Genomic DNA, 57,671 nt, shown 5'->3' with positions numbered 1-57,671 from the left:
AACTAGGATTAGAAACCATAGCTAAAATTTCACCATTTTGAGGATCAGTAGCTATAACAGAGATTCTGCCTTTATTTTCAATAATTTTTTCAATATATTGCTGTAATTTTAAATCTATAGTAAGGTAAATATCATTACCAGATATAGGTGGTTTTTTATTTATTACTCTTATTTGATTACCGCTGCCATTAATTTCAATTTCTTCATAACCAATTCTACCATGTAACATATCTTCATAATAAGCTTCTATGCCTGATTTTCCAATACTTTTAGTTACTATATAATTGGATGTTTTTGCTTTTTTATTTAAATAAGATACATCTTGATCATTGATTTTAGCAGTATAACCAATAACATGAGATAATGTTTTCCCAAAAGGATAATAACGTTTTTCACATTTTTTTACGTTGATACCTGGAAAAAGAGACCTGTTAGTGACAAAATAAGCAAGTTCTTTTGCATTTAATTCATACTTAATAAGTATGTCATTAAAATATTGATTGGTATAACTATTTTTTTTTAGATTTTCTAGATCATAATCTGTTATATTGATATATTTACGTATATTTGAAATAGTTTCATTTAAAATTTTAGGATTTTTAGATGAGATTTCTAATTGATATGAACTACGATTAATTGCTAAAGGTATGCCATTTCGGTCATATATAATGCCTCTTTGTGGTGCAAAGGGAATTAATTTAATGTGATTCTTAATTGATAGTAATTGATATTTTGAAAAAAACACTACTTGTAAATAATATATGTTCATCAATATCGCAAAAAGAACTATTAGAATAAAAGAAAAAACAATTAATATTCTATGCGATGATTTTTTTTTTCCGCTTAGATGATTATGAAAACTACAGTTCTTAAATATCATGGTTATATTATAGTTGATTTATATAGATATGTTAATTATTTATAATACAAACAAATATGACTTCATTATTTTATTAGTTTATCAATGATAATTGTATAAATGTTTAATTTATTATTTATTTGCTATACAAACCACATTTAAAAATATATTCAATAACAGCTTTTGGTAGTAAATGGTCACATTTTTTCTTTTGGCTAACAAGTAATTTTATTTCAGTAGAAGAAATATTAAAATAAGGAGTATCAGCCAGCCAGATATACCCTGATTGTTGTAAGTATAATTTCTTTATATCACTTATAATATATTTTTTTAATGCGTCAGGTATTGATTGTATCTCTTGATTTTCTGATAAATATTCTGAACGATTACATACTACTATATGACATAATGAAAGTAAATCTTGCCAACGATACCATTTAGTTAAATTTAATAATGAATCAAAACCAATGATAAAAACTAATGATTTTTCATGACCAAGTTCTGCACGTAAATTTTCTATTGTATATACTGTCCATGACGGAATTTTATATCTTAACTCACGAGTATCGATTTTAAATAATGGTTCTTTTTTAGTAGCAAATTTTAACATTTTTACACGTTGTAACGCACTAGCCTCCGGTTGTAAACGATGAGGTGGTATATTATTGGGGATTATAATTACAGATTTCAAACCAATTTGAGAAGCTAATATTTTTACTGGTAGTAAATGACCGAAATGGATCGGATCAAAGGTCCCACCAAATACTGCATGCAATTTAGAACACATATTAATAATCAATTGAAAAATGATTATCGCACATTAGCAAAGACAACAATTCCAACTGAAACCAAATCTCTTTATTGAATTCAGTTCTAATTTCTAATTCAACTTTAATTAGCAAACTAACTATTGTTTGCAATTTGGTAAAATTTAACCTTTGCAATGCACAATAAAATAGATAACGTCTTGTTTTCCATATATTATAAACATCCATAACAATGTTGATAGATTTTTGTTTTTTATAATAATACAGTTTCATTAATAATGAAACATCATATTGAAGATTTCTTAATAAAGTTATTGCTTCACTATTATTTTTTTCCAAATGATTTAAAATATATATTGCTTTAGTAAAATTTCCCTCTAATAACGCATTAATCCAATTAATAGATGCAAAAATTTGTAATTTGCTTATTGATTTCTTAATTCTAGATTCAGTAATCTCACCATCTGGCCATTGCAAACTTAAAACATTTAAAGATTGAATTAATGCTGATAAATTTCCTTCATAATACTTGCAAAGTAACTTTACTGCATTTTGATCTAGTGATAAATTAATGTTTCTAGCTTTAGTTAATACCAACTGTGGTAATTTATTTGCTTCTAACCTCCGACATGATACTATAATATTAAATTTAAAAAATTTTTTAAACCATTCACTACATTCATCACTTTTAGTTAATTGTGTCAAACAACAAATAAATAGAATATCGGAATGTAATAATTTTGTTAATATAGTAAGTTGTTTTATAATTGTAGAGTTTAGACTACTGTCTATAAACTGTAAATTAATAACTTTTTTATCACAAAATAAACCAATTGAACTAAAAATTGAAAATATATTACCCCAATTAGTATTACTGTCTATTACAAAATTAAAATATTCTTCAAAACCATTTTGTTTGGCTACAGTATTTATTAGATCAACACTTTCGTGTATTAGTGACAATTCATTGCCTATTAAAACATAAGAATTACTTAATTTATCATAAATTTGCATTCTAAGTTCTTCTAAGCTAATTTCAATCATATTAATATTATATTAATGTTGTTTTTTGGGTGTTGTTTTTCTAATCATAAACTTTTTAAAAAGTATTTGGTCAAGAATACTTTTTTTATGAGTAGGTTCAGTTGTTTTCTGTGATTTATTTTTAACAGGAGGAACTATATTAGTATTGCACGGTTTTGTTTTTGGATTTAACTCTGTTATTTTAACCTTAGAATTTAAATTATAAAGAACAAATAATTGGTTTAACAAAAGATCTGCAGAATGTTTGTTTATTTCATAAACCATTTTATATTTTTTTTTGAAATTTCCTAAATAATTACACAACCAATTTGTACTATCTATATCTATTTCATGAACAACATCCCCTGGTAATTTAAAATTTGCTTTTATCTTAAATATAAATTCACAATTTGGTGGTATTTTACCATTTGATAATTCAGTTTCCTGAAGGTCATTATATTTAGATTGTTTATCATTAAAAACTAACACAGGATACTTTTTATGATTTTCTGGAGTATCTTCAACTACCTTAATATTATTAGAGGATAATCCTTTATAAAATTCAGGTAAAATCGGATTATAGTTTTGCATATCACTAATTACTATTTCCTGAAATCCTAATGGTGCATGACAAACATTAACTGCTTGCTTATTACAATTAGTTAGCATGAATATCATGATTAATATAAATATTTTATTAGCTAATTTTTTCACTTTATTTACCTGTTTTCAATGAGTAATAAAAATTTAATTTGTAACAAAGTTAATAAGTTTACTTGGTATGTATATAACTTGACTAATCATCAATCCTGCTATATGTTTCGTAACTGAATGTCTTTTCAGAACCAGCTTTGTTATTTCTTCTTCTGTGATATTTTTATCTGTAATCGTAATTTTATCCCTTAATTTTCCATTTACTTGTATTAGTATTAAAAACGAATCATTAGTGATAACTAATTTATTAGGAACAGGCCAAGATGAATCATCTATAGTTCCATGTCCTCCTAAATATTGCCATAATACGTAACAAATATGGGGCGTAAATGGATAAAGTAGACGAGTTACAACTAACAATATTTCTTGTCTTAATGCTATATCTTCTTTACTAATAGCATATCTAAGGTTATGAATCAAGGCATTAACTAATTGCATAATCGCTGCAATAGCTGTATTAAAAGATCTGCGGCGTTCAATATCATCTGTTACTTTTACAATAGTATTATTTAATAAATTTGATAATACTTTTTGGTTATTATTAAGATTAGATAAGATTATTGAATCAGTATTTGATATTTGTTTATGTTCAAATACTAATTTCCAAAGACGTTTTAAAAATCTATTTGCTCCAATTATGCCCGATTCTTTCCATTGTAATGTCATTTCTACTGGTGCTGCAAACATAATAAACAGACGTAAAGTATCAGCTCCATAATGATCAATTATGCTTTGTGGGTCAATTCCATTGTTTTTAGATTTAGACATTTTATTCATACCAGCATAAACTAATAGATGTCCTTTATTATCAATAGCTTTTATTATTTGACCTTTTTGATCTCTTTCAATATTAACATTTAGTGGAGACACCCACTCTCGATCACCATTTTTTTTAATATAATAAAAAGAATCGGATAGAACCATACCTTGACAAAGAAGACGTTTAACAGGTTCATTACATTTCAAAAAACCAGCATCACGCAACAATTTATGATAGAAACGAAAATACATTAAATGCATTATAGCATGTTCTATACCTCCTATATATTGATCTACTGGTAGCCAATAATTTGCTGCTAAAGAATCGACCATGTCTGTTTTGTAATTAGGACATGTATAACGTACGTAATACCATGATGATTCCATAAAAGTATCAAAAGTATCAGTTTCTCTAAAAGCAATTTGATTATTTAAATTTATTCTATTCCATTTAAAATCTATTTTAAGCGGGTTTTTTATTCCATCCATTTCGATATTTTCAGGTAATATAACAGGTAAACAATCTTTTGGCATAGGTTTTACTGTTCCATCTTCTAATGTTACCATAGGAATTGGTGTTCCCCAATAACGTTGACGTGATATATTCCAATCACGAAGACGGTAATGTACTTTTCTTTCAGCTATTTTTTTACTTATTAATTCTTCGGAAATAATTTTAACTGCATTTTTATAATTTAATCCATTGAACTTACCTGAATTAAATAATATTCCTTTTTTTAACATTGCCGATTTATTTGTATCTGGTTTACTACCATCAATATTTAGAATAACTGATTTTATAGGTAAATGGTATTTTATAGCAAATTCCCAATCCTGTTGATTATGAGCTGGAACTGACATTACAGCACCTGTAGCATAATCTGTCTGAATAAAATTTGATATACATACTGGAATCAATTCACCAGTTAATGGGTGGATCGCTAGTAAATCAGTGATGATTCCTATTTTTTCTCTTTTGGATATATCCGCTTCGGATATTTTAGTTTTATGATATTCTTCTATAAAATTAGCAACAATAATATTGTTTTTTGCGTTTTTTAAAGATAACGGATGATTGATCGATAAATTTATATAAGTTACTCCCATAATAGTATCTGGTCGAGTAGTATATACTATTATTGATTCTTTGCTAGGATGTGCTAACTTAAAAAATATTTCCAATCCTTCAGATCTCCCAATCCAATTACGTTGCATAACTTTGACTTTTTCAGGCCAACCTGGTAAATGATCTAAATCATTTAGTAAATCTTCTGCATAATCAGTAATTTTCATAAACCATTGTGATATTTCTTTAATTTTAACTTTAGTATCACAACGCCAGCAACAACCATCAATCACTTGTTCGTTAGCTAATACAGTTTGATCTTTTTCACACCAATTAACCTCTGCAGTTTTCTTATATACGAGGTTTTTTTCATAAAGTCTGATAAAAAACAATTGTTCCCAATAATAATATTCTGGTTGACAAGTAGTTAATTCACGACTCCAATCGTAACTATATCCCAAAGATTTCAACTGTTTTTTCATGTAATTGATATTTTTATAAGTCCAAACTGCAGGAATTGTACTATTTTTAACAGCAGCATTTTCTGCTGGTAATCCAAATGCATCCCAACCTATTGGTTGTAATACATTTTTACCAAGCAAACGTTGATATCTTGCAATTACATCTCCGATAGTATAATTACGCACATGACCCATATGTATATTCCCAGAAGGGTAAGGTAACATAGATAGACAATAGTATTTTTCTTTATTGTTCTGTTCGGTCACATTAAATTGTTTATTTTTATCCCAAATATTTTGAACTTTAAGTTCAATATCTTTAGGAATATATTCTTTTTGCATTTATAACACATAATCCTTAGTTAGTTAATTTGCCTAATAATATAATTATTATTTTTCAAAAAACTATTAATAGTTTTTATAATACGTTATTAAATGATATTATATTTATAATATTTAATTAAAATTTATAATTGATTAAAATAACACTTTATAAAAAGATACTATAAATAAATTTAGTTACAATTTAATAAACAATAAAATTTTATAAAGTAGATTATTAAACTCATAATATTTACCGTAAATTAGTTATAGTAATATATTATTTCATAAATATATGAGAATTGTAATTTACAATGTTATATGAATTTATGCAACATTTTGATATTGTTTATGATATCTATAAAAATAATATCATTGAGCAATCTATTAACATCATAGGTATATGATATATTAACTATTAAAATATAGATGTTTAAATTGAGGTGATTATATTAATAACAATTACTTTATAGCTAGTTACTGCACAATAACTATTGTATTAGTATAGCATTAGAAGTTAATCCGCAATTATACGTTATATGAAATAATGTAAATTCATATTAAAGATCAATTTTACATAAATATTATTACGATTAATATTATATTTATTAATTTCGAATCAATTATATAGATTTTTATTGTCTAAAACAATCATCAAAATCAAATAAATTCTTATTGAAATCATATAAGATATATTTCTTATTGTGATTTTTTCAATCTAGATAATATTTGATGTTTTATTTATTAATAATAATCAAAAAACATATAATGATATTAATTTATTTAATAATGTTATAAAAAATTACTAGGAGAAAAACATATTTCTATAAAACTATATTACCTGAAATAGAATATATTTTCTTCTAATTTGTTTAAATTCTACATATTTTTAAAAATTAATAAATATCGTGCACAGATTAACTTTATTAAAGTAGTACACTAAATAAAATTGTTGAGCAGTAATGTTAATAATTTTCACATGTGCAGGATGATAATGATAAAACCAAACGATTTATATTTAATATATTATTGATTGGTAATCAATTTACTGTTTATTAAAATAAATCGATTTTTATAAAAATAATTTTTTATTTTAGAATCTTTATTAACATAATTGGGTATTCAATCATACAAGTTATATTATTAAATATAGGGGTTAGGATAACCAAGAATAGACATTATTTTAATTTCAGTAGCTTCCATTTTCTTAGCTTGAGATAGCTTATTATGATTATAACCAATCAAATGTAATGTCCCATGTATTATTATGTGTGCTAAATGAAATTCAATATTTTTTCCTTGCTCTATAGCTTCTATTTCTAGAATAGGCATACAAACAACTAAATCACCTAACAAAGGCAATTCAATCCAAAAAGGTTTTTCAAAAGGAAATGCAAGAACATTAGTTGGCTTACTTTTTCCACAATATCTTAAATTAAGATCATAACTTTCTTTTTCATTTACTAAGCGTATAGTTATCTGACCTTTTATTTGAAAATATGACAATATCGTTTTAATCCAGTTTTGAAATGTTAATTTATTAGGAATATTATTGCTTTTACAAATTATTTGTAAATTAAGAATATTTTTTGTCATAAACTTACTTTCTATGTATTATTATAGATTTTTGTCAGATGAAAATATACAACATCATTATGAAATATATTATAATTGTAAAACATAAACATTTAGCAAATTAATATAAATCATTAAACTCATGCATACTAATATGTACATTATATTCTTTCATAAAGAATTAATTTTGTTGTCTATGCTTAGCAATTTACCTTTTAAATAATGAATGCCACTATCTATAATTTCTACATCAACAAATTTTCCCATATTAGTGTAAGATCCATTAAAGATCACTACACGATTATTTTCAGTTTTTCCTGATATTGTTTCAAACTCATCACGTAAAATTTTATCTACTAAAACACGTTGCGTAGTTCCAACCATCCGATCACTCCATAGTTTGGCTTGTTTATTTATAAGATTTTGTAGTATATATAGTCTACGTTTTTTTTCTTCTTCTTCGACTTCATCTGGTAAATCTGCTGCTGGAGTTCCTGGCCTTGGAGAATATAAAAAACTAAAACTCATATCAAAATTCATCTCTGATATAAAATTAATAGTATTGTCAAAATCAGATTCAGTCTCACCAGGAAATCCTACAATAAAATCAGAACTTATTTGAATATTAGGTCTTACCTTACTTAATTTTTCAACTATCGATTTATACTGTGATACAGTATGTGATCGTTTCATTAAATTTAATATACGATCAGAACCACTCTGTACGGGTAAATGCAAAAAGCTTACTAATTTTGGTGTATCTCTATAAACTTCAATTAAATCATCATCAAATTCTATCGGATGACTAGTAATAAAACGAATTCGATCTATACCTTTAATTGCTGCTACTAGCCGTAATAAATTAGCAAAAGTACATACTCTACCATCAGTATCGAACCATCGATAAGCATTTACGTTTTGACCTAATAAAATAATTTCTCTCACTCTTTGTTCTGCTAGATTAGAAATCTCTAATAATATTTCGTTACTTGAACGACTGGTTTCTTCACCTCTAGTGTAAGGTACTATACAAAATGTACAATACTTATTACAACCTTCCATAATAGAAACAAAAGCACTTGGAGAGCTCGATATTGTTGGAGGAAATGATCTAAACTTTTCTAATTTTGGAAAACTAATATCTATAATGGGATTTTTATCTATATACAGTCTATTAATCATTTTTGGTAAACGGTGTAAAGTTTGTGGTCCGAAAATAATATCTACATAAGGTGCACGTTCTAGAATATATTCACCTTCTTGCGAAGCTACACATCCGCCAACACCAATAATTAAATTAACATTGTTTTTTTTTAAATTTTTCCATCTACCTAATTGGTGAAATACTTTTTCTTGGGCTTTTTCTCTAATAGAACATGTGTTTAGTAATAGGATATCAGCATTTTCAGATTTTTTAGTCACAATATAACCGTGACTTTTGCTTAACAAATCAACTATTTTAGATGAATCATATTCATTCATCTGACAGCCCCATGTTTTAATATATATTTTTTTCATTATGTATAAATTTCTTTCATAAGAATATAATTTGTATAATTAAATTCTATATAATCATGCTTTTATTGCATAAATAAAATGTATAATTATTATAAGATAACCATGTATTAAACATCACACGATAATATAAAGACTTAACTATAGTAAAATTATCATGTTCTAGTTCTAGAGATTAATCTCTAGATTAATAAGACAAGAAATAAAGACATCATATCAAAAAAGAAAATACAAATTTTTCCTTAATTTTTTATAATCTATTACTGATACACAAACTTGCAATTTGTTTAAAAACTTGCAATTTGTTTAATATTTAGATTTAAAGCTGGGGTACCTGGATTTGAACCAGGGAATGCCGGTATCAAAAACCGGTGCCTTACCACTTGGCTATACCCCAACAAAGTTATATTCGTAAATTTCTTGCTTGCATTCTAATGCGGAAGGCGAGATTTGAACTCGCATACCCGAAAGCGCCAGAACCTAAATCTGGTGCGTCTACCTATTTCGCCACTTCCGCACTGGTAGCTACGACGGGAATCGAACCCGTGACCCCAGCGTTATGAGTGCTGTGCTCTAACCGACTAAGCTACGTAGCTATATATTATGAACTAGTTCAGTATGATAACTTAATTATACTTCCCGTCAACTAATTTTTTGAAATATTTTTGTTTGATATAAATTTATATTTTATATTATTCTTATAATTCAAATAAAATAACATGTTTATTTAATAATATATTTAAAATAAATATTGCTATCATTCATATGTCAGGACAATTTATAATTAACATAATGATCTAGTGAATCGTTAATATATTTGAAATATTGATCCCAATGCATTACATGATTTGATGAACATACAATATAATATTTTATTTCTCGGAACACATTCAGCAGCAACAGATAAAGGAAACAATTATGTAAATATTGAACAATATAGATAAGCTTTTTTGATTTTGGCTTATTGTGTAAAAAATATATTTAAGCAAATTCTAATTATATCTTAACACTATCAGTAAAATTGTTCTTTTTGAAACTATAATATAACATCTGGAATATGATAAGAAAAATATTTACGTTATGCTTTTTTATATTTTGCTATTGAAACTATTATGTTTTATCTGCAGGATTTATAGTTGTTTCTATATCAAGAAATATTTTATCTATAAACAAGAACACTCGCTTCAATTCCTCATTTGTTAATATATTAAACAATCTAACATGCAAACATAGTAATCCAAGAACATTGTTTTTACATATAAATGATTTCGGCATTAAAAGCTAGTACATCGATTTTATTAGAGTTATACACTGTTGTGGTTGGTATCATTTTTATATCAACGATTGATAAACTGTTATGAACTCAAATAACATAATTATTTATACATAAATGCTAAATTAATCCTGTCCTCGAAGTATGAAAGTGCTTTTTTACATATTATTAATATCTGTATTTGGCTTTAGTATTCTAAAATTGAACACATATATTATTCCTGAGTTTATTACATCATAATTGATTGTTAATAATAAATTATATATCTATAAGCTTTAAGCTTTGATTTTTAGTTATTATGCAATATTATGTGTATTTGTATTTTTAATTATTTTATAGTTATATTTTTACACATCATAAACCACTAATAATTGTTGATGTTTTCAGTTTGATTATTAAGTATAAGAAAACTGCTGTATAAAATAATTATTTTTATCTACGATTACATTATATATTTTTATATTAATTTTAATCCATTTCTCTTTGTAATTAAAATATTTATTTTATGACTAATTAAAGGATTTTATACAAATGAAAAAAAATAAACATCAATCAACGAATTTTATTCGTCAAACTATAGATAAAGATATATCTTTGGGTAAATACAAAAAAATACATACTCGCTTTCCGCCGGAACCAAATGGTTATCTTCATATTGGCCATGCAAAAGCTATATGTCTTAATTTTGGTATAGCAAAAGATTATAACGGTAATTGTAACTTACGATTTGACGATACTAATCCTGTAAATGAAAATAATTGTTTTGTTGAATCTATAAAGCAAGATATATCATGGTTAGGTTTCTGTTGGAATGGGAATGTTTGCTATACATCAGATTACTTTGATCAAATATACCAATATGCAATTGAACTTATTAAAAAAGGTTTGGCATATGTAGATGAACTAACAATGCAAGAAATAAAAGATTACCGAGGAGTTTGGACTAAGCCAGGGAAAAATAGTCCTTATCGTGATAGATCCGTGGAAGAAAATCTATTGCTATTCGATAATATGCGCAAAGGTTTTTTTAAAGAAGGAGAAGCATGTTTGCGTGCAAAAATTGATATGTCTTCTAGTTTTATAGTCATGAGAGATCCAGTATTATACCGAATTAAATTTTTTAAACATCATCAAACTAAATACGATTGGTGTATTTATCCGATGTATGATTTTGCTCATTGTATATCTGATTCTTTAGAAGGAATTACACATTCATTATGTACATTAGAATTTTTAGATAATAGACGTCTTTATAATTGGATATTGAAAAACATTTCCGTTTCAAAACGTCCTAATCAATATGAATATTCTAGGTTAAATTTAGAATATTCAGTATTATCAAAAAGAAAACTAAATCAATTGGTAAATAAAAATTATGTTGAAGGATGGGATGATCCTCGTATGCCTACTATTTCCGGATTGCGTCGTCGTGGTTATACACCATCTTCAATTCGTGAATTTTGTCAACGCATCGGAATTACTAAACAACAAAATCTTATTGAAATGAGTTCATTAGAATCATGTATCCGTGATGATCTTAATAAAAATGCACCGCGAGCCATGGCAATATTAGATCCAATAAAGTTAATTATTCAAAATTTACCAATATATTTCGAAAAAAATATTTTAATGAATAATCATCCTAGTAAAACAGAACTAGGCAATCGTACGGTAAAATTTAGCAATCAAATTTGGATTGAAAGATCTGATTTTCTTGAACAACGAACCGAAAATTTTAAGCGTTTAATTCTTGGAAATGAAGTGCGCCTACGTAATGCATGTATTATCCGCTCTGATTATATCACTAAAGATATAAAAGGTAATATTAATTGCATATATTGTACATGTGATCTAAATACACTAGATAACAAACATATTTATGGTTATAAAATTAAAAACGTTGGTATTATTCATTGGATATCAATATTACACGCAATACCTGCAGAATTCCGCTTATACCATAATTTATTTAATATTCGAAATCCAGAAATAGAAGAAGATTTTCTTTCTAATATAAATCTAGAATCAATAGAGATTAAAAACGGTTATGTAGAACAAAATCTTCAAAATGCGGAAGCTACTAATCCTTATCAATTTGAGAGAAATGGATATTTTTGTGCAGATAGCATTCATTCTAGTAAAGATCATTTAGTGTTTAACCGTATTGTTAGTTTACGAGACCCTTATAAGAAATCCAGGTGTTAAAAATATATCTTTTATGCACATTTTTATATTAATTATACTATTATAAATTTATTAATGATTGTATAAAAAATCAATATTTACATCATAGTATTGAAAATTTTGATTGATCAATATTATAAATAAAATTATTTTAAACATTGATATTATTTAAAGTATTTTTACATTCATTTAAGACTTGATTAACCCATTTATTTACTCTGTTTTTAGTAAGTTCTGGCTGTCGATCTTCATCAATTGCAAGTCCTAAAAATTTTTTTTCATTTAAAAGAGCTTTTGATGCTTCAAAGCTATAACCTTCATTAGACCAATGTCCTATAATTGTTGCGTTATTAGATAATACAATGTTATGTATAATTCCTATAGCATCACAGAAGTATTCTGTATAATCTTCTTGGTCACCACATCCAAATAAACCTACTATTTTATTCTTAAAATTTATTTTTTTTAATGTTGGAAGAAAATCATCCCAGTCACATTGGACTTCACCATAGTACCATGTAGGACTTCCTATTAAAATAATATCAAATATTTCCATATCTTCTTTACTAATATCTGCTATATCATAAATTGTTGCTTTATTGCCTATTTGTTGTTGGATCATTTGTGCAATATTTTCTGTATTACCAGTATCACTACCAAAAAAAATACCTATGTCTGTCATGAAAAAAATCCCCTAATTAAAATTAGTAATATTAGTCAACAACTTTAATAATTGGTTTAGTAAGATAGTACTAATCTTTGAAATCATCAAACTTAATTCTAAATATATTAATATTATTAGTTCTAAATATAATTATTATTTCTTGTTTATTATGTAAGGTTTAAGATTCACAAAATAAATTAACATGGATAATATAATGCTTTTTCGTATTAGTTAAAAAATAATATAAATAATTCTATTTGATTTTTAAAAGTTATATTACTAATCTAATAATTAGTACTGATTAATGATTAAATTCTAATTTAGAAAGTTACCTACTTTTAACTAATTGTTTTTAGATATAAATTATATTTTATAAATCAACTATATTGTATAACAACAAATTTTAATATTATTTCATATATTGAATTAACATTTTGCACATACTAGTACTATAACATTTTGCACATACTAGAACTAAAGTATAAGTATACTAGAACTAAAGTATAAGTAGTATTATCTTTATTACAATAATGTATTTTATAATTCATTAATGACATTAAAAAATAATGACATTAAAAAATATTAAGTATAATTAAGAAAATTACTAATCTATATAACAATTAATAATTGTGATGATTCAGGAAAAGTTACATTATATTATTTTCATCACTCAACTCAAATATTATATAATAATCCAAATAAACCAAAATTTCATAAAAACCAATATGGTTTAATCAAAATTATATATTTAGTTGAATATTTTGGTATTAATTAACATTATGAATGTTTAATTTTGAGTACTAATCAATTAATTTAGAAATGAATTCGCGTTCATTATATCCAGTATACAATTGACGAGGCCTAGCAATCTTCATATTATTATCATGCATTTCTTTCCAGTGTGCAATCCAACCAACAGTACGAGACATAGCAAATATAACTGTAAACATTGATGAGGGAATTCCCATTGCCTTCAATATAATCCCAGAATAAAAATCTACATTAGGATATAATTTTCTTTCAATAAAATATGGATCATTTAATGCAATTTTTTCTAATTCCATGGCTACTTCTAAAAGATCATCTTTCATTCCTAGTTCTTCAAGTACTTCGTGGCAAGTTTCACGCATCACTTTTGCACGAGGATCATAGTTTTTATATACACGATGACCGAAACCCATAAGACGAAAAACATCATTTTTATCTTTTGCACGTTTTATAAATTTTTCTATACAATGGACACTATGAATTTCTTCCAACATATTTAAACAAGCTTCATTAGCTCCTCCATGTGCTGGTCCCCAAAGGGAAGCAATGCCTGCTGATATACAGGCAAAAGGATTAGCTCCCGAAGATCCTGCAGTACGCACAGTAGAAGTTGAAGCATTTTGTTCATGATCTGCATGTAATATTAATATACGGTCCATAGCACGTTCTAAAATAGGATTTACTTTATAAATTTCACAAGGGGTGGCAAACATCATATGTAAAAAATTACCAGCATAAGATAGATCATTACGAGGGTAAATAAACGGTTGACCAATAGAATATTTATAACACATTGCCGCTACTGTTGGCATTTTAGATAGTAAACGAAAAGCTGCAATTTCGCGATGCCTTTCTATATTTACATCAAGTGAATCGTGATAAAATGCTGCTAATGCACCAATAACTCCGCACATAACAGCCATTGGATGAGAATCTCTGCGAAATCCATTAAATAACCTAGTTATTTGTTCGTGAATCATTGTATGTCGGATAACTGTCTTGCAAAAATGTGCAAACTGTTTTTTTGTAGGTATTTCTCCATTTAGAAGAATATAACAAACCTCTAAGTAATTAGATTTTGTAGCTAATTGACTAATAGGAAAACCTCTATGTAATAAAACACCCTTATCTCCGTCAATAAACGTAATTTTGGATTCACAAGAAGCTGTAGAAGTAAATCCTGGATCAAATGTCAGCAACCCCTCAGAACTTAAAGTTCTTATATCAATTATATTTTTGCCAGAAGCATCTTTTAATAATTTTAGTTTAATACTTTTACCTTGTAAGGTCAGTGTTATTATTTCACAAGTCATTTAAATTCCTTATTATTTTGACATATTATTTTAATTTAGATCAATTCACAATTAATTACCAATATTGTTTTGTTTTATAACATTGCATTTAATTTATATTAATATTAATTATGTTGTAAAAGTAAATAAACGTAAAATTTAATTTTAATAATTGACAAGTGATATAATATAGAATACATAAAATATTTACTCAGTAAACCAATTATAACTAATTGATTATTTATAACACCTACTATTTCTAGTATTCTACCCATACTATTTCTAGTATTCTACCCATATTCTATAAATAGAAATTGCGATTTTAGTATTTATATTATAATATTACAATACTATAATAATATTGTAATATTATAAATAAAAACAAATCTTTTCATTTGACATGATTATATTATAAATATTACACATAATAACTATTTCAAAAGGTGATAATTATCAATATTTATTTAAAAATAATAAAAAATTCTCAATGAATAATTGTAATCTCCATTATGATCCATTTATACTTGTAAGGATTATTTTTATACCAATGAACTATTTATTAAATTGATTTCAATTAAAATTATTGCAAATAATGAACAAATCAAGACCTATCAACTTAAAATTATCGACGATTCATTTTCCCATTACAGCTATATCGTCTATACTGCATCGTATTTCTGGTGTAATTATACTATTTTTATTTGGCATCTTTTTATGGTTGTTGGATTTATCTCTTTCTTCTCAAGAAAATTTTCAATATGTCATGTCGTTTTTTAACAATATTTATTTTAAATTTATTGTATGGAATATTTTGACTGTTTTTATATATCATATAGTTAATGGAATTCGTCATGTTTTAATGGATTTTCGATTTTTATCTGAAACACTAAAATCTGGTGTTTTATCATCTTACATAGTATTTGTTATCAGTATAATACTGTCTATATTAGCCGGAGTTTTCATATGGTAAATGATACATCGGCTTTAGGCCGTAATGGTATTCGAGACTGGTTAATATTACGTGTAGCGGCTATTGTAATATTTTTGTATATTATTTATCTTTTTGTTTTTTTGATTAGAGTAGATAAATTAAATTACTGTACCTGGCACATATTTTTCGAATATATTACAACGAAAATATTTACTATTTTAATGTTATTGTCTGTTTTATTGCACGGATGGATTGGCATTTGGCAGGTATTAACAGATTATGTCAAGAGGGTGGTAATTCGTATTATATTACAGGTAATTATTGTAATAATATTGTTATCATATGCTATTTTCGGATTTATTATTGTTTGTGGAGGGTAAATGAATTTACCAGTTAGAAAATTTGATGCTGTCGTAATAGGTGCAGGAGGTGCAGGAATGAGAGCAGCGCTTCAGATTACCAAATCAGGGAAAAACTGTGCCTTATTATCAAAAGTATTTCCTACAAGATCTCACACAGTATCAGCACAAGGTGGTATAACCGTAAGTTTAGGTAATATACATAAAGATAACTGGGAATGGCATATGTATGATACAGTAAAAGGTTCTGATTATATAGGGGATCAGAATTCAATTGAATATATGTGTAAAAATGGTCCTGAAACAATTTTAGAATTAGAACATATGGGCTTACCATTTTCGCGTCTAGATAATGGTCGTATTTACCAACGTCCTTTCGGTGGACAATCGAAAAATTTTGGAGAAGAACAAGCAGCACGTACAGCTTCTGCTGCTGATCGTACTGGTCATGCCCTATTACATACTTTATATCAACAAAATTTAAAAAACCAAACAACTATTTTTTCAGAATGGTATGTATTAGACTTAGTAAAAAATGTAGATGATGCTATAGTTGGATGCATTGCTATTAAAATTGAAACAGGTGAAATTGTTTACTTCGAAGCTAAAGCTACTGTATTAGCAACTGGTGGGGCTGGTCGCATATTCCAATCTACAACTAACGCATATATTAATACTGGAGATGGTATTGGTATGGCACTGCGTGTAGGATTACCTGTGCAAGACATGGAAATGTGGCAATTTCATCCAACTGGAATAGCAGGTTCTGGTGTTTTAGTAACAGAAGGTTGTAGAGGAGAAGGTGGATATTTATTAAACAAACATGGTGAGCGCTTTATGGAGCGTTATGCACCCAATGCTAAAGATCTAGCTAGTCGTGATGTAGTTGCAAGATCAATTATGATAGAAATTCGAGAAGGTCGAGGTTTTGATGGACCTCTTGGTCCGCATGTAAAACTAAAACTAGACCATTTAGGAAAAAAAATTCTCGAATCACAGTTACCAGGTATTCTTGAATTATCTTGCACTTTTGCTAATATTGACCCTACAAAAACTCCTATTCCTGTAATACCAACATGTCATTATATGATGGGAGGAATCCCTACTAAAATAACTGGTCAAGTTATACGAATAAACAAGAAAGGTGAAGATGTTATTGTTCCTGGATTATTTGCAGTTGGCGAAGTTTCTTGCGTATCTGTACATGGAGCAAATCGCTTAGGAGGTAATTCATTATTAGATTTAGTAGTGTTTGGTAGAGCAGTGGGCTTGTTTTTAACAAATAGTATAGAAGAACAAGGAGAATTACGTAGTGCTTCTAAAGAAGATATTAATGCTGCTATGGTACGTCTAAATTGTTGGGAAAAAAATAAAACAGGAGAAAATCCGATAACGATTCGCAAAGAACTACAATACTGCATGCAAAACAACTTTTCCGTATTCAGAGAGGGAAAATCTATGGAAAAAGGTATTGATGAGTTAAGGATAATTCGAGAAAAAATGAAATCAGTTAGATTAGATGACCATTCAAAAGAATTTAACACCCAACGTATTGAGTGTTTTGAATTAGATAATTTAATGGAAACAGCATATGCAACAGCAATAGCTGCTCATTACCGTACTGAAAGTAGAGGAGCACACAATCGTTTTGATTTTCCTGACAGAGATGATAAAAATTGGTTATGTCATAGTATTTACCTTCCTCAAACCGAAAGTATGACTACCCGAAAAGTTAATATGGAACCTAAATTTCGTAGTTTTTTCCCACCAAAGATACGTACTTATTAAAAAGATACGTACTTATTAAATTGAGCAAAAATACTTATGAAACTTTGGTTTTCAATTTATCGATATAATAGAGAAATTAATGTTAAACCCTATATGCAAGATTATTTCCTTGATATCAAAGACAATAGAGATATAATGGTTTTAGATGCTTTAATTGCTTTAAAAGAAAAAGATCCAACATTATCATTCCGTCGTTCATGTCGGGAAGGAGTTTGTGGTTCTGATGGTATGAATATGAATGGTAAAAATGGATTAGCTTGTATTACTCCAATATCAAAATTAAGCAATAAAAAACAAAAAATAATTATACGTCCCTTACCAGGATTACCAATCATACGTGATTTGGTAGTAGATATGGATCATTTTTATTCTCAATACAAAAAAATAAAACCTTTTCTATTGAATAATGAAGAAAACAATCCTGAACATGAACATCTTCAATCACCGGCGCAGCGTGAATTATTAGATGGATTATATGAATGTGTTCTTTGTGGCTGTTGTTCTACTGCATGTCCTTCTTTTTGGTGGAATCCAGATAAATTTATTGGTCCAGCAGGATTGCTAACTTTATATCGTTTTTTAATTGATAGTAGAGATACTGAAACAAATAGTCGTCTTGATAATTTATATGATGCCTTTAGTGTTTTTCGTTGTCATAATATAATGAATTGTGTAAGTGTTTGCCCAAAAGGGCTTAATCCTACAAGAGCTATCAATGAAATTAAATTAATGTTACTAAAACATAACAATTAATATGCAATTTTATCGATGCACTTAGAAAATTCTTAATATTATTATTAAATAATTGTATTATTTTTTGTATAATTTGATTTATTCTTTAAAATTATTATAAATGGATTCCCAAAATAATAATCTTAATAAAGATATACTCAATGCTTTATAGTATCGTGGAAATTTAAGGGATTGTAATGCAGAATAGAGCGGTAAAATCTTGGTTAGAATCTTCATGGTTAGCAGGGGTAAATCATTACTATCTTGAAAAACTGTATGAAGATTTTTTAAAAAATCCTAGTTCTATTGATACAGAATGGGAAATAATATTTCAGAATTTAGTCAATAAAGATACCAAATCAGAACAGTTTCATTCTAATATACGTGAATATTTTCGTTGTTTATCATACGATAAAGATCGTTATAATTCTGTTATTACTAATAATAGCTATTATAAACAATTAAAAGTGATGCAGTTAGTTAATGCTTTTCGTTTATATAGTCATAAATATGCGATTTTAGATCCGTTAGGTTTGTGGAAAAAAGATTTAGCCAATGAACTTAATCCGTCTTTTTATAAATTAACTGAGAATGATTTACAAGAAAGTTTTCGAGTAGATTATGCCGGATCATCAGGAATAATCAAACTATCCAATTTAATTCGTAGTTTAAATAATACATACTGTGGTTCTATTGGTGTAGAATACATGCATGTTGATAGTATTGAAGAAAAACTTTGGATTCAAAAAAGCATTGAATATACTGATTATGTAGATTTATTTAGAGCAGAAGAGAAAAAAATATTTTTGAAAAATCTAGTTGCAGCAGAGGGATTAGAAAAATATCTAGGTGCAAAATTTCCTGGCGCAAAACGTTTTTCTTTGGAAGGAGCAGATGTCTTAATTCCTATGTTACATGAGATAATTCAGTATTCGGGGAAAAGAGGAACCCAAGAAATAGTACTAGGTATGGCACATCGAGGTCGTCTTAATGTATTAATAAATATACTAGGAAAAAAACCGGTTGATTTATTTAATGAATTTTCTGGAAGAAACCAAGAATATCTAAGATCTGGAGATGTTAAATATCATATGGGATTTTCCTCTGATATACATACAGAAGGTGGTTTATTACATTTAGTCCTAGCTTTTAATCCATCTCATCTCGAAATCATTAGCCCTGTGATTATGGGTTCAGTGCGTGCTAGACAAGATAGGTTATTAACAAAAAAAGATAACAATAAAATTTTACCTATTACAATACATGGAGATGCTGCTTTAAGTGCTCAAGGTGTAGTCCAAGAAACATTAAACATGTCTCAAACACGTGGATATGAGGTAGGTGGGACTATTCGTATTACAATTAATAATCAAGTGGGTTTTACTACATCTAATCCTAAAGATTCTCGATCAACACAGTACTGTACTGATATTGGTAAAATGATATCAGCACCTATTTTTCATGTTAATGCTGATGATTTAGAAGCGGTATTATTTGTTAGCAGAGTAGCTACGGATTATAGAAATCAATTTAAAAAGGATGTGTTTATAGATTTAGTATGTTATAGACGTCATGGGCATAATGAATCTGATGAACCTACAGTTACTCAACCATTAATGTATCAGAAAATCAAACAACATCCTACTTTACGTAAAATTTATGCAGATTATTTAATAAACAATAAAATCATCTCTGCAAGCGATTTAAATAATATGATGGTATCCTACCGTACTGAACTTGAAAAAGGCGAATGTGTTGTACCAGAAATATGTAATAAAGGTTTACTTTGTTCAATATGGTCAGAATACTTGAAGATCAATAGCGATGATCATTACCAGCATTCTGTAGATATTAAACATCTTCAAAAATTGGCCCTTCTTATTAGCTATATCCCCACAGAAGTAAAATTACAAGAAAGAGTAGCTAAAATTTATAATGATCGAAAAGAAATGGCAGAAGGTAAGAAAAAATTTGATTGGGGTGCAGCAGAAAATCTTGCTTATGCTTCTTTAATTGATCAGGGTGTTTCAATACGTATTTCAGGAGAAGATTCTAGTAGAGGTACTTTTTTTCATCGACATTCTGTTGTTCATAACCAAATTAATGGATCAACTTATATTCCTTTAAATTGTATATCAAGTAATAAGGGAAGTTTTGAAATTTGGGATTCTGTTTTATCAGAAGAAGCTGTTCTTGCATTTGAATATGGATATGCTACTACAGAACCAAGAGTTTTAACTATTTGGGAAGCTCAATTTGGCGATTTTGCAAATGGAGCACAAGTAGTGATTGATCAGTTTATATGTTCTGGAGAACAAAAATGGGGACGATTTTGTGGACTTGTCATGCTCTTGCCCCATGGTTATGAAGGTCAAGGCCCTGAACATTCTTCTGCTCGTCTTGAACGTTATTTGCAACTTTGCGCTGAACATAATATACAGGTTTGTGTTCCTTCTACACCAGCTCAAATGTATCATATGTTACGCCGTCAAATTATTAGAAAAATACGCAGACCCCTAATTGTTATGTCCCCAAAATCTCTATTAAGGCACCCTCTAGTTAAATCAACACTAAAAGAAATGGCTGACGGCAGTTTTCAATTAGTAATTGGTGAATTGTTTAATTTAAATTCAAAAAATATCAAACGTGTATTAATGTGTTCAGGAAAGGTATATTTTGATTTAATTGAACAACGAAGCAAAAATCAACAAAAAGATATAGCTATAGTGCGTATTGAACAACTTTATCCTTTTCCATATCAAGAATTAAAAGAGATGTTAACATTGTACTCTCATGTAAAAGATTTTATTTGGTGTCAAGAAGAACCTCTTAATCAAGGTGCATGGTGTTTTGTAAATCATTATTTTAGTGAATTATTACCATATAATGCTACATTGCGTTATACAAGTCGTCCACCTTCTGCTTCACCAGCTGTAGGTCATATATCAACACATCATAAACAGCAGCAAGATCTGATTAATAACGCATTGAATTAAAAGGAAAGATAATGAGTGTTTTAGAGATTCTTGTTCCTGATTTACCTGAATCAGTTGTTGACGCTTCAATAGCAACTTGGCATAAAAAACCAGGGGATAAAGTAAATCTAGATGAAGTGTTAGTAGAAATTGAAACTGATAAAGTTATAATAGAAATTCCAGCAATTTCTGAAGGTATACTAGAGAATATTGTAAAAGATCAAGGTTCAATTGTAAAAGCACATCAAGTTATAGGTTTTTTAAATACCATAGTTAATTCTAATGACAATATTGAAAAACAAAATCATCAAAAAATTGATCAACAGAATAATCAAGATAAAAAAGAACATGTTGAAGATAATAAATTAATACAAGAAACAAATGACATATTTAGCCCATCTATTCGTCGATTTATTGCAGAACATGATATCGATATTTCACAAATGCAATCTTGTATTGGAAATAAACAAATCACAATTGAAGATATAAAAACATATTTAAATAATAAACTAGAAACAGAAACTAAAACAATAGTTCAAAATAATATAAATTTGGACCGTATTGAAAAACGTGTTCCAATGACACGTATGCGAAAACGTATAGCAGAAAGATTAATAGATGCAAAAAATAGTACTGCAATGTTAACAACATTTAATGAAGTTAATATGCAATCTGTAATAAATACTCGCAAAAAATATGGAGATCTTTTTGAAAAAGGTCATGGGGTTCGTTTGGGTTTTATGTCATTTTACGTTAAAGCTGTTATAGAAGCATTAAAACAATATCCAGAAATTAATGCTTTTATCGATAGTGATGATGTTATCTATCATAATTATTTTGATATTAATATTGCTATATCAACACCAAGAGGATTAGTAACCCCAGTTATAAGAAATGCTGATCAAATGAATATGGCTGATATAGAAAAGAAAATCATAGAATTAGCAGCCAAAGGAAGAGATGGAAAACTGAAAGTAGAAGATTTAACTGGTGGTAATTTTACTATTACTAATGGAGGAGTTTTTGGATCATTAATGTCTACACCCATTATTAACCCACCACAAAGTGCAATTCTTGGTATACATGTTATTAAAGATAGACCTATGGCACTAAAAGGAGAAACAATCATATTACCGATGATGTATATCGCTTTATCTTATGATCATCGTTTAATTGATGGTCGTGAATCCATTGGTTACTTGGTTAAAGTAAAAGAAGGATTAGAAGATCCAATACGTTTACTACTAAACTTATAGTGTTAATTTCTGTATATACAATAATAATTATTATAATATAACATCGATGGATATAAAAAATTGTGAACTTACACGAATATCAATCAAAAAAATTACTTGCTAAATATAATATACCCATACCAAAAGGTTATGTATGTGCTAGTTTACTAGAAATACAAGAAGCATGTTCTAATATAGATGATCATTCATGGGTAATTAAATGTCAAGTACATGCCGGCGGTCGTGGCAAAGCTGGAGCTGTAAAAATTTTAAAAAATCTCAAAGAAATATGCGTTTTTTTTGAAAAATGGCATACAAAACGTCTTATAACTGATCAAACAGATAAACATGGACAACTAGTTAATAAATTTTTAGTTGAAGAAAAGACAGATATCGATAGGGAACTTTATTTAAGTGCTACAATTGATCGTGAAACTTGTCGTATAGTTTTCATAGCTTCTATGCAGGGAGGTGTTGAAATAGAAAATGTTGCCAAAAAAATACCTAATGTAATTTATAAAGTATTTATAGATCCCCTTACTGGACCACAGCGTTATCAGGGTCGTGGATTGGGTTTTAAATTAGGATTAGTAGGAGAACAAATAAATCAATTTACTAATATATTCATGAAATTATCTAATATGTTTGTAGAACTTGATCTTATGTTAATTGAAATTAATCCTTTAATAATAAATCTTCAAGGTAATTTAATTTGTTTAGATAGCAAATTATCAGTTGATAGCAATGCCTTATTTCGTCATCCTGAATTAAATAAGTTGTATGATATTACCCAACAAGATCAACGAGAAGCATATGCAACTCAATTTGAATTAAATTATATATCACTTGAAGGAGATATCGGTTGTATCGTGAATGGTGCAGGTTTAGCTATGGGTACTATGGATATAATTAAATATTATGGTGGTAAACCAGCTAATTTTCTTGATGTTGGTGGTAGCGTTACTGAAGAACGTGTTATAGAAGCTTTTAAAATAATACTGTCAGATATTAATATCAAGTCTATTCTTGTTAATATTTTTGGTGGTATCGTGCGTTGTGATCTAATAGCTAATGGTATAATCGATGCAATGAATATTTTAAATATAGAGCTACCTGTTATCATAAGATTAGAAGGTAATAATTCTGAATTAGCTCAAAAAAAATTAATTAATAGTCGATTAAAAATTATAGTCATAAAAGATTTATCACAAGCAGTTAAGTGTGCTGTTAGTTCTGCAGCGGAGCAAAAATAATGTCTATTTTAATTGATAAAAACACTAAAGTAATTTGTCAGGGTTTTACTGGTAAACACGGTTCATTTCATTCGAAACAAGCACTAGATTATGGAACAAAATTAGTTGGGGGGGTAACTCCAGGAAAAGGTGGCACAATACACCTAGGTTTACCGGTATTTAACACAGTACGAGAAGCTATTGAATATACAGGGGCTACTGCTACTGTAATATATGTCCCCGTACAATTTTGTATGGATAGTATTTTAGAAGCTATCGACTCAGATGTAAAGTTAATCATTACAATTACAGAGGGAATACCAACTTTAGATATGGTAACCATTAAAAAAAAATTAGATGAATCAAACGTTCGCATGATTGGTCCTAATTGTCCAGGTGTTATTACTCCACATGAATGTAAGATAGGGATAATGCCTGCTGATATTCATCGTCCAGGTTGTGTAGGGGTAGTATCACGCTCTGGTACATTGACTTATGAGGCAGTTAAACAGATTACTAATGTTGGATATGGTCAATCTACTTGTGTCGGTATAGGAGGAGATCCTATTACTGGATCAGATTTTGTTGACATAATAAAAATGTTTCAGGACGATCGAAAAACAAAAGCAATTGTCATGATAGGTGAAATTGGTGGAGTATCTGAAGAAAAAGCAGCTGTTTTTATAAAAGAACATGTTACAAAACCCGTTATAGGATATATAGCTGGTGTAACAGCTCCAAAAGGTAAACGTATGGGGCATGCTGGTGCTATCATTGCGGGTGGTAAGGGAACTGCAGATACAAAAATAGATTTACTTGAAAATGCTGGAGTTAAGATTGTATATAAATTAACTGATATAGGCCAAGTAGTAAAATCTATTTTATTGTAATATATATATGACATACAATCATAGATATATTGTTTTTTTAGTATGATGTTATTACAATAATTTAATTTAATTAAATGATATTTGCTGTATATTTTAATGAAGTTTTTATTTAAAATGTGTAATATTTTTCTCAGCTAATTCTAGCAAACATCATATTTAAAGATTTAATTACTTTAGTTCGTTAATTACCAAAACTATTTTAATTAATTAATAAAATGAGTGAAATATGGGAAATACTGTATTTGGTTCTGAGATGAAATCTTATTCTTTTTGGAATAAACATTCCACGTTAAATACTCGTAGTAGTGAAGAAAAAGATTTTTATTTTAATAAAATCAAGAAACTTCTTAAGTCAAGAAACGCTGTGATGATAGCACATTATTACACTAATCCTGAAATTCAGGCATTAGCAGAAATTACAGGTGGATGCGTTTCTGATTCACTTGAAATGGCTAGATTTGGGAGTATACATCCTGCTACAACCTTGTTAGTAGCTGGAGTAAAATTCATGGGAGAAACAGCTAAAATTCTTAGCCCAGAAAAAAATGTATTGATGCCTACTTTAGAAGCACAATGTTCTTTAGATATTAGTTGCCCTATAAAAGAATTTAGTGCATTTTGTGATGATCATCCAGATCGTACTGTCGTAGTTTATGCTAATACTTCAGCAGCAGTAAAAGCTCGTGCTGATTGGGTTGTTACTTCAAGTATTGCAGTTGATTTAATTGAGCACCTTAATTATTTAGGTCAAAAAATTATTTGGGCTCCAGATCGTAATTTAGGTGGATATATCAAGCTAAAATCTAATGCTGATATAATCAATTGGCAGGGTACTTGTATAGTACATAATGAATTCAAAACTCGTGGATTAAAGCGTTTGAAGAATCTATACCCTAATGCTGCAGTTATAGTTCATCCAGAATCTCCTCAATCAATAATCGAATTAGCTGATGTTGTTGGATCAACTTCTCAATTAATTAATGCAGCAAAAAAATTGCCTCATAAACAATTAATAGTTGTTACCGATCGTGCCATTTTTTATAAAATGCAGCAAATTGTGCCAGATAAAGAACTTTTAGAAGCACCTACTGCTGGAGAAGGTGCAACCTGTCGCAGTTGCGCTCATTGTCCATGGATGGCAATGAATAATCTTAAAAATATCTCAGACAGTCTTGAATTTGGTAGTTCTAAATATAAAATTAATGTTGATAATGAATTGAGAAAAGCAGCACTATTGCCACTGAATCGCATGTTAAATTTTGCAAAAACAATAAAGTGTAATGTTAAAAGTAATATCTAATTATTTCAGATAGTATCTTTAAGTAATATCTAATTATTTTAGATAGTATCTTTTAATTATTTTAAAATTTGTTGCAAACTCATATATTATAGGGTTGGCTGTAGGAATATTGATTTTCATGATTTCTTTATCATTTATATTATCTAAGTATTTTATTAGTGCTCTTAGTGAATTACCATGAGCAACAATAACCACTTTATTGCCTCTTTTGACTAAAGGTAAAATATTGTTTTTCCAATAAGGAACTACTCTATTAAAAGTTGATTCCAAGCTTTCACTTAAAGGTAATTGCTCAGGTTGTAAAGAAGCATATTTTAAATCGTATCCTGGAAATCTATTGTCACTTTTTGTTATTTTTGGTGGAAACATTGAAAAACTGCGCCTCCATTGTTCAACTTGTTCTTGACCATATTTTTTTATTGTTTCTATTTTATTTAATCCTTGTAAAGCTCCATAATGACGTTCGTTAAGATGCCAAGATTTTTCTACAGGAAGCCAAGTTTGATCAAGTTCATCTAGAATATACCAAAGAGTATGGATCGCTCTTTTTAACATGGATGTATATCCAAAATCAAATACGAACCCTTCTTTTTTTAAAATATTTGCTGCATCTTTAGCTTCGATATGACCTTTATTAGATAAATCTATATCTGTCCATCCAGTAAAACGATTCTCCTGGTTCCATAAACTTTCTCCATGCCTGAGTAGAACTAGTTTAATTATTTTCATATAATTATCCCTTAATTATTTTATATAAGAATCATATCAATGCTGTAATACAATTTTACTTGATTCAGGTTTATCATTAGTTCATTGTATTATAAAAGTAACATAACAGTTGGTTATTACAATGATTTAAAACGATCATTATTGTTAATAATTGAACCTAAAGAAAATTTAAAGGATATTCAATTGCTAAAAAAATAGATTCTATCAGTTTTTTTAATTCATGTTCTTTAATAATATATGGTGGCACTAAATAAATTAATTTACCAAAAGGACGAATCCAAACACCTTGTCTCACAAAAAAATTTTGAATCGCTGCAATATCTATTGATCTATTAGTTTCAACAACACCGATAGCGCCAAGTATGCGAATATCCGATACTTGTTGTGAATTTTTAAGTGGTAATAAAAATTTAAATAGTTGTTTTTCAATATTTCCAACCTGATGAACCCAATCATTATTTTGTAATATGTTTAAATTTTCTACAGCAACAGCACATGCCATAGGATTACCCATAAAAGTTGGACCATGCATAAAACAATTTGCATAACTATTACTAATAGTATCTGCTATTTCACGTGTAGTAATGGTAGCAGCAAGTGTCATAGTACCTCCTGTGAGCGCTTTTCCTAAACATAAAATATCAGGCTCAATATCAGAATATTCAAAAGCAAACAATTTTCCAGTCCTTCCAAAACCTGTGGCAATTTCATCAACAATCAGTAAAACGTCGTATAGATTACAGTATTCACGAACTAATTGTAAATATTTAGGATTGTAAATGCGCATTCCACCAGCTCCTTGAACTATAGGTTCAATAATAACTGCTGCTAATTTTTTATGATGTTTTTCTATAAGATAGGCAAAATCATCAAAATCTTTTATTGACCAATTTTCGTAAAACCCACATTTTGGTGCTTCCGCAAAATAATTTTCGGTTAAATATCCTTTCCATAAATTATGCATTGAGTTTTTGGGATCACATACAGACATTGCAGCAAACGTGTCTCCATGATAACTATATTGAAGAGCTAAAAATTTTTGACGATTTTCTTTGCGTCCTAACCAATACTGTAATGCCATTTTCATAGATACTTCTATAGATACCGAACCAGAATCACATAAAAATATACATTCTAATGGTAAAGGAGTAATTTCTATAAGTTTACGACATAACGAAATTGCCGAAATATGAGTGAGACCACCAAACATTACATGAGACATTTTTTTTATTTGCTTTTTTATAGCTAAATTAAGACGTGGATGGTTATAACCATGAATTGCTGATAGCCAAGATGACATTCCATCTATGAGTGTTTTACCGTTGTTTAATTTTAATTTGCATCCTTTAGCTTTTATTACTTGGTAACATGGAAAAGGTTTTTTGATTGAAGAATAAGGATGCCAAATATGCTGACGGTCAAAATTATAATTGTTTTTTATTAACATCGTTGTTTTTAACCAAAACAAAAAAATAATTAGTTTATTATAACTGTATTAATCAATAGATTATAGTCGTTAACTGTTGGAGTAAAAATATGATACAACGTTGGAATTTACAACAAGTAGAATCTCTCTTTAATAAGCCATTTATAGAATTAATATTTGAAGCACAACTAATACACCGCAAACACTTCAATCCTCTTTTAATACAAATCAGCACATTATTGTCTATTAAGACAGGTAATTGCCCGGAAGATTGCAAATATTGCGCACAAAGTTCAAGATATAAAACTCGATTAAAATCTGAAAGTCTGATGCAAATACAAAAAGTATTAATCGCTGCTCGAAAAGCTAAAGCTGCTGGTTCTAGTCGTTTTTGTATGGGAGCTGCTTGGAGAAATCCTCAAGATCGCGATATACCTTATTTAGAAAATATAATAAAAGAGGTAAAAGCTATTGGATTAGAAACTTGTATGACCCTTGGTAATTTAAGCAATTCTCAAGCAAAAAATTTAGCTAAAGCTGGACTTGATTTTTATAATCATAATCTAGATACTTCACCAGAATTTTACAAAAAGATTATAACTACACGAAAATATCAACAAAGATTAGATACTCTAAGCAAAATACGTAGTGCGGGAATTAAAATTTGTTCAGGAGGGATCCTGGGATTAGGAGAAACAATTCAAGATCGAGCTAATCTATTGGTTCAATTAGTTAATTTACCAGAACCACCTGAAAGTATACCAATGAATATGCTTGTAAAAATAAAAGGTACACCACTAGAAAATAACGACAAAATTGACCCATTTGAGTTCATTAAAACTATTGCTATAACTAGAATTATTCTACCAAAATCACATATTAGACTATCTGCTGGTCGTGATCAGATGAATGAGCAAACTCAAGCTATGTGTTTTTTGGCAGGAGCTAATTCAATTTTTTATGGTTGTAAATTACTTACAACATCTAATAATAAAGAAGATAAGGATATTGTTTTATTTCGCAAATTAGGTCTTAAAACAGAGCATAATACATTTGAACAAAATAATAATTTAACATTATCTACTAAAAAACAATTTTATGATGCGGGATTGTAATGAGCTGGGAACAAAGAATTCATAAATATTTATCTATACAAATGTTTACTGACAAATGGCGTGAACGATATATTATAGATGAGAATAATACTCGTTTACTTAGAGTAGGAAAAAAAATTTATATTAATTTTTCTAGTAACGATTACCTTGGACTTAATCGCCATCCTTTAATAATCAAAAGTTGGAATCAAGGCATGTCTTTAGCAGGTGTAGGTGCCTCTGCTTCTGGTCATATCACTGGTTTTAGTAAATATCATGCAGATTTGGAAATGCAAATAGCTGATTGGCTAGGTTATTCACGTGCTTTATTATTTATTTCTGGTTTTAATGCTAATCAAGCTGTAATTAATTTACTAGCTAAAAAAAACGATCATATCATAGCTGATAAATTAATTCATGCTTCATTAGTTGATGCAGTAACGCATAGCCCTGCTAAGTTATATCGTTTTAATCATAATATAATGGAAAGTTTAATGTTTTATTTAAATATTTCTTGTGCTGGTGAAAAACTAGTATTAACTGAAGGAATTTTTAGCATGGATGGCGATAAAGCACCATTGAAAATTATTTATAAAACTGCTCAAGAAAGCAAAAGTTGGTTGCTAGTAGATGATTCTCATGGCATTGGAATTATTGGGGATGAAGGACGTGGTAGTTGTTGGTCTGAAGGTGTTAAACCTGAATTATTAACAATATCGTTTAGTAAAGCATTTGGTATCAGCGGAGGTGCTTTATTATGTGAAAAAGATACTGCTGATTATTTTTTACAATTTTCAAAACATTTGATTTATTCAACTTGCATGCCTCCTGCTCAAGCATTTGCTTTACAAACAGCTTTGAATTTGGTTAAAAAAAGTAAATATCTACGTTATCGTCTTAATGAAAATATAAAGTATTTTCAAATGGGCATAAAGTCTACGCCCTGGAAAATAATATCATCAAATAGCGCTATTCAACCATTGATTATAGGAGATATTTGCAATGCCAAAGTCATATCCATGAAATTAGCGAAAGCCGGATGTTGGGTAAACGTAATAAAACCTCCAACTGTATTAACTGGTACTACACGTATACGTATTACTTTATCTGCTGTGCATAAGTTTGAAGATATAGATATTTTATTGGAGGCTTTAAATCATGCTGCTCGTTAATAAACAAGCAATAGCAAAAGCTTTTGATCGAGCAGCAATTAATTATGATAATTATGCATCACTACAAAGATTTAGTGGAGATGCATTATTAGAGTTAGCGCCTGCTTGCTCTGGTCGAATAGTACTTGATGCAGGATGTGGAACTGGTTGGTATAGCCGCATTTGGCGTAATAGAGGGAAATATGTAATAGCATTAGATCTATCTCTTGAAATGTTGAAACAAGCAAAAATAAAAAACAGTGCAAATTATTACGTATCAGGTGATATTGATTACCTACCAATAGCAAATGGTACTTTAGATATAGTGTGGAGTAATCTAGCTGTACAATGGAGTAGTGATTTAAGTACAGTATTAAATAGATTTAATCAAGCATTGAAGCCAAGTGGATATATGTTGTTTTCTACAATTAGCGATGGTTCTTTAAAAGAACTAAATATTGCTTGGTCCTATTTAGATCAATATAATCATGTTAACCAATTTCTTAGCAGAAAAGAAATATTTAAAATTTGTCATATGCAAAATATAATATGTCATTCGCAAGTTGTGATTATGCATTTCCCTACCGTACTTAGTGCTATGCGTTCATTAAAAGGTATAGGAGCTACACATGTACACAAAGGTCGAAATATTATTGTATTAACTCGTAATAATTTGGATAAATTAGGAAAATATTGGCCACGTGATAAATACGGTTTTCGGCTTAGTTATAATTTAATTTATGGAGTAACTGATTTATGAGATGTTTATTTATTACTGGTACTGATACTGAAGTTGGAAAGACTATATCAAGTAGTTTATTAATTCAGCTAGCTAACAACTTTGGATATTGTACTGCAGGATATAAACCAATTGCTTGTGGTTGTAAGATTACTTCAGAAGGAATTCGTAACAATGATGCGCTAATCTTACAAAAACATAGTAGCGTATCATTAAATTATTCTCAAATAAATCCATTACCTTTTCTTGAACTTACTTCACCGCATATAGTTAGTATTAGAGAAAACAATCCAATATTGTTTTCTACTTTATCTAATGGATTGTCAGAATTAAAAAAATTAGCTAATTGGATATTTATAGAAGGTGCAGGTGGTTGGTACACACCTATTTCTAATAATCACACATATGCAGATTGGGTATCTATAGAACAAATTCCAGTAGTATTAGTAGTTGGAATTAAACTAGGTTGTATTAACCATGCTATTCTTACTGTTGAAGCAATAAAATATCGAAAATTAAAACTTGCAGGATGGATTGCTAATACCATCATTCCTGCTGATCAATACTATGATGATTATATTAGCATTCTAATGAAAATGTTACCAAAACCATGTTTAGGGATAATACCTTATCTTGAATCATTAAACGAATACGCTATAGATTATAATGATTGTTTAATACTTCCAGAAATATAGTATATTATTAGATAATAATTATAATTATTTTAATTAGATTAATATTTAATATATGTTAAAATATATGCATATTATTTGTTGTTATTACAAATAACAGATGTTATAAAGTATTTCATTTAAAAACAATATTTATCTTTGAATTTTGAGATAAATTTCAATTATAAAATATCTGATTTTATATGACAGAAAAGTAAATAAATATTTTTCAGTTTTGATTAGTATTTCTAAATATCATCATAAACATAATGAGATATAATATAGCATACTTAAGTTTAAAATTTAATTAATTATATGATATTATATTATTATTCATTGATGATGTTTATCTAAAATATATCTAATATTAATGTCAATTTTTATTAAAAAATTTGCCATAATATTTAAAAATTAATTGTTTGTAATTTGTTGAAATTTATTTCAGCAAATTACAAAAACATGATTGAGTGGATTTAATTTATGATTAAAGTGTTTTTTTTTGCTCGAATTCGTGAGCTAATAGGAGTTAAATCAATAAATATATTAGAAAAACATGAGAATATTAGTTCTTTGATTTTAGCATTATCTCAAAAAGGTGTTTTTTGGAAAATTGCACTTAATTCTAATACATTATTAGTAGCAGTAAACCATACATTAGTTTCCTTAAATCATCCTCTTAATTCAGGTGACGAAGTAGCTTTTTTCCCACCAGTGACAGGAGGTTAAAATGGAGACTAAAATTAGTATTAATAAAAAACCTTTTAATATAGGAAAAGAATATTGTTGGTTAAGTAATTCTTTAGAAGAAGGTGCAACAGTGATTTTTATTGGAAAAGTGCGTAACCATAATCTTGGTGATAAAGTAAAAGAGTTAACTTTAGAATATTATCCAGGTATGACAGAAAAAGTTTTGCAAATAATTATTGATAACACCCGAAAACGGTGGTTTTTACAACGTATTAGGGTTATTCACCGTATTGGAAAGCTAATACCTGGTAATGAGATTGTTTTTATTGGTATCAATAGTATTCATCGCAGTGAAGCTTTTAATGCTGTGGAATTTATTATAGATCATATAAAAACTCGTGCATTATTTTGGAAAAATGAAAAAACAGAATTTGGTAATCGTTGGATTGATGTGTGTAATAGTGATTATGATGCGATAGTTCGTTGGCATTAATTATAGTATATAGAGATTATATTTTATTCTTTAGTACTTATATATAACCTTAAAACTATCAATGTGGAAGTTATTTTTTAATATAATCAGCAATTATTTTATATAATAAAATTTTATTTTTATACAAAATTTGTTGAATAGACAACTCTTTCTTAAGACAAATATAAAATAATACGATTAATCTAAATCATTTGATATTAGGAGTTAAATAAAATGATACTTTAGTTCACAAATTATTGTTCTATTAATAAACAACATAATTTTTATAACACTTAATTAAAGATTGTTATTAATCGTTTATCTTATATAAAGAAAACTCATCTTTATATAGTAAAGTAAATTGTTACTTAACAATGATATTTTTATCTTTATTGAAAGAGGTATAAGTCATGCATCGATACTCACAAAGTGATTCAATTGTACAGCAATCATCAAGAGAACTACATATTTATATGACTCAAGTATATGGATGGATGGCATGTGGTTTAATACTAACATCCTTTGTCGCTTGGTTAACTGCTCATAGTCCAATAATAAATTTTATTTTTGGTAATAAAAATATTTTTTTTTCATTAGTTATTATACAATTATTTTTATCTATTTTTATTTCTAATTCAATAATTAACTTTAGTAGCGCAGTAACTACAGGGATGTTTATGTTTTATTCTATGCTGACTGGATTAGTCATGTCGTGCATTTTTTTATTCTATACTAATTCTTCTATTGTTACTACCTTTTGTATATCTTCCATGATGTTTGGTACTATGAGTATTTATGGTTACACTACTAAAAGAGATTTGAGTAGTTTCAACAATATATTAATTATGGGTCTAATTGGTGTTTTAATATCTTCAATAATAAATATTCTCTTAAAAAATTCTTTATTAACTTGGCTTTTAACATGTATTAGTATTTTACTATTTGTTGGCTTGACAGCATATGATACTCAAAAGCTAAAAATTATTGCTAATCAAATCGATATAAATGATAACAACAGTTTGCGCCGTAATTCGATAGTAGGTGCTCTTATTTTATATTTAGATTTTATTAATCTATTTACTTTATTGCTTAGAATTTTCGGAGATCGTAATAAGTAAATAATTGTACTCCCTATCTCCTATAATTAAATACATGGGGAGAGGGAGATAAAACTATCCTCAAAATATGAAACTTATTGTATATAATTAACTATTATTCATTAAATATTCATAGTTATTGTGAAATTGTTTGATATCATTAAATATTCATAGTTATTTTGAATATTGTTTGATATCATTTATAATGATAGATAATAAAAAAAATGATTTTGAATTTTACTTGATAAAACTAATGAAATATACTTAAGTTGATATCTTAAATAAAATAGTTTATTTATATTTTTTATAAAACAATGAATAAATAGTATAACTTATTATCGATAAAAATATTATAACAACAGATATCAATAATATATATTTTATATGCTGATCAATTTTATATACCCAAGGTATAACAACACCTCCTGCATAATAGCCAATAGTTATAAATATAATTGACCATATAGCAGCTCCTACCACATTTAATATAAAAAATTTCATTGAATTTAAACGACTTGCACCTATAATAATAGGACCAATAATACGAAAACCATACATAAATCTAACCCCAATAACAAATAAGACAGGCTGTCTTTTTATTAATTTTCTTGCTTTAATTACTTTGTTTTTATATTTTTTTAATTTTTGTATTATTCTTGTTCCATATTTTCGTCCTATCCAATAAAGTAATTGATCTCCGAGTATGCCTCCGAACATAGTTGATAGTATTACTCCTGTAAAATTCAATAATCCTTCATGAACTGTAATACCACCTATTAGTGTAAAAGTTTCTCCTTCCGCTATAGACCCAATAAACAGCGCTAAATATCCATATTGACTTATTAATCCTCTAATATTTAAGTGCAAAATTCTACTTCTCCTGTAGCAAACATTTAATTAGGTCATTTATTAATAATACATACAGATTACGAATTATCCTTATTTAGTTTATATGATTTACTTATCATTCGACTTGTGAGTGTAGTACTTATCAAAATATTTTTTTGATTAATAAAAATTATTAATTTTATTGTTTACTTTAACAAAAAATAATTATTGATAATGTATCGATGTAGCAGATATTATTTATATCAATAATGTTATACTGTGTAATTATCATGTAGTGATATTTCGTACTAAATGATTATTTTATATCATTTAAATTTTTTAAAAAAATAAATTTAAAATGATTTTTTCGTACAATTTTTCATTTATAATTATAATCAGTTATTGAAAACATGCAATTATAGTATATAAATTACAACATGTTGTTTATTTAGAATAAAAAAAAATAAAGATATTTGGATAATCAATCATAAAATGATATACTATACAAAATTAGCAAGGGCAAAATGTGTATTATTAATTACAATAATTCTTATTACAATAATCTTAATCTGTATTGTACATCATATAGAATTATATAAATTTTATTTAGAGATATTATTAAATATTTATAATATTATAGGCTACTAGATAATGTTTTATTTTTTATTAGTGTGAGTAATATATAAAAGTTTATATGTAATAAATAATATAGATTATGTTATCATCTTGATAATTTTAATATGAATTCATTTTGTTGATTTATCGAGTATTAAATGACAATACAAAAAAATTATAAACTAATAATTTTAGGATCTGGTCCTGCTGGTTATACAGCCGCTATTTATGCTGCTCGTGCTAATCTTAATCCAGTTTTAATTACTGGTATTAATAGAGGAGGGCAACTAATTAACACCAGAGAAGTAGAAAATTGGCCAGGTGATCACTCTAATTTAACTGGTCCATTATTAATGGAACGTATGTATCAACACGCTAAAAAATTTAATACAGAAATTATTTTTGATCATATTGAAAATATTGATTTAAGTAATAGACCTTTTCATTTATTAGGAAATTATGAATATAAATGTGATGCCTTAATAATAGCAACGGGAGCATCTGTTCGTCATATCGGTTTAGAATCAGAAAAACAATTTATAGGTAAGGGTGTATCATATTGTGCAACATGTGACGGTTTTTTTTATAAAAATCAAACAGTAGCAGTGGTTGGAGGAGGAAATACTGCTGTCGAAGAATCACTATACCTATCTAATATAGCATCTAAAGTACATGTAATTCATCGTCGTAATATTTTTAATGCCGAAAAAATATTGATTGATCGCTTAATGAAAAAAATAAAAGAAGGTAAAATTTTACTGCATATGAATTATGTAGTAAAAGAAATCTTAGGAAATCAACTAGGAGTTAATAGAATAAAATTAGTTTCTAATTTAGATATACAACAAGATAAAGTTTTAGATGTTACAGGAATATTTATTGCAATTGGTAATATCCCAAATACGAGTTTTTTAAATAATCAATTAGAATTAGAAAACGGATATATAAAAATTCAATCAGGAATTAATGGTAATTCAACCAAAACTAGTATTCCAGGAGTATTTGCTGCTGGTGATGTAACAGATAGTATTTATCGACAGGCAATCACTTCAGCTAGTACTGGATGTATGGCTGCACTTGATGTTGAACGTTACTTAGACAGTTTATTAAAGAAATGAGAACCATATGTAAAATATGGCAAATTATTTTAGCTACATAACTATTTAGCTGTTATTAAATAATTTAATTTTGGTTTGCTTTTAATAGAACAAACACTAAATATTAGGAATATTTTATGTCAAAAGAAGATAATATTGAAATGCAGGGTACTGTATTAGATACATTACCTAATACAATGTTCCGTGTGGAACTTGACAATGGACATATAGTAACTGCACATATTTCTGGAAAAATGAGGAAAAACTATATTAGAATTTTGACAGGAGATAAAGTAACTGTCGAATTAACTCCATATGATCTAAGTAAAGGGAGAATTACATTTCGTAGCCGTTAATTATGCATTAGTTTATAATAAAATTTATTTAATGATTGGATTTATAAAAATTATCTCATTAAATATCAAGATATTTTTTTTCAATTAAATCAATTATTTTTCCAGCAATATTCAATCCACTTATATTTTCGATTCCTTCTAAACCAGGAGAAATATTGATTTCTGTAATTAAAGGTCCTCTATTAGATCTTATAATATCAACTCCTACTAATTCAAGATTAAGAATTTCAGCTGCTTTTATCGCTATGAAACGTTCTTTTTCTGTTATATCTACATGATAAGCTTTTCCTCCTTGATGTAAATTAGAACGAAAATCTCCTTCTTTAGATTTTCGTTCTATAGAAGCTACTACTTTCTTATCAAGAACTAAGCAACGCAAATCACAACCATTAGCTTCTTTAATAAATTCTTGTATTAAAATATTAGCATTCATAATACGAAAAGCATCAATTATGCTTTCTGCTGCTCTATAAGTTTCAGCTATTATTACACCAACTCCTTGAGATCCTTCTACTAATTTTATTATTAATGGTACACCACCTACTAAATCAGTTAATTGCTCAGTTTTTTGAAACCAAGAAACACAACTAGTTATTGGAATATCAATACCTGCTTCCGACAATAATTGTAAAGAATGTAGCTTATCATGTGCTTTAGATATAGAAATTGATTTATTTAATGAATAACTACCGCAAATTTCAAATTGACGTAATAAATTTATTCCATAGAAATAGCTAGATATTCCTATACGTGGAATAATTGCATCAAAATGATCTAACAATTGCCCATTGTAATAAATAGATGGATGAATCGCATTGATTTGCAAATTACACAATAAAGGATCAATAACTTGTACATAATGACCTCTATGTTCAGCCATTTTAATTAAACGACAACACGAATACAATGTTCTATCTCGAGATAAAATAGCTATTTTCATCTTTTAATTCCTTAATTGGTTATATTTCTCATTAATATATTGACCAACCTTGTTTTTTAGAAATTTAAAGCATAATTAATCAGATCTTTCTCATGATTAATTTTTGCATTAATTGATTTCACATTATATTTTTACGTTTGTTAACTTTGCTACTGCTATAACGATTTTTAATGTTTATGTTGTATATTTCCAAGTGTGTTTTGGTCTATTATATGATACATAATTTTTATATAAAATAGTTGCCGGTAGTATACAAAATTTAATTTCAGGAACATATTTTGGATAACCTAAATAATAGTAACATGAATTTCGGCAAATTTAATAATTTAATCGTTTTGTAAATATTGTTACAAATACCACCTATAAGAAAAGCACCTAAATTCAAATAGTCTGTAATAAATATTGCGTTTTATGCAATAATTACAGTATCAATCTAGCCAATAATAAGTTATTCAATATATCTACAATGTTTAGCGTTATTACAAATTTATAAATGTCTATTAAAGGAGGAGCAAAATTTGGCATATTAGGATTATCCATTTTTGATTGTTAGATAAATATTTAATGTATAAAAGCAATGATTTATCTGTAACATATATAATAGAGAAATACTGTAAAGATCCAAATGTAGAAGCTGTTTGAATCGAAGCAATAATTGCTTGATATTGTGCATAACTAATACTTTAAGAAGCAAAACAACAAATGAAATGGTAATTACAAATTAAATTAATAGTTGTTGAATTTATTTGATATCCATAAAATCTAACGTTAAATATTTTATAAATACTACTCGTTTAACATTTATTTATAACATTTAATAAAAAAATTCAAATTATAAATTAATTTATCAATCAATATATTACCGTACTCAATTATAAAATATCCAACATAAATTAATGGATGTATTCACTATTTAATGTATTTAATAAGATTTAGAGTGAAAGACCAAACCAAGTATTAATTTTGATGATTATAAAATCTATAAATCTGCTGAAAAAATTTCCTTTCTTAACTTCATTAAGCACTACCAATGGACAATCGTCTACTTCTTTATCTTGGATTTTAAAAACAACCTTCCCAATTATTTGACCCTTTTTTAAAGGAGCATCCAAGCGTTCTGAATTTAGACTAAAGTTTATTTTAACATCTTGTTTTTGATCTTTGATTATAGTTAAGGATACATCATTATTAATACCAATATTAACTTTACTAGATTTTCCAAACCACACTCTTCTACTTGTTAAGGGTACATTTGCTTTTATAGGATTTACGGTCTCAAAGAAATTAAAACCCCATATTAATAATCTTTCACTATCTGTAAAACGGACAGGATCGTTTGGCGCTCCTAGTATAACAGAAATTAAACGAGTGTTATTGTCCACAGCAGAGGCTACTAAGTTATTTCCAGCTCCTAATGTATGACCAGTTTTAATACCGTCAACTTTTAAAACATTACTCCAAAGTAATTTATTTCTATTGATTTGCTTAATGTGATTAAAAGTAAATTCTTTTTCTTTATTTAATTCATATTCTTTAGGAACATCTCGGATTAATGCTTGACCAATGATAGCCATATCGTGAGCAGTACTATATTGTCCATCAGAATCAAGACCATGAACTGTCATAAAATGAGTGTTCTTTAATCCTAATACTTTTACATAATAATTCATTAAATCAACAAATGCATTTTGACTCCCTCCTATATAATCTGCCAATGCTATACAAGCATCGTTACCAGATTGAATAGCAACACCCTTATTTAAATCATAGACAGATACTTGATCACCAGGTTTTATAAACATTAATGATGAACCTTGCAATAATGGATTACCTGGTGCCCATGCATCTTTATTTATTGTTACTATGTCTTCATATTTTATTTTACCTTCTTTTATCTTTTGACCTATTACATAACTAGTCATCATTTTAGTTAGACTAGCTGGATTAAGCTTTTTATCAGAATTAAATTCCGATAATACTGTTCCATTAGAATAATCAATAAGAACCCAAGCCTTAGCGTTCATTTTAGGAGCTACTGGCAATTCCTCTTTAGCATAAACATTAAAGGGGCAAGTAAGTAAGTAAAATGATTCTATAACAAAAGCTATTATAAGAAAAATATTTTTAATATTTATCATGTGTTTTTTCAAAAATTCATCTAATCTTTTATTTAAAGTTTATTGATTATTGTTTAATTGTTTTAATTGGTTAAATGTATTATTTTAGTACTCATTTTATAATTTAAGCAAAATTTTTACAATTAGTAAAATTTAAAAATATTAAATTATTTAATTTGATTCAATCAATTTGATTCAATAAATTGATATTTGTATTTATAAATTGATATTTGTATTTATAATTAGATTAAACAAATAAATTAAATCAACAAATAACTAGTATTAATATAATAGAAAAATAATACATAATTTATATGTTTAACATTATATTAGTTCATAACTAATAACTATTAATTATAGTTCTATAATATTAGAGCGGAACAATATGTTTTGAATATAATATTTATATATGTATACATTAATTAAAATTAGATGCTTATAATATTGACAATATCATTAAAATAATTTTGTTGTTAAATGGTAATAGTTAGAAAATTATTTAAATATTTAAAACAGCATGTTTTTAAAAATTTTTATTTTAATCAAGTCTTTTAGTTTTGTAATTGTTATGTTTTATAACGCGATTTTGCTACATTATGATGAAAAACTCTATTAAAAAATTAACGTCATTCCAAAATGCTCGCAAAACAATGCTATCACACGCCTATCCAGTAACTAATTATATATGTTTGCCAATTGTAGATGCTTTAGGATGTATTACATCTGAATCATTGATATCACCTATTGATTTACCTTCATTTAATAGTTCAGCAATGGACGGTTATGCTATAAAATCTCATGATATGAAAATGAATAATTTATTAAAAGTCTGTGGTGATGCATTAGCTGGTAAACCATTTATTGGAAATTGGCCAAATGATAGTGCAATAAGTATAATGACTGGAGCACAAATACCAAAGAGCTGCGAAGCAGTAATAAAACAAGAAGATGTTAAAATTATTAATAATAATATTTTTATTAATAAACCAGTTATTTTAGGACAAAATATTCGTTTAGTTGGTGAAGATATTAAAATTGGTGATGTTGTGATTGATAAAGGTGTAAAACTTGGTATTACAGAGTTATCTTTAATTGCATCACTGGGTATTGTTAGTATCAATGTAGTACGTAAACTTCGTGTTGCAATTTTTTCTACCGGTGATGAATTGCAATATATTGGTAAAAAGATAAACTTTAATAATAAATTATACGATATTAATCGTTTTGCTATTTCATTAATGTTAAAGAAATTAGGCTGTGAAGTTATAGATTTTGGAATTATTAAAGATAATATTAATGATATACGTTATGTTATTAAAGAGGCTGATATATCTTCTGATATAGTAATTACTACCGGTAGCCTTTCTGTCGGTAAAACTGATTTTATGAAGACCGTATTAGAAGAAATGGGGAGAATTATTTTTTGGAAAGTAGCTATAAAACCTGGTAAACCTTTCGCATTTGGACATTTAGATAAAAGTTGGTTTATTGGATTACCAGGTAACTCTGTTTCAGCTATTGTAACATTTTATCAGTTAGCACAACCTTTTATCTCTAAATGTCAAGGGCAAAATTATCCTTCTATCTTTAAAAAAAGGTACAAAGTTCGCACTGCAACAAATTTAAAAAAATCTCCAGGTTTTATTGAATTTCAGAGAGGCTATTTGGTTCAAAGCGATAAACATGAAATGCAAGTTTGTAGTACTGGAGTTCAAAATTCACATTTTTTTAGTTCTTTTACAAAAGCTAATTGTTTTATTATATTAGGTTGTGAACAAGGTAATGTTAAAGCTGGTGATTGGGTAGAAGTAGAACCTTTTAATATGTTACTTGAGAAATGAGTTTAAAATCATAAAAAATAAAGAAGAAATATTACGTTATATTGAACAAATCAAATTAGACAGGTTCAATTTTGAAGGCCAAAAGAAAATAAAGTCTAGTAAAGTAGCCATAATTGGTTTAGGTGGATTAGGTTGTACAGCAGCTCTTTATATTGTAGCATCAGGTTTAGGAGAAATTACATTAATTGATTATGATACTGTAATGTTATCTAACTTATCACGTCAAATTTTACATCATGATATTGATATTAATAGATCTAAAGTGTATTCTGCTGCTGAAGATTTATCTAAAATAAATCCACATTGTATAATCAATGTAGTTAATGATAAATTAGAAAAAGATAATATATTAGAAATTATTAGGAGACAAACAGTAATTATTGATTGCAGTGATAATATCACTACTCGTGAACAAATTAACTATTTATGTTCTGTTTTTAAAATCCCATTAGTTTTTGGAGCTGCTATTCGTATGGAGGGTTATCTAAGTACTTTTAATTGGTTACCAGATAATCCATGTTTTCGGTGTATTAGCCGTTTTTTTAATCATATCGATTATAATTGCATAGGACAAGGAATAATGTCCCCTATTGTTGGTGTAATTGGTGCTATGCAGTCATTAGAAGCACTTAAATTATTAACTAACTATGGCAATCAATTTACATCAAGTTTACTTATCTATGATGGATTTAATTTAGAATTTAACCAAATAAAAATTAATAAGGATAACAATTGTACAGTATGTAATTAATTTTAATTATATTTATTGACAAACAAATTATGTTTGGTAAACATGCTTTACATGAATAATATCATAACCATATGAATTACATTAATTATTGTATATACTTTAATACAGTTTCCTGGTATTAAAGTTTGATGTTTTTAGAAATCACATGTTTTGTAAAATATTCACTATATATTATCCATCAGATATCATGTATTAAATACAAATCTCTCAGGAGGGCTCTTAGCCTTAGCTATTATAATTGATTTCATTTCATAGAAGTCAATCAATAATAAGAAAGCTTTCTAGATTTTTTCCTGCTGCTATAGCTTTTTTAATAGCTAGAGGTGTTCTTCCTTGACCTGTCCATAATTTCTGAATACCATTTTCATCTATATAGGAATATTTTGCTGGTCTTGGAATGCGCTTGTTTCTTTTTTTGTCTATTTCTATTAATCCTAACAGTTCACTGGGATCAATTCCGTCTTCTAATAACATTTTACGATATTTAGATAATTTTTCTTCTTTCTCGCGATTTTGTATTTCTTCTGTTTCTGCTTCTTCACGACGTTCAGTTACTACAACGGTTAGTTTTTCTAAAATTTCTTCTAAATCGGCTAATGGAAGTTCACGAGTTTGAGCTCGTAATGTACGAATGTTATTTAAAATTTTAAATGGATCACTCATAATAATATCCTTTATTATAAATTAGGAGTGTAATTAAATTTTTATCAATAATATTCATCTAATTGTGATAAGATACAAATCTTATTCTATAAAAATTATAGAATTTATTATTTATTAATAGATTTTAATTAATTAAATATTATAATATTTAATTAATTATAAAATAAGTATATTACAAATTCTTTTAGAAAATAAAACATATTAACCATATTTAACATGTCTTCTTTGAAAATTGAACTTTAAATTAATTAAAATTAATTATTAATAGAGGATTATAAATTACATTAATTTTAAAATCTATTTTTCTAATATTTAGTAAATAATTTTATAAAAATTATTATCTTCTTTTTTTATTTATTAATAATGACTATAATAAATTATTTAATTTAAATTTTATAAATTGTCTTCATAATTATATTAAATACATACAAAATACATATTGCATAATATGTATCAATATTTACTGTTTTTTATAAAATTTCTTCTAATTGATAACATCATATTACAACATAATTATCAACTCTAACCCCTTTGAACAATTCAAACATAACTTTGTAATATTAATTGTCAAATTTATATTAAAAATATACTAAAATAGATTATTTGCATGATGTCCATAATAATCTTATTAATATGCCTATATTATGTATTTATGTATTCCATCAAACTCTATACATCAATCATATTAATTAAATATAGTTGTAATAATCTCATAGCAATATATTTTATTTTGTTTCTGATAATTGTCAATATTGCTTTTAGTATAGAAATAATTTTACTGTTATTAAAAATAAATATCTATATAGTTGTTTTAATTTTTTTATATATATAATAGAACTAATTATTAATGCTATACACATACATTACATTACACATACATTACATTGTATTTTCAATAATTGAATATATCTGCTATAGTAAAATTTATTTGTTATATTAAATAAACAACTTCCTTGATTTAATCAAATAATATAAATTATATTGATTATTTATTCTAATATAAAAAAAATTCTTAAAATAGCAATACATGTTATCAATGATGATAATATTACTTTTAATAAATTTAATAATTATAAGTATCCAAACTAATAATAGTTTAATTATTTATAAATAATAGAAATTATTTCTAACCTATTATAATATCATGATATTAAGTAAAAAATCATTGTTAATGATTAGTTAATCAACAGATAGTACTAAAAGTTAATTTATTAATTTTAAAAATTAATAACGTAACTACTATAATAGTCATTATTACTATTATGGCTAAAATCAAATTATTAATAATATTATGATTAATTTTCAATATGTTTATTCATTTATAAGTTAGTTTGTTTTAAAATAATATACTGCAAAAACAAAAAATATAAATCTTAACAGAAATATATATTCACAAAATATAATAAACTATTTATAAAGACGGTTTTATATACCGTCTTTAATTTTCAAATCATAAAGATAAAACTAAAAACTATAACCTATACCAGCAACAACATTATTGATGTTATTATCTTTCATGATACCGGCTTCATATCCTAAGTCAATAAAGAAATTTTTTGTAGGATTAAATTGGATTCCCATCATCAATGAAGGCCCGAAATTGGAAAACAAAAATTTATTGTTTATTACAACTGTATGTCTACTTTGAAATTTACCATAGCCCAAACCTAAACCACCATAAATGCTAGACCAATTATTTAAACGAAATGAAGGACCTGTACAAATACTATAATATTGACTTTTTAGGTAAAAATTATCTTGAAACTTATTAATACTGGTATACATGAAGGAATTTATCCAACTAATGGGATAAATCTCATGTTCATAACGATATTTTAAATTCACACCACTTGAGTCAATAGGCATTTTTTTAGAACTACCATGAGCAACTCCACCAATTATTGCAATATGTGCATGTGATACATTGATATATAAAAACATTATGCAAGCTAATACAAAAGAATATGCATATTTTTTCATAATTAACCTCAAAGAAATAAAAATGTATTTTCATTTAATTAAAATGTGATAAATTAATTAAATGGTTACAAATTAATTATTTTTTATATTTATAAGGTTTATGCAATTATTTTTCACGTATTGTAAATATTAATTTATCTTTGTTTTATATAATCTTTAACTACTCAGTAAAATAACTCAAATAACTAAATGTAACCATCTACAAAAGTTAATAAAACCAGAAATCATGTACTTTACATATTTAGTAATATTTCCTATAACAAATAACTATAATATAATCTATAGAAATAGATTGCTTAACTTTTAGCTAGATGATAAGGATGTTTTAAATAACGGAAATATATTATTGTAATAATTAATAATTTCTATCTTGTTGAAACAATAAATAATTTTTTAAATACATTATAAGAATACTTTTTATAAAAAATAAAATTTAATTTTAAACAATATATAATCTATATATTAATGTTTTATAGATTTTTATCAATAATTTTCTAGCATTATTAATTAAATAATGATGTTCAACTATTTATAATGAGGAAAACAATGAAAAATATTAAGCATACAGATCATGATTGTTTATCTTCTGATTTAATTTATACTTGTAGTCATATTGATACCAATGAAAAAATACACATAATTAATAAACTCAATTTATTATTGGCAGAATTAATTGACTTATCTTTAATGACTAAACAAGCACATTGGAATATAAGAGGAGTTAATTTTATAGCAATACATAAAATGTTAGACGATTGTTATGATATTATAATTAAACATCAAGATATTGTCGCTGAACGTATTGTTCAATTAAACGGCATTGCATTAGGTACTCTACAAACGGTTTATAATCAAACATCATTAAAAAGTTACCCAATAAATATCGATAATATACAAAATCACTTAAATGAACTCATTAGACGTTATAACAATATAACAACAAATAATATTAAAGAAATAAATAATATACAAGATTTAGTGACGAATGATATATTAATATCTCTATCTCGTGATCTAGATAAATGTATTTGGTTGATAGAATCTAATATTGAAAAACAATTATGAATTATAATATTTTAAGCAATATAATATATCGGTAATATATTATAAAATGGGTTTTTATTTAAAAATAATATCAATATAATTTAAACATATAGGTTATGTTATGCTCGATCCATATCTATTGCGCAAGGAACCATACATAGTTGCAAAAAAATTAATAAGAAGAGGATTTGTTCTAGATTCAAATAAAATTATTGCTCTTGAAAACAATCGTAAAAATTTGCAAGTAGAAAACGAACAACTAAATATACAATATAAAATAAAATCTCAAAACATAGGAAAAATTAAAAGAAGTGGTGAAAACATTAACAAATTATGTCAAGAAATAAAATTGTTAAAATCTCAATTAGATTATAAAAAATCACAATTAAAAGATATTGAAGATCAAATAAAAGATTTTTCGTTAAAAATTCCTAATTTACCTTCAGAGGAAGTTCCGAGCGGAAGTAATAAACATAAAAACATTACAGTTAGTTACTGGGGTAAACTGCGTGATTTTAATTTTAATATAAAAGATCATGTTGAATTAGGAGCAATTAATAATGGACTTGATTTTGCTTCTGCATCAAAGATAACTGGTGCTAGATTTGTAGTTATGCAAGGTAAAATTGCTTATTTACATCGTGCATTAGGTCAATTCATGATTGATTTACATGTTAATCAACATGGATATTTAGAAACCTATGTTCCATATATTGTTAATCAAGATAGTCTATATGGTACAGGACAATTACCTAAATTCGGAGATGATATATTTCATATTAACATACTGAAAAACAAATCAGCAATTAAAAAATATTCTCTAATACCTACTTCTGAAGTACCTTTAATTAATTTTGCAAAAAACAAGATTTTTAATGAAGAAAACCTACCGATTAAACTTACTGCACATACACCTTGTTTTCGATCTGAAGCAGGTTCTTATGGACGTGATGTACGTGGATTAATTAGAATGCATCAATTTGATAAAGTTGAATTGATTCAAATTGTTAAACCAGAAAAATCTGTTGATGCTCTTGAAGAATTAACAAAACATGCAGAAAAAGTATTGCAATTATTAAATTTACCGTACCGTAAGATATTGTTATGTGCTGGAGATATGAGTTTTGGAGCCACTAAAACATATGATTTAGAGGTCTGGTTTCCAGCACAAAACACCTACAGAGAAATTTCTTCCTGTTCAAATATGTCAGATTTTCAAGCTCGTAGAATTAAAGCACGTTATCGTAGTGAGGAAAGAAATAAAAAAATTTTATTAACTCATACTTTAAATGGTTCAGCTCTAGCAGTAGGTAGAACGTTAGCAGCAGTCATGGAAAATTATCAACAGATAGATGGTAGTATTATGATACCCAATGTTTTAATTTCGTATATGAATAATATAAAATCAATATATTAAATAATATTTATCAAGTGAAATAAAATCTATAATAAAATTTTCTTTATTATAAATCATAAAGCAATCTGATGAATTTAGAATAGTAATTTATGATATATATAAAAAACATATGGTTTTATTAGTTATTATTATATAAGTAATTTTATTATAAAACACAAAAATAATTTCATAAGAACAATATATTAGTATATTTAGTAGAGAATCATGATAAAAACATATAATTTTAGTGCAGGTCCTGCAATGTTACCAACAGAAGTTCTTTCTAGAGTAAAAGAAGAACTATTAAATTGGAAAAATATAGGGGTGTCTGTAATGGAAATCAGTCATCGCAGTAAAGAATTTATAAATATGGCTGAAAAAACTATTCAAGATCTGCGAGAACTATTAAAAATACCATCCAATTATAAAATACTATTCTGTCACGGTGGTGCAAGAGCACATTTTGCTGCAATACCAGCTAATCTTTTAGGCACTTTTTTAAGTGCTGATTATATTGATGGAGGATATTGGGCGAATAAATCTATCCAAGAAGCCAAAAAATATTGTATACCAAATGTTATAAACGTAAAAAATATAAACAATAATATACACGCAATAACCCCTATGAAACATTGGAATATTAGTGATAATTCAGCATATTTACATTACTGTCCAAATGAGACAATTGATGGCATAGCTATACATGAACAACCACAATTCGAAAATAAGGTGATAATAGCTGATTTATCCTCATCTATACTTTCATGTCCTATAAATGTTGATAATTACGGGGTAATTTACGCTAGTGCGCAAAAAAATATAGGTATTGCTGGACTTACCATAGTTATTATAAAAGAAAATTTATTAAATATTAGAGTAAATCCTTATCTCCCTTCAATACTTAATTATAATATTTTATCAAAAAACAAATCTATGTTTAATACTCCTCCTACTTTTGCTTGGTACTTATCAGGATTAGTATTTAGTTGGTTAAAAGCACAAGGAGGATTACTTGAAATGAGTAAAATTAACAAAAAAAAATCAGATATCCTCTATAAAACTATAGATAAAAGCGATTTGTACCAAAACAATATTTCTAAAAAAAATCGATCCTACATGAACATTACTTTTACATTAACAAATTATTCATTAGAAAATTTGTTTTTAAAAAAATCATTTGAAGCAGGTTTAATTGCGTTAAAAGGTCATCGTGCTATAGGAGGTATACGTGCTTCAATATATAATGCAATGCCTTTAGATGGAGTGAATACTTTAATTGATTTTATGCGCTATTTTGAAAGTAAATATGGATAATGAACAATAAAATATTTAATTTCATAAAATTTAATTACAATAAGTAATATTTACATTTATTTGGATTGTATTATGCATAGTTCTATAACTTTAAAACCAATTTATCGAGTTAATGGTACAGTTAATCTTCCAGGTTCTAAAAGCATATCTAATCGTGTTTTATTACTGGCAGCTGTAGCAAAAGGCACAACCGAGCTAAAAAATTTACTAAATAGCGATGATGTTAAATATATGCTTGAGGCATTAAAAGAATTAGGAGTACATTATAAACTATACGATAATAATACTACATGTAAAATAATTGGTAATTCTGGACCTTTAAAATCATCTAGTTCATTGAAATTATTTTTAGGTAATGCCGGTACAGTAATGAGACCATTGACAGCAATGCTATGTTTAGAGTCACAAGATATTATATTAACTGGTGAAAAAAGGATGAAAGAGCGCCCAATAGGTCATTTAGTAGAGATATTACGAGAAGGTGGAGCTAAAATTGACTATTTGGAGCATATTAATTATCCACCTCTTAGAATATTTGGTGGTTTTGCAGGAGGTCAATTTACAATTGATAGCAGCTTATCTAGTCAATTTTTGACTGCTTTATTAATGCTATCTCCATTAGCTCAAAAAGATACTAGAATTACTGTTAAAGACAACTTGGTTTCAAAACCTTATATTGATATTACTTTGAAAGTAATGAGAGATTTTGGTGTCGAAGTGCAACATCAAAATTATCGAAATTTTTTTATAGAAGGGAAACAACAATATCATTCACCTAAAGAATATTTAATTGAAGGAGATGCATCAGCTGCATCTTATTTTCTTGCTGCTGCTGCAATTAAAGGCGGTACTGTAACTGTACGGGGGATTGGTTCTCAAACAATACAGGGAGATATTCGTTTTGTTGATATAATAGAAAAAATGGGTGCCGTGATATATAGAGGCAAGGACTATATATCTTGCACAGCAGGTGAATTAAGGGCTGTTAACATGGATCTAAATGATATTCCCGATGCTGCTATGACAATTGCAATAATGGCTCTATTCGCTAAAGGTACAACTACAATACGCAATATTTATAATTGGCGTATTAAAGAAACAGATCGAATGTTAGCAATGTCTACTGAATTACGTAAATTAGGTGCTGAAGTTGAAGAGGGACATGATTATATAGTTATTAAACCGTTAAAAAAAATTATTCATGCTAATATTCACACTTATAACGATCACCGTATAGCAATGTGTTTCTCTCTAATAGCTTTGTCGGACAAATCTGTTACAATTATTGATCCAAGTTGTACTACGAAAACATTTCCTAAATATTTCAAAGAATTTGCTAAAATTAGCCATTGTTATTAAATAATTTATCATGAAATACCGAAAATAAATTATTTAATCAATAACTCATTTAAAATGCAATAACATAAAAATTACATTTATGAAATGATTACAAAATGGAATAAATATGTTGGTTATCCCTGTAATAACTATAGATGGTCCTAGTGGAGTAGGGAAGAGCACATTGTGTAAAGCAATAGGAAGATTATTAAAATGGAATATATTAAATTCTGGTGCTATATATCGTTCTTTAGCTCTTATTTGTATAGAGCAAAAAATAAATGTTTTACAACTAGAAAGATCAATTAAACACATATTAATAGATTTTAATTTAAACTTTGTTTATAAGAACAATAAATTTATAGTTTTTTTAGATAATAGGGATATATCTCAAATTATACGTAAACAAGAAGTAAGTGAATTATCTTCATATATTGCAGAGAAACCTTTAATCCGAAATGCTTTATTACAAAAACAACGGGATTTTCTTAAAACCCCGGGTTTGATTGCTGATGGACGTGATATGGGTACTATTATTTTTCCTGATGCAAAAGTAAAAATTTTTTTAAATGCTAGTTTAGAAGAACGTACTAAGCGTAGAAAGTTACAATTGAAAAAACAAGGTTTTAGTGTTAATTTTGAAAAATTATTTAATCAAATAAAGGACAGGGATGAACGGGACTATAATCGCAAAATTTCACCCTTATTACCTGCTAGTGATGCGCTAATTATTAATTCGGAACATATTTCTTTTAAACAAGTTTTAAATAATACACTACAATATGCTCAGGAAAAATATTTAATAATTAAGGATAATAACTTATACCAAGGATTAGGTATAGGTAATGTTAAACAACACCATAAGACATGAAGTCATATGGAAGTTAAAATTAAGAGTTCTAAAAATTATCAATATGGCTGAATCTTTTTCTCAATTATTTAAAGAATACCTGGGTGAGATAGAAACAAAACCAGGTTCTATTGTTCGTGGAATAGTAATATCCATAGATAACGATATAGTAATGGTAGACGCAGGATTAAAATCTGAATCTGCAATTCCTATAGAACAGTTTAAGAATATTACAGGAGAAGTACAAATTCAAGTAGGTGATGAAATAGATGTTGCTTTGGATGCCGTAGAGGATGGTTTTGGTGAAACCATTTTATCTCGCGAAAAAGCTAAGCGCCATGAAGCTTGGGTTATGTTGGAGATTGCATATGAAAGTTCTAAAATTGTTACAGGAATTATAAATGGCAAAGTTAAGGGTGGATTTACTGTTGAGCTTAATGGTATTCGTGCATTTTTACCAGGTTCATTAGTGGATATTCGTCCAGTAAGAGATATGTTTCATTTGGAAGGCAAAGATCTTGAATTTAAAGTAATAAAATTAGATCAAAAGCGCAATAATGTTGTTGTTTCGCGTAGAGCTGTTATTGAATCAGAAAATAGTGCTGAACGTAATCAATTGTTAGAAAATTTATCAGAAGGAATGGAAATTAAAGGTATTGTTAAAAATCTTACAGATTATGGTGCATTTGTAGATTTAGGAGGAGTTGATGGTTTATTGCATATTACTGATATGGCATGGAAAAGAGTTAAGCATCCAAGTGAAATAGTGAATGTAGGAGATGAAATTAAAGTTAAAGTATTAAAATTCGATCGAGAAAGAACTCGTGTATCTTTAGGTTTGAAACAGTTGGGAGAAGATCCTTGGATAGCAATTGCTAATAGGTATCCAGAGGGTATTAAACTTAATGGAAGAGTTACTAATTTAACTGATTATGGATGTTTTGTAGAAATAGAAGAAGGAGTAGAAGGTTTAGTACACATATCTGAAATGGATTGGACTAACAAAAACATACATCCTTCAAAAGTTGTTAATATAAATGATTTAGTTGAAATAATGGTACTAGACATTGATGAAGAACGACGTCGTATTTCACTGGGTTTAAAACAATGTAAACCGAATCCATGGCAACAATTTTCTGAAAAATATAATAAGGGAGATCGCGTTAAAGGTAAAATAAAATCGATAACTGATTTTGGAATTTTTATTGGTTTAGATGGTGGTATTGATGGTTTAGTACATTTATCAGATATTTCATGGAATTTAAACCACGACGGTGTAGAAATAGTCCGTAATTATAAGAAGGGAGATGAAATTGCTGCTGTTGTATTACAAGTTGATACAGAAAGGGAGCGTATATCTTTGGGTATCAAACAACTTGAAGAAGACCCTTTCCATAATTATATAACATTGCATAAAAAGGGGAGTATTGTTACTGGAACAGTAATTTCAGTTGATGTTAAACATGTTACATTAACATTATCTGATAGCATTGAAGGATCTTTGAAAATTATTGAAAATTCTCAAGATAATACAGGAACTATACCTTATATAGTTGGAGATAAAATAGAAGCAAAAATTATTGGTATTGATCGTAAAAATCGTATTGTTATTTTATCTACTAAAATAAAGGAGCAATATGAAGAAAAAGACAATATAACCAATAATAGTAGTAATGATGATGAAGAGAGTAATTTCTCTAATGTTATGGTTGAAGCATTTAAAGCTGCTAAAAATGAATAATTAACCTAATAAAAAATATATACTAGTTCAGTATTAATATTAATTATAGCTAATTGGTGATTATATGACAAAATCAGAACTTATTGAAAAATTAGCTAGACAAAATGTTCATATATCAATTAAAACTATTGAAAATGCTGTCAAAGAGATAATTGAATACATGGCTACTACATTATCACAAGGTGAACGAATTGAAATTAGAGGTTTTGGTAGTTTTTCATTACATTACCGTGCTCCTCGCATAGGTCGTAATCCTAAAACAGGTGATAAAGTAGATCTAGAAGGCAAGTATGTTCCACACTTTAAACCAGGAAAGGAACTACGTGATCGTGCAAATATGTATAATTAATTTGTTATATAAGAATAATATTATTTTAATTGTCAAGTTTGATGCTGCACTTTAGCGCAGCATCTATTTTTCTTCTTTATTTTTTTTAATAAATTATATATATATGGTTATATTTTGAAGATTATTGCATATTAAAATAGATTTACTTAATTTATTATAACAAAAACAACTGATCACATATTTTGGTGCTTAGTGTATTATATTAAGCTGATTTAAATAATAAAATAAAATCTATGCTAGGAAGTATAAAATGGACAATTACTTACTTGAAACTATAATTTGTCCTGTATGTAATAATAAGTTAGAGTATGATACTAATTTAAAAGAACTTATCTGTAATAGAGATTTTTTGGCATATCCAATTAATAATGGTATTCCAATATTAATAGATATCAAAGCTAGAAAAGTATTTTCTAATTAAAATAATTAACTATTAGTAAAATAACCATTTATAATATAACTATATTGAACTTAACAGTTAAATTTTTTAATTAAAACGCCAGGTATTATGGGGGCTTATGAATTATTATATCATTCCTGTTACTGCTCTTATGCAGAATTGCTGTATTGTATGGTGTAAATTGACTAGTGAAGCTGTAATTGTTGATCCAGGTGGAAATGCTGACAATATCAAAAATAAATTACAAGAGCTTAATATCAATCCGTTAAAAATTTTAATAACCCATGGTCATTTAGACCATGTTGGAGCCTCTATTGCAATAAGTAAATTTTATAAAATCCCAATATTAGGACCACAAAAATTTGATAAATTTTTATTAGAACATATGTTAAACCAAAGCAAACATATTAATAAATCATCAAATTTTACTACCCATACTTGGCTTGAAGATGGTGATAAAATAGAAGTAGGATCATTAACGTTTGAAGTTATACATTGCCCTGGTCATACACCAGGACATATAGTATATTTCTATCGAAAAGGTCGTATTTTGATATCTGGAGATGTGATTTTTAATGGCAGTATAGGTAGAAGTGACTTTCCTCGAAGCAATCGTCAACATCTAATTAATTCCATTAAGATCAAATTATTGCCATTAGGAGATGACATAACATTCATTCCTGGTCATGGATCTATTTCTACATTAGGATATGAAAGAATACATAATACATTTTTAAATTAAATTATAGGCTAAAACATAATCAAAAAACTTTTTTAATTGAATTACATAAATAAGTTATATTACTTGGAGTGATAGCTGCAAAGTTTATACGACCAGAATTTATTATATAAATGCCAAATTCTTTGTTTAGTCTAAAAACTTGTTCTTTATTTAATCCAATAAATGAAAACATTCCTTGACGATCTAAAAGAAAACTTATATCTTTTTGTATGTTTTTTTTAATTAAAGTGTTGACAAATAAAGTGCGCATAAGCTTAATTCGCAAATTCATATATGATAATTCTTTCTGCCACATATCATATAAATACTGGTTTTTTGAAATAGTTATTACAATATTTGCACCATGTGCTGGTGGATTGGAATAATTAGAACGAATTATAGATTTTATCTGGCTAAATATGTTTTTAATTATTTTAGAATTTGCAGCTAGTAAAGTAAGAGCTCCAACTCTTTCATTATATAAACCAAAGTTTTTTGAATAAGAGCTAGCTATAATCATTTCTTCATGTGAATCTAAAAACAGACGTAATCCTTTAGCATCTTCATTGATGTTATTTGCAAATCCTTGATAAGCAAAATCAAACAGGGGTAACCAACCATTATTATGAGACATTTGAGCTAAATTCTGCCATTGTTCAAAATTTAGATCAATACCTGTTGGATTATGGCAACATCCGTGAAATAATACTATATCCCCGGGTTTAGCGTTTCTTAATGAATTGATCATATTATCAAATAACAATTTATGATTTATTTCGTCATAATACTGATAGTAACAAATTTCAAAACCTGTATTAGAAAATATATTTCTATGATTAGGCCAGCTTGGATTGCTAATCCAAATACGTTTTGTTGATGTATGTGTTGATATAAAATCTGCTGCAATCCTTAACGCTCCTGTTCCACCTAAGGTTTGTATTGTACACATACGACCTGTTTTGATAACTTTGTTATCTTTTTTAAAAAGCATATTTTGAGTAAAATGGGCAAACTCAATTAATCCTTCAATATTTAAATAATTTTTAGTGTTTTCATTTTTTAATAATATATGCTCAGCATTTTTTACACTGTTAAGTATAGGAGTATTACCTAGTTCATCCTTATAAACACCTATACCCAAATTAATTTTATAAGATCTATTATCTAGATAAAATAGATCAGCTAGGCCTAAAATAGGATCGTTTGGTGCAAACAAAGTTGATTCAAACATAATTTAATTCCAATATAGTAAATATTGCATCAAAGATAAATTTCTGTAATTATATAACGATAATAAAAGAAAAGTTATTTTACAAATAAAAAAAACGGAACCAAAGTTCCGTTTTTTTGTAAAAATTTTTCTAAAATTTGTAAACTAAACCTATTGCCAAAATATTATCCGGATCATTAAAATTTAATAGACCCTTGGATTCTTTCTGATCTATACGGTAGTCAATATATGTTGACATATTCTTACTAAGATTATAAGTCGCACCTATATCGAGATATCTGTATAGATAAGTATTTCCACCCTGCATATTTTGAACTTTTGATACTATATAAGCTATAGAGGGGGAAAAACCAAAATCAAATTTATACTTTCCAACTATTTCAAAATTACGTATTTTATCAGCAAAACCACTAACATAGTCCTTGCCTGCTTTTTCTAAATAGGTTGTAGACAGTGTTTCCCCATACATTGTAGCAAAGTATATATGATCTTTTTCATATTTGATAGCAGCAGACCATTGTCTTGCATTATCTTTTGGATCTAAATTTGACTTTGCATCATCTTTCTTTTTATTAACAACGGCTACTTTATTTGAATCACCTTTTAAGTCATTTGTTAGGTCATTGTTTATATCATTGTCTAGATGATTGTTGTGGTCAAAGTTTTGGTCAATTTTTGGTACATCATTTAGATCATCGTTTAGATGATTATTTTGGTCAATTTTTGGTCCATTATTTTGATCAATTTTTGGTCCATTATTTTGGTCAATTTTTGGTCCATTATTTTGGTCAATTTTTGGTCCATTATTTTGATCAATTTTTGGTCCATTATTTTGATCAATTTTTGGTCCATTATTTTGGTCAATTTTTGGTCCATTATTTTGGTCAATTTTTGGTCCATTATTTTGGTCAATTTTTGGTCCATTATTTTGATCAATTTTTGGTTCATTTTTTGGTTCATTTTTTGGTTTATTTTTTGGTTCAGGAGTAGTTGAATGATCTTTAATAAGCATACTATTGCCATATGCTGCGGCTATTCCTAAACCAGATGAAGATACATAGGAAATTGATGCTCCTAAAGTATTTCCATTAAAATGCATAACATCAATACTAGGTGCACGTTGGCTTTGGTATTGAATAGCAAAATTTAGATTTTTCTTGATTCCAAAAAAATCTTTATTACGATATGTAAATAATCCGCTATTTCTACCAGCTAAAAAATTATCTGAATATTCTGAATTACCACCAAATTCTGGAAGAACACTAGTCCAACTACTTACATCATGAATAACTCCATAATTACGTCCATAATCAATAGATCCTAAAGGAGATTTAATGCCCACAAAACCTA

At 27.3% G+C, this 57,671-nt stretch carries 49 protein-coding genes and 3 tRNA genes (2 of these 52 only partly in view); 30 read left to right on the top strand and 22 right to left on the bottom strand.

What is annotated here, in order from left to right; genetic code table 11:
- The 11 genes from mrdA to CRV11_RS03675 form a co-directional block, all read right to left on the bottom strand.
- Positions 1-880, bottom strand: the start of a protein-coding gene (gene mrdA / locus CRV11_RS01555) for a penicillin-binding protein 2 (protein WP_136131572.1). It extends 986 nt beyond the left edge of the window; only the first 880 of its 1,866 coding nucleotides appear in the window; it begins with the start codon at positions 878-880; its stop codon lies off the left edge, out of view.
- 115 nt (positions 881-995) lie between these two features.
- The gene (gene nadD / locus CRV11_RS01550; RefSeq protein WP_136131571.1) at positions 996-1,646 is read right to left on the bottom strand and encodes a nicotinate-nucleotide adenylyltransferase; all 651 of its coding nucleotides are present in this window, start codon (positions 1,644-1,646) and stop codon (positions 996-998) included.
- Position 1,647: 1 nt separating this feature from the next.
- A complete protein-coding gene (gene holA, locus CRV11_RS01545) occupies positions 1,648-2,670 on the bottom strand; it encodes a DNA polymerase III subunit delta (RefSeq protein WP_136131570.1) in 1,023 nt (340 codons plus the stop codon).
- A 12-nt stretch (positions 2,671-2,682) separates the two neighbouring features.
- Positions 2,683-3,363 (bottom strand): hypothetical protein, encoded by a 681-nt coding sequence (locus CRV11_RS01540; protein ID WP_136131569.1) that lies wholly within the window; start codon positions 3,361-3,363, stop codon positions 2,683-2,685.
- Between the two features lie 33 nt (positions 3,364-3,396).
- On the bottom strand, positions 3,397-5,991 hold the full coding sequence (gene leuS / locus CRV11_RS01535) for a leucine--tRNA ligase (protein ID WP_136131568.1): 2,595 nt from the start codon (positions 5,989-5,991) through the stop codon (positions 3,397-3,399).
- A 1,122-nt stretch (positions 5,992-7,113) separates the two neighbouring features.
- Positions 7,114-7,566: an rRNA maturation RNase YbeY gene (ybeY, locus tag CRV11_RS01530; RefSeq protein WP_136131567.1), complete on the bottom strand. Its 453-nt coding sequence runs from the start codon at positions 7,564-7,566 to the stop codon at positions 7,114-7,116.
- Between the two features lie 150 nt (positions 7,567-7,716).
- Positions 7,717-9,063, bottom strand: coding sequence for a tRNA (N6-isopentenyl adenosine(37)-C2)-methylthiotransferase MiaB (miaB, locus tag CRV11_RS01525; protein WP_136131566.1), 1,347 nt, complete (start codon positions 9,061-9,063; stop codon positions 7,717-7,719).
- 322 nt (positions 9,064-9,385) lie between these two features.
- Positions 9,386-9,457: transfer RNA gene (locus tag CRV11_RS01520), tRNA-Gln, on the bottom strand.
- Between the two features lie 38 nt (positions 9,458-9,495).
- Positions 9,496-9,577: transfer RNA gene (locus CRV11_RS01515), tRNA-Leu, on the bottom strand.
- Positions 9,578-9,579: 2 nt separating this feature from the next.
- Positions 9,580-9,656: transfer RNA gene (locus tag CRV11_RS01510), tRNA-Met, on the bottom strand.
- Positions 9,657-10,170: 514 nt separating this feature from the next.
- Positions 10,171-10,335: a hypothetical protein gene (locus tag CRV11_RS03675; protein ID WP_158674482.1), complete on the bottom strand. Its 165-nt coding sequence runs from the start codon at positions 10,333-10,335 to the stop codon at positions 10,171-10,173.
- A gap of 529 nt (positions 10,336-10,864) precedes the next feature.
- On the opposite strand from CRV11_RS03675, the gene glnS reads away from it, so the two are divergent.
- Positions 10,865-12,538, top strand: coding sequence for a glutamine--tRNA ligase (gene glnS, locus CRV11_RS01505; RefSeq protein WP_136131565.1), 1,674 nt, complete (start codon positions 10,865-10,867; stop codon positions 12,536-12,538).
- A 130-nt stretch (positions 12,539-12,668) separates the two neighbouring features.
- Here the strand turns inward: glnS and fldA are convergent, their stop codons facing one another.
- Both fldA and gltA read right to left on the bottom strand, forming a co-directional pair.
- Entirely contained in the window at positions 12,669-13,199 is a 531-nt protein-coding gene (gene fldA, locus CRV11_RS01500) for a flavodoxin FldA (protein WP_136131564.1), read from the bottom strand.
- Between the two features lie 782 nt (positions 13,200-13,981).
- Positions 13,982-15,262 carry a citrate synthase gene (gene gltA, locus CRV11_RS01495; RefSeq protein ID WP_136131563.1) on the bottom strand — a complete coding sequence of 427 codons (1,281 nt, stop codon included), beginning with the start codon at positions 15,260-15,262 and terminating at the stop codon, positions 13,982-13,984.
- Positions 15,263-15,833: 571 nt separating this feature from the next.
- Here gltA and sdhC point away from each other — a divergent pair.
- The 9 genes from sdhC to nadA all read left to right on the top strand — a co-directional run bounded on the left by sdhC (position 15,834) and on the right by nadA (position 26,683).
- Complete coding sequence (gene sdhC, locus CRV11_RS01490) at positions 15,834-16,211, top strand: succinate dehydrogenase, cytochrome b556 subunit (protein ID WP_136131562.1); 378 nt, start codon at positions 15,834-15,836, stop codon at positions 16,209-16,211.
- A complete protein-coding gene (sdhD, locus tag CRV11_RS01485) occupies positions 16,205-16,552 on the top strand; it encodes a succinate dehydrogenase, hydrophobic membrane anchor protein (RefSeq protein ID WP_136131561.1) in 348 nt (115 codons plus the stop codon). The genes sdhC and sdhD overlap by 7 nt, the downstream gene beginning before the upstream one ends.
- Positions 16,553-18,319: a succinate dehydrogenase flavoprotein subunit gene (sdhA, locus tag CRV11_RS01480; protein ID WP_136131560.1), complete on the top strand. Its 1,767-nt coding sequence runs from the start codon at positions 16,553-16,555 to the stop codon at positions 18,317-18,319.
- 36 nt (positions 18,320-18,355) lie between these two features.
- Complete coding sequence (locus CRV11_RS01475) at positions 18,356-19,072, top strand: succinate dehydrogenase iron-sulfur subunit (protein WP_136131559.1); 717 nt, start codon at positions 18,356-18,358, stop codon at positions 19,070-19,072.
- 176 nt (positions 19,073-19,248) lie between these two features.
- The gene (gene sucA, locus CRV11_RS01470; protein WP_136131558.1) at positions 19,249-22,047 is read left to right on the top strand and encodes a 2-oxoglutarate dehydrogenase E1 component; all 2,799 of its coding nucleotides are present in this window, start codon (positions 19,249-19,251) and stop codon (positions 22,045-22,047) included.
- An 11-nt stretch (positions 22,048-22,058) separates the two neighbouring features.
- A complete protein-coding gene (gene odhB / locus CRV11_RS01465; RefSeq protein ID WP_136131557.1) occupies positions 22,059-23,282 on the top strand; it encodes a 2-oxoglutarate dehydrogenase complex dihydrolipoyllysine-residue succinyltransferase in 1,224 nt (407 codons plus the stop codon).
- Between the two features lie 62 nt (positions 23,283-23,344).
- Positions 23,345-24,514 (top strand): ADP-forming succinate--CoA ligase subunit beta, encoded by a 1,170-nt coding sequence (gene sucC, locus CRV11_RS01460; protein WP_136131556.1) that lies wholly within the window; start codon positions 23,345-23,347, stop codon positions 24,512-24,514.
- A complete protein-coding gene (gene sucD, locus CRV11_RS01455; RefSeq protein WP_136131555.1) occupies positions 24,514-25,383 on the top strand; it encodes a succinate--CoA ligase subunit alpha in 870 nt (289 codons plus the stop codon). Before sucC ends, sucD begins: the two co-directional genes overlap by 1 nt.
- Before the next feature lie 253 nt (positions 25,384-25,636).
- Positions 25,637-26,683, top strand: a complete 1,047-nt coding sequence (gene nadA, locus CRV11_RS01450; RefSeq protein WP_136131609.1) for a quinolinate synthase NadA — start codon at positions 25,637-25,639, stop codon at positions 26,681-26,683.
- A 33-nt stretch (positions 26,684-26,716) separates the two neighbouring features.
- Here the strand turns inward: nadA and gpmA are convergent, their stop codons facing one another.
- Positions 26,717-27,412, bottom strand: a complete 696-nt coding sequence (gene gpmA, locus CRV11_RS01445) for a 2,3-diphosphoglycerate-dependent phosphoglycerate mutase (RefSeq protein WP_136131554.1) — start codon at positions 27,410-27,412, stop codon at positions 26,717-26,719.
- Between the two features lie 157 nt (positions 27,413-27,569).
- A complete protein-coding gene (bioA, locus tag CRV11_RS01440) occupies positions 27,570-28,859 on the bottom strand; it encodes an adenosylmethionine--8-amino-7-oxononanoate transaminase (RefSeq protein WP_136131553.1) in 1,290 nt (429 codons plus the stop codon).
- 89 nt (positions 28,860-28,948) lie between these two features.
- Here bioA and bioB point away from each other — a divergent pair, with 89 nt between their 5' ends.
- The 7 genes from bioB (at position 28,949) to CRV11_RS01405 (ending at position 34,770) form a co-directional block, all read left to right on the top strand.
- A complete protein-coding gene (gene bioB, locus CRV11_RS01435; RefSeq protein ID WP_136131552.1) occupies positions 28,949-29,953 on the top strand; it encodes a biotin synthase BioB in 1,005 nt (334 codons plus the stop codon).
- Positions 29,953-31,104, top strand: a complete 1,152-nt coding sequence (locus CRV11_RS01430; RefSeq protein WP_136131551.1) for an aminotransferase class I/II-fold pyridoxal phosphate-dependent enzyme — start codon at positions 29,953-29,955, stop codon at positions 31,102-31,104. The genes bioB and CRV11_RS01430 overlap by 1 nt, the downstream gene beginning before the upstream one ends.
- On the top strand, positions 31,088-31,843 hold the full coding sequence (bioC, locus tag CRV11_RS01425) for a malonyl-ACP O-methyltransferase BioC (RefSeq protein WP_136131550.1): 756 nt from the start codon (positions 31,088-31,090) through the stop codon (positions 31,841-31,843). Before CRV11_RS01430 ends, bioC begins: the two co-directional genes overlap by 17 nt.
- The gene (gene bioD, locus CRV11_RS01420; RefSeq protein WP_136131549.1) at positions 31,840-32,517 is read left to right on the top strand and encodes a dethiobiotin synthase; all 678 of its coding nucleotides are present in this window, start codon (positions 31,840-31,842) and stop codon (positions 32,515-32,517) included. The genes bioC and bioD overlap by 4 nt, the downstream gene beginning before the upstream one ends.
- A 456-nt stretch (positions 32,518-32,973) precedes the next feature.
- On the top strand, positions 32,974-33,219 hold the full coding sequence (gene moaD, locus CRV11_RS01415) for a molybdopterin synthase sulfur carrier subunit (protein WP_136131548.1): 246 nt from the start codon (positions 32,974-32,976) through the stop codon (positions 33,217-33,219).
- Between the two features lies 1 nt (position 33,220).
- Positions 33,221-33,673 (top strand): molybdopterin synthase catalytic subunit MoaE, encoded by a 453-nt coding sequence (gene moaE / locus CRV11_RS01410; protein WP_136131547.1) that lies wholly within the window; start codon positions 33,221-33,223, stop codon positions 33,671-33,673.
- Between the two features lie 389 nt (positions 33,674-34,062).
- On the top strand, positions 34,063-34,770 hold the full coding sequence (locus CRV11_RS01405) for a Bax inhibitor-1/YccA family protein (RefSeq protein ID WP_136131546.1): 708 nt from the start codon (positions 34,063-34,065) through the stop codon (positions 34,768-34,770).
- 270 nt (positions 34,771-35,040) lie between these two features.
- Here the strand turns inward: CRV11_RS01405 and CRV11_RS01400 are convergent, their stop codons facing one another.
- Complete coding sequence (locus CRV11_RS01400) at positions 35,041-35,616, bottom strand: DedA family protein (RefSeq protein ID WP_136131545.1); 576 nt, start codon at positions 35,614-35,616, stop codon at positions 35,041-35,043.
- A gap of 734 nt (positions 35,617-36,350) precedes the next feature.
- On the opposite strand from CRV11_RS01400, the gene trxB reads away from it, so the two are divergent.
- Together trxB and infA are read left to right on the top strand one after the other, a co-directional pair.
- Positions 36,351-37,310 (top strand): thioredoxin-disulfide reductase, encoded by a 960-nt coding sequence (gene trxB / locus CRV11_RS01395; RefSeq protein WP_136131544.1) that lies wholly within the window; start codon positions 36,351-36,353, stop codon positions 37,308-37,310.
- A gap of 116 nt (positions 37,311-37,426) precedes the next feature.
- Positions 37,427-37,645 (top strand): translation initiation factor IF-1, encoded by a 219-nt coding sequence (gene infA / locus CRV11_RS01390; protein ID WP_136131543.1) that lies wholly within the window; start codon positions 37,427-37,429, stop codon positions 37,643-37,645.
- Between the two features lie 58 nt (positions 37,646-37,703).
- On the opposite strand, the gene rimK is transcribed toward infA, so the two are convergent.
- Positions 37,704-38,585: a 30S ribosomal protein S6--L-glutamate ligase gene (rimK, locus tag CRV11_RS01385; protein WP_136131542.1), complete on the bottom strand. Its 882-nt coding sequence runs from the start codon at positions 38,583-38,585 to the stop codon at positions 37,704-37,706.
- A gap of 932 nt (positions 38,586-39,517) precedes the next feature.
- Entirely contained in the window at positions 39,518-40,723 is a 1,206-nt protein-coding gene (locus CRV11_RS01380; protein ID WP_136131541.1) for a serine hydrolase, read from the bottom strand.
- A gap of 578 nt (positions 40,724-41,301) precedes the next feature.
- On the opposite strand from CRV11_RS01380, the gene moeA reads away from it, so the two are divergent.
- Positions 41,302-42,543, top strand: a complete 1,242-nt coding sequence (gene moeA / locus CRV11_RS01375; RefSeq protein ID WP_136131608.1) for a molybdopterin molybdotransferase MoeA — start codon at positions 41,302-41,304, stop codon at positions 42,541-42,543.
- A complete protein-coding gene (gene moeB, locus CRV11_RS01370) occupies positions 42,533-43,294 on the top strand; it encodes a molybdopterin-synthase adenylyltransferase MoeB (protein ID WP_241974164.1) in 762 nt (253 codons plus the stop codon). The genes moeA and moeB overlap by 11 nt, the downstream gene beginning before the upstream one ends.
- Before the next feature lie 258 nt (positions 43,295-43,552).
- Here moeB and CRV11_RS01365 read toward each other — a convergent pair whose 3' ends face one another.
- On the bottom strand, positions 43,553-43,957 hold the full coding sequence (locus CRV11_RS01365) for an H-NS family histone-like protein (RefSeq protein ID WP_136131540.1): 405 nt from the start codon (positions 43,955-43,957) through the stop codon (positions 43,553-43,555).
- 1,464 nt (positions 43,958-45,421) lie between these two features.
- Positions 45,422-45,937: an Ail/Lom family outer membrane beta-barrel protein gene (locus CRV11_RS01360; RefSeq protein WP_136131539.1), complete on the bottom strand. Its 516-nt coding sequence runs from the start codon at positions 45,935-45,937 to the stop codon at positions 45,422-45,424.
- 546 nt (positions 45,938-46,483) lie between these two features.
- Between CRV11_RS01360 and dps the strand changes: the two genes are divergently transcribed.
- The 9 genes from dps (at position 46,484) to CRV11_RS01315 (ending at position 55,111) form a co-directional block, all read left to right on the top strand.
- Complete coding sequence (gene dps / locus CRV11_RS01355; protein WP_136131538.1) at positions 46,484-47,002, top strand: DNA starvation/stationary phase protection protein Dps; 519 nt, start codon at positions 46,484-46,486, stop codon at positions 47,000-47,002.
- A 100-nt stretch (positions 47,003-47,102) separates the two neighbouring features.
- Positions 47,103-48,398, top strand: coding sequence for a serine--tRNA ligase (gene serS / locus CRV11_RS01350; RefSeq protein WP_136131537.1), 1,296 nt, complete (start codon positions 47,103-47,105; stop codon positions 48,396-48,398).
- Between the two features lie 204 nt (positions 48,399-48,602).
- Positions 48,603-49,691: a 3-phosphoserine/phosphohydroxythreonine transaminase gene (gene serC, locus CRV11_RS01345; protein ID WP_136131536.1), complete on the top strand. Its 1,089-nt coding sequence runs from the start codon at positions 48,603-48,605 to the stop codon at positions 49,689-49,691.
- A 72-nt stretch (positions 49,692-49,763) separates the two neighbouring features.
- Positions 49,764-51,050, top strand: a complete 1,287-nt coding sequence (aroA, locus tag CRV11_RS01340; protein ID WP_136131535.1) for a 3-phosphoshikimate 1-carboxyvinyltransferase — start codon at positions 49,764-49,766, stop codon at positions 51,048-51,050.
- Positions 51,051-51,156: 106 nt separating this feature from the next.
- A complete protein-coding gene (cmk, locus tag CRV11_RS01335; protein WP_136131534.1) occupies positions 51,157-51,900 on the top strand; it encodes a (d)CMP kinase in 744 nt (247 codons plus the stop codon).
- A 43-nt stretch (positions 51,901-51,943) separates the two neighbouring features.
- Positions 51,944-53,620 (top strand): 30S ribosomal protein S1, encoded by a 1,677-nt coding sequence (gene rpsA / locus CRV11_RS01330; RefSeq protein WP_136131606.1) that lies wholly within the window; start codon positions 51,944-51,946, stop codon positions 53,618-53,620.
- A gap of 64 nt (positions 53,621-53,684) precedes the next feature.
- The gene (gene ihfB / locus CRV11_RS01325) at positions 53,685-53,969 is read left to right on the top strand and encodes an integration host factor subunit beta (protein ID WP_136131533.1); all 285 of its coding nucleotides are present in this window, start codon (positions 53,685-53,687) and stop codon (positions 53,967-53,969) included.
- A gap of 250 nt (positions 53,970-54,219) precedes the next feature.
- Entirely contained in the window at positions 54,220-54,390 is a 171-nt protein-coding gene (locus CRV11_RS01320; protein WP_136131532.1) for a Trm112 family protein, read from the top strand.
- 97 nt (positions 54,391-54,487) lie between these two features.
- Positions 54,488-55,111 (top strand): MBL fold metallo-hydrolase, encoded by a 624-nt coding sequence (locus tag CRV11_RS01315; protein WP_136131531.1) that lies wholly within the window; start codon positions 54,488-54,490, stop codon positions 55,109-55,111.
- Positions 55,112-55,130: 19 nt separating this feature from the next.
- Here CRV11_RS01315 and CRV11_RS01310 read toward each other — a convergent pair whose 3' ends face one another.
- Positions 55,131-56,321 (bottom strand): amino acid aminotransferase, encoded by a 1,191-nt coding sequence (locus CRV11_RS01310; RefSeq protein ID WP_136131530.1) that lies wholly within the window; start codon positions 56,319-56,321, stop codon positions 55,131-55,133.
- Positions 56,322-56,451: 130 nt separating this feature from the next.
- Positions 56,452-57,671, bottom strand: partial view of a porin gene (locus CRV11_RS01305; RefSeq protein WP_136131529.1) — the 3' portion only. The gene runs 373 nt beyond the window's last position; only the last 1,220 of its 1,593 coding nucleotides appear in the window; its start codon lies off the right edge, out of view; its stop codon occupies positions 56,452-56,454.

The sequence above is a fragment of the Candidatus Pantoea edessiphila genome (genome assembly GCF_002933335.1).
Taxonomy (GTDB): domain Bacteria; phylum Pseudomonadota; class Gammaproteobacteria; order Enterobacterales; family Enterobacteriaceae; genus Pantoea_C.
Note: the sequence above shows the minus strand (reverse complement) of the source record. Positions and strands in the feature narration are given on the sequence as shown.

Bases quoted from the DNA above. Each gene is read 5' to 3' on its own strand.
- nadD (WP_136131571.1), bottom strand. From the start codon at position 1,646: ATGTGTTCTAAATTGCATGCAGTATTTGGTGGGACCTTTGATCCGATC.
- holA (WP_136131570.1), bottom strand. From the start codon at position 2,670: ATGATTGAAATTAGCTTAGAAGAACTTAGAATGCAAATTTATGATAAA.
- leuS (WP_136131568.1), bottom strand. From the start codon at position 5,991: ATGCAAAAAGAATATATTCCTAAAGATATTGAACTTAAAGTTCAAAAT.
- ybeY (WP_136131567.1), bottom strand. From the start codon at position 7,566: ATGACAAAAAATATTCTTAATTTACAAATAATTTGTAAAAGCAATAAT.
- miaB (WP_136131566.1), bottom strand. From the start codon at position 9,063: ATGAAAAAAATATATATTAAAACATGGGGCTGTCAGATGAATGAATAT.
- CRV11_RS03675 (WP_158674482.1), bottom strand. From the start codon at position 10,335: ATGCCGAAATCATTTATATGTAAAAACAATGTTCTTGGATTACTATGT.
- glnS (WP_136131565.1), top strand. From the start codon at position 10,865: ATGAAAAAAAATAAACATCAATCAACGAATTTTATTCGTCAAACTATA.
- fldA (WP_136131564.1), bottom strand. From the start codon at position 13,199: ATGACAGACATAGGTATTTTTTTTGGTAGTGATACTGGTAATACAGAA.
- gltA (WP_136131563.1), bottom strand. From the start codon at position 15,262: ATGACTTGTGAAATAATAACACTGACCTTACAAGGTAAAAGTATTAAA.
- sdhC (WP_136131562.1), top strand. From the start codon at position 15,834: ATGAACAAATCAAGACCTATCAACTTAAAATTATCGACGATTCATTTT.
- sdhD (WP_136131561.1), top strand. From the start codon at position 16,205: ATGGTAAATGATACATCGGCTTTAGGCCGTAATGGTATTCGAGACTGG.
- sdhA (WP_136131560.1), top strand. From the start codon at position 16,553: ATGAATTTACCAGTTAGAAAATTTGATGCTGTCGTAATAGGTGCAGGA.
- CRV11_RS01475 (WP_136131559.1), top strand. From the start codon at position 18,356: ATGAAACTTTGGTTTTCAATTTATCGATATAATAGAGAAATTAATGTT.
- sucA (WP_136131558.1), top strand. From the start codon at position 19,249: ATGCAGAATAGAGCGGTAAAATCTTGGTTAGAATCTTCATGGTTAGCA.
- odhB (WP_136131557.1), top strand. From the start codon at position 22,059: ATGAGTGTTTTAGAGATTCTTGTTCCTGATTTACCTGAATCAGTTGTT.
- sucD (WP_136131555.1), top strand. From the start codon at position 24,514: ATGTCTATTTTAATTGATAAAAACACTAAAGTAATTTGTCAGGGTTTT.
- nadA (WP_136131609.1), top strand. From the start codon at position 25,637: ATGAAATCTTATTCTTTTTGGAATAAACATTCCACGTTAAATACTCGT.
- gpmA (WP_136131554.1), bottom strand. From the start codon at position 27,412: ATGAAAATAATTAAACTAGTTCTACTCAGGCATGGAGAAAGTTTATGG.
- bioA (WP_136131553.1), bottom strand. From the start codon at position 28,859: ATGTTAATAAAAAACAATTATAATTTTGACCGTCAGCATATTTGGCAT.
- bioB (WP_136131552.1), top strand. From the start codon at position 28,949: ATGATACAACGTTGGAATTTACAACAAGTAGAATCTCTCTTTAATAAG.
- CRV11_RS01430 (WP_136131551.1), top strand. From the start codon at position 29,953: ATGAGCTGGGAACAAAGAATTCATAAATATTTATCTATACAAATGTTT.
- bioD (WP_136131549.1), top strand. From the start codon at position 31,840: ATGAGATGTTTATTTATTACTGGTACTGATACTGAAGTTGGAAAGACT.
- moaD (WP_136131548.1), top strand. From the start codon at position 32,974: ATGATTAAAGTGTTTTTTTTTGCTCGAATTCGTGAGCTAATAGGAGTT.
- moaE (WP_136131547.1), top strand. From the start codon at position 33,221: ATGGAGACTAAAATTAGTATTAATAAAAAACCTTTTAATATAGGAAAA.
- CRV11_RS01405 (WP_136131546.1), top strand. From the start codon at position 34,063: ATGCATCGATACTCACAAAGTGATTCAATTGTACAGCAATCATCAAGA.
- trxB (WP_136131544.1), top strand. From the start codon at position 36,351: ATGACAATACAAAAAAATTATAAACTAATAATTTTAGGATCTGGTCCT.
- infA (WP_136131543.1), top strand. From the start codon at position 37,427: ATGTCAAAAGAAGATAATATTGAAATGCAGGGTACTGTATTAGATACA.
- rimK (WP_136131542.1), bottom strand. From the start codon at position 38,585: ATGAAAATAGCTATTTTATCTCGAGATAGAACATTGTATTCGTGTTGT.
- CRV11_RS01380 (WP_136131541.1), bottom strand. From the start codon at position 40,723: ATGATAAATATTAAAAATATTTTTCTTATAATAGCTTTTGTTATAGAA.
- moeA (WP_136131608.1), top strand. From the start codon at position 41,302: ATGAAAAACTCTATTAAAAAATTAACGTCATTCCAAAATGCTCGCAAA.
- CRV11_RS01365 (WP_136131540.1), bottom strand. From the start codon at position 43,957: ATGAGTGATCCATTTAAAATTTTAAATAACATTCGTACATTACGAGCT.
- CRV11_RS01360 (WP_136131539.1), bottom strand. From the start codon at position 45,937: ATGAAAAAATATGCATATTCTTTTGTATTAGCTTGCATAATGTTTTTA.
- dps (WP_136131538.1), top strand. From the start codon at position 46,484: ATGAAAAATATTAAGCATACAGATCATGATTGTTTATCTTCTGATTTA.
- serS (WP_136131537.1), top strand. From the start codon at position 47,103: ATGCTCGATCCATATCTATTGCGCAAGGAACCATACATAGTTGCAAAA.
- serC (WP_136131536.1), top strand. From the start codon at position 48,603: ATGATAAAAACATATAATTTTAGTGCAGGTCCTGCAATGTTACCAACA.
- aroA (WP_136131535.1), top strand. From the start codon at position 49,764: ATGCATAGTTCTATAACTTTAAAACCAATTTATCGAGTTAATGGTACA.
- cmk (WP_136131534.1), top strand. From the start codon at position 51,157: ATGTTGGTTATCCCTGTAATAACTATAGATGGTCCTAGTGGAGTAGGG.
- rpsA (WP_136131606.1), top strand. From the start codon at position 51,944: ATGGCTGAATCTTTTTCTCAATTATTTAAAGAATACCTGGGTGAGATA.
- ihfB (WP_136131533.1), top strand. From the start codon at position 53,685: ATGACAAAATCAGAACTTATTGAAAAATTAGCTAGACAAAATGTTCAT.
- CRV11_RS01320 (WP_136131532.1), top strand. From the start codon at position 54,220: ATGGACAATTACTTACTTGAAACTATAATTTGTCCTGTATGTAATAAT.
- CRV11_RS01315 (WP_136131531.1), top strand. From the start codon at position 54,488: ATGAATTATTATATCATTCCTGTTACTGCTCTTATGCAGAATTGCTGT.
- CRV11_RS01310 (WP_136131530.1), bottom strand. From the start codon at position 56,321: ATGTTTGAATCAACTTTGTTTGCACCAAACGATCCTATTTTAGGCCTA.